This is a genomic window from Verrucomicrobiota bacterium (assembly GCA_027622555.1).
Lineage (GTDB): Bacteria > Verrucomicrobiota > Verrucomicrobiia > Opitutales > UBA2995 > UBA2995.
In genome coordinates this window covers 1-57,671 of the sequence record JAQBYJ010000003.1, presented here as the reverse complement: position 1 = coordinate 57,671, position 57,671 = coordinate 1, and the positions used below count along the sequence as shown (strand labels likewise).

Annotated in this window: 51 protein-coding genes (1 of these 51 running past the window's edge); 23 read left to right on the top strand and 28 right to left on the bottom strand. The window is 47.1% G+C overall.

Annotated elements, in window-relative coordinates; all coding sequences use genetic code 11:
- The 4 genes in view from O3C43_01560 to hisG are tightly spaced (at most 24 nt apart) and all read right to left on the bottom strand, a layout consistent with a single transcriptional unit that may run on beyond the window.
- Positions 1–1,803, bottom strand: partial view of a hypothetical protein gene (locus O3C43_01560; protein MDA1065168.1) — the 5' portion only. The gene continues 165 nt to the left of window position 1, outside the view; only the first 1,803 of its 1,968 coding nucleotides appear in the window; the start codon lies at positions 1,801–1,803; its stop codon lies off the left edge, out of view.
- The gene (locus O3C43_01555; protein MDA1065167.1) at positions 1,804–2,856 is read right to left on the bottom strand and encodes an agmatine deiminase family protein; all 1,053 of its coding nucleotides are present in this window, start codon (positions 2,854–2,856) and stop codon (positions 1,804–1,806) included.
- Positions 2,857–3,720 (bottom strand): carbon-nitrogen hydrolase, encoded by an 864-nt coding sequence (locus O3C43_01550; GenBank protein MDA1065166.1) that lies wholly within the window; start codon positions 3,718–3,720, stop codon positions 2,857–2,859.
- A gap of 24 nt (positions 3,721–3,744) precedes the next feature.
- On the bottom strand, positions 3,745–4,623 hold the full coding sequence (hisG, locus tag O3C43_01545) for an ATP phosphoribosyltransferase (protein ID MDA1065165.1): 879 nt from the start codon (positions 4,621–4,623) through the stop codon (positions 3,745–3,747).
- A gap of 280 nt (positions 4,624–4,903) precedes the next feature.
- Between hisG and O3C43_01540 the strand changes: the two genes are divergently transcribed.
- Positions 4,904–5,635: a response regulator transcription factor gene (locus tag O3C43_01540; GenBank protein MDA1065164.1), complete on the top strand. Its 732-nt coding sequence runs from the start codon at positions 4,904–4,906 to the stop codon at positions 5,633–5,635.
- A gap of 63 nt (positions 5,636–5,698) precedes the next feature.
- Here O3C43_01540 and O3C43_01535 read toward each other — a convergent pair whose 3' ends face one another.
- The 4 genes from O3C43_01535 to pilM are packed head-to-tail and all read right to left on the bottom strand — an operon-like array spanning position 5,699 to position 11,729.
- Entirely contained in the window at positions 5,699–8,239 is a 2,541-nt protein-coding gene (locus tag O3C43_01535) for a hypothetical protein (GenBank protein ID MDA1065163.1), read from the bottom strand.
- A gap of 15 nt (positions 8,240–8,254) precedes the next feature.
- On the bottom strand, positions 8,255–9,148 hold the full coding sequence (locus tag O3C43_01530; GenBank protein ID MDA1065162.1) for a hypothetical protein: 894 nt from the start codon (positions 9,146–9,148) through the stop codon (positions 8,255–8,257).
- Positions 9,141–10,088 (bottom strand): Amuc_1100 family pilus-like protein, encoded by a 948-nt coding sequence (locus tag O3C43_01525; protein MDA1065161.1) that lies wholly within the window; start codon positions 10,086–10,088, stop codon positions 9,141–9,143. Before O3C43_01525 ends, O3C43_01530 begins: the two co-directional genes overlap by 8 nt.
- A 3-nt stretch (positions 10,089–10,091) precedes the next feature.
- The gene (pilM, locus tag O3C43_01520; protein ID MDA1065160.1) at positions 10,092–11,729 is read right to left on the bottom strand and encodes a pilus assembly protein PilM; all 1,638 of its coding nucleotides are present in this window, start codon (positions 11,727–11,729) and stop codon (positions 10,092–10,094) included.
- Positions 11,730–12,053: 324 nt separating this feature from the next.
- Between pilM and O3C43_01515 the strand changes: the two genes are divergently transcribed.
- From O3C43_01515 to O3C43_01505, 3 genes are all read left to right on the top strand, one after another.
- Positions 12,054–12,644 carry a helix-hairpin-helix domain-containing protein gene (locus O3C43_01515; protein MDA1065159.1) on the top strand — a complete coding sequence of 197 codons (591 nt, stop codon included), beginning with the start codon at positions 12,054–12,056 and terminating at the stop codon, positions 12,642–12,644.
- A gap of 101 nt (positions 12,645–12,745) precedes the next feature.
- On the top strand, positions 12,746–13,369 hold the full coding sequence (locus tag O3C43_01510; GenBank protein ID MDA1065158.1) for a helix-hairpin-helix domain-containing protein: 624 nt from the start codon (positions 12,746–12,748) through the stop codon (positions 13,367–13,369).
- Positions 13,370–13,502: 133 nt separating this feature from the next.
- Positions 13,503–14,129 (top strand): helix-hairpin-helix domain-containing protein, encoded by a 627-nt coding sequence (locus O3C43_01505; protein ID MDA1065157.1) that lies wholly within the window; start codon positions 13,503–13,505, stop codon positions 14,127–14,129.
- A 19-nt stretch (positions 14,130–14,148) separates the two neighbouring features.
- Here the strand turns inward: O3C43_01505 and O3C43_01500 are convergent, their stop codons facing one another.
- Together O3C43_01500 and O3C43_01495 are read right to left on the bottom strand one after the other, a co-directional pair.
- A complete protein-coding gene (locus tag O3C43_01500) occupies positions 14,149–14,886 on the bottom strand; it encodes a hypothetical protein (GenBank protein MDA1065156.1) in 738 nt (245 codons plus the stop codon).
- A gap of 6 nt (positions 14,887–14,892) precedes the next feature.
- Positions 14,893–15,699: an AAA family ATPase gene (locus tag O3C43_01495; protein MDA1065155.1), complete on the bottom strand. Its 807-nt coding sequence runs from the start codon at positions 15,697–15,699 to the stop codon at positions 14,893–14,895.
- A 317-nt stretch (positions 15,700–16,016) separates the two neighbouring features.
- Here O3C43_01495 and O3C43_01490 point away from each other — a divergent pair, with 317 nt between their 5' ends.
- From O3C43_01490 to O3C43_01475, 4 genes are all read left to right on the top strand, one after another.
- Positions 16,017–16,331, top strand: a complete 315-nt coding sequence (locus tag O3C43_01490) for a hypothetical protein (protein MDA1065154.1) — start codon at positions 16,017–16,019, stop codon at positions 16,329–16,331.
- Positions 16,328–17,752 carry a UDPGP type 1 family protein gene (locus O3C43_01485; GenBank protein MDA1065153.1) on the top strand — a complete coding sequence of 475 codons (1,425 nt, stop codon included), beginning with the start codon at positions 16,328–16,330 and terminating at the stop codon, positions 17,750–17,752. Before O3C43_01490 ends, O3C43_01485 begins: the two co-directional genes overlap by 4 nt.
- A gap of 10 nt (positions 17,753–17,762) precedes the next feature.
- Positions 17,763–19,727 carry a phospho-sugar mutase gene (locus O3C43_01480; protein ID MDA1065152.1) on the top strand — a complete coding sequence of 655 codons (1,965 nt, stop codon included), beginning with the start codon at positions 17,763–17,765 and terminating at the stop codon, positions 19,725–19,727.
- Positions 19,728–19,893: 166 nt separating this feature from the next.
- Positions 19,894–20,787, top strand: coding sequence for a diadenylate cyclase (locus O3C43_01475; protein MDA1065151.1), 894 nt, complete (start codon positions 19,894–19,896; stop codon positions 20,785–20,787).
- A gap of 143 nt (positions 20,788–20,930) precedes the next feature.
- On the opposite strand, the gene O3C43_01470 is transcribed toward O3C43_01475, so the two are convergent.
- From O3C43_01470 to pdhA, 3 genes are read right to left on the bottom strand one after another with little or no spacing between them, the layout of a single operon-like run.
- Positions 20,931–22,244 carry a dihydrolipoamide acetyltransferase family protein gene (locus tag O3C43_01470; protein MDA1065150.1) on the bottom strand — a complete coding sequence of 438 codons (1,314 nt, stop codon included), beginning with the start codon at positions 22,242–22,244 and terminating at the stop codon, positions 20,931–20,933.
- 41 nt (positions 22,245–22,285) lie between these two features.
- A complete protein-coding gene (locus O3C43_01465; protein MDA1065149.1) occupies positions 22,286–23,263 on the bottom strand; it encodes an alpha-ketoacid dehydrogenase subunit beta in 978 nt (325 codons plus the stop codon).
- Positions 23,264–23,287: 24 nt separating this feature from the next.
- A complete protein-coding gene (gene pdhA, locus O3C43_01460; GenBank protein ID MDA1065148.1) occupies positions 23,288–24,400 on the bottom strand; it encodes a pyruvate dehydrogenase (acetyl-transferring) E1 component subunit alpha in 1,113 nt (370 codons plus the stop codon).
- 218 nt (positions 24,401–24,618) lie between these two features.
- Between pdhA and O3C43_01455 the strand changes: the two genes are divergently transcribed.
- Entirely contained in the window at positions 24,619–25,071 is a 453-nt protein-coding gene (locus O3C43_01455) for a DUF6428 family protein (GenBank protein MDA1065147.1), read from the top strand.
- A 183-nt stretch (positions 25,072–25,254) separates the two neighbouring features.
- Here the strand turns inward: O3C43_01455 and O3C43_01450 are convergent, their stop codons facing one another.
- Positions 25,255–25,773: an NUDIX hydrolase gene (locus O3C43_01450; GenBank protein ID MDA1065146.1), complete on the bottom strand. Its 519-nt coding sequence runs from the start codon at positions 25,771–25,773 to the stop codon at positions 25,255–25,257.
- Between the two features lie 156 nt (positions 25,774–25,929).
- Here O3C43_01450 and O3C43_01445 point away from each other — a divergent pair, with 156 nt between their 5' ends.
- The 7 genes from O3C43_01445 to O3C43_01415 all read left to right on the top strand — a co-directional run bounded on the left by O3C43_01445 (position 25,930) and on the right by O3C43_01415 (position 31,949).
- A complete protein-coding gene (locus O3C43_01445; protein ID MDA1065145.1) occupies positions 25,930–26,286 on the top strand; it encodes a hypothetical protein in 357 nt (118 codons plus the stop codon).
- An 86-nt stretch (positions 26,287–26,372) separates the two neighbouring features.
- A complete protein-coding gene (locus O3C43_01440) occupies positions 26,373–27,029 on the top strand; it encodes a hypothetical protein (GenBank protein MDA1065144.1) in 657 nt (218 codons plus the stop codon).
- A gap of 40 nt (positions 27,030–27,069) precedes the next feature.
- On the top strand, positions 27,070–28,917 hold the full coding sequence (locus O3C43_01435; GenBank protein MDA1065143.1) for a carbamoyltransferase: 1,848 nt from the start codon (positions 27,070–27,072) through the stop codon (positions 28,915–28,917).
- Positions 28,918–28,933: 16 nt separating this feature from the next.
- Positions 28,934–29,362 carry a hypothetical protein gene (locus tag O3C43_01430; protein ID MDA1065142.1) on the top strand — a complete coding sequence of 143 codons (429 nt, stop codon included), beginning with the start codon at positions 28,934–28,936 and terminating at the stop codon, positions 29,360–29,362.
- A 158-nt stretch (positions 29,363–29,520) separates the two neighbouring features.
- The gene (locus tag O3C43_01425) at positions 29,521–29,661 is read left to right on the top strand and encodes a DUF5989 family protein (protein MDA1065141.1); all 141 of its coding nucleotides are present in this window, start codon (positions 29,521–29,523) and stop codon (positions 29,659–29,661) included.
- A gap of 77 nt (positions 29,662–29,738) precedes the next feature.
- Positions 29,739–31,166 (top strand): sugar transferase, encoded by a 1,428-nt coding sequence (locus O3C43_01420; protein MDA1065140.1) that lies wholly within the window; start codon positions 29,739–29,741, stop codon positions 31,164–31,166.
- A 72-nt stretch (positions 31,167–31,238) separates the two neighbouring features.
- Positions 31,239–31,949, top strand: coding sequence for a class I SAM-dependent methyltransferase (locus tag O3C43_01415; GenBank protein MDA1065139.1), 711 nt, complete (start codon positions 31,239–31,241; stop codon positions 31,947–31,949).
- A 2-nt stretch (positions 31,950–31,951) separates the two neighbouring features.
- Here the strand turns inward: O3C43_01415 and O3C43_01410 are convergent, their stop codons facing one another.
- Genes O3C43_01410 through O3C43_01375 form a run of 8 tightly spaced genes read right to left on the bottom strand, consistent with a single transcriptional unit; the run spans position 31,952 to position 40,054 of the window.
- The gene (locus tag O3C43_01410; GenBank protein ID MDA1065138.1) at positions 31,952–33,130 is read right to left on the bottom strand and encodes a glycosyltransferase; all 1,179 of its coding nucleotides are present in this window, start codon (positions 33,128–33,130) and stop codon (positions 31,952–31,954) included.
- Entirely contained in the window at positions 33,118–34,296 is a 1,179-nt protein-coding gene (locus tag O3C43_01405) for a glycosyltransferase family 1 protein (protein MDA1065137.1), read from the bottom strand. Before O3C43_01405 ends, O3C43_01410 begins: the two co-directional genes overlap by 13 nt.
- Complete coding sequence (locus O3C43_01400) at positions 34,229–34,915, bottom strand: hypothetical protein (protein ID MDA1065136.1); 687 nt, start codon at positions 34,913–34,915, stop codon at positions 34,229–34,231. The genes O3C43_01405 and O3C43_01400 overlap by 68 nt, the downstream gene beginning before the upstream one ends.
- A gap of 26 nt (positions 34,916–34,941) precedes the next feature.
- Complete coding sequence (locus tag O3C43_01395) at positions 34,942–36,159, bottom strand: hypothetical protein (protein ID MDA1065135.1); 1,218 nt, start codon at positions 36,157–36,159, stop codon at positions 34,942–34,944.
- Between the two features lie 38 nt (positions 36,160–36,197).
- Positions 36,198–37,331: a glycosyltransferase gene (locus O3C43_01390; GenBank protein ID MDA1065134.1), complete on the bottom strand. Its 1,134-nt coding sequence runs from the start codon at positions 37,329–37,331 to the stop codon at positions 36,198–36,200.
- On the bottom strand, positions 37,306–38,232 hold the full coding sequence (locus O3C43_01385; protein ID MDA1065133.1) for a glycosyltransferase family 2 protein: 927 nt from the start codon (positions 38,230–38,232) through the stop codon (positions 37,306–37,308). Before O3C43_01385 ends, O3C43_01390 begins: the two co-directional genes overlap by 26 nt.
- 32 nt (positions 38,233–38,264) lie before the next feature.
- Positions 38,265–39,524 carry an oligosaccharide flippase family protein gene (locus tag O3C43_01380; GenBank protein MDA1065132.1) on the bottom strand — a complete coding sequence of 420 codons (1,260 nt, stop codon included), beginning with the start codon at positions 39,522–39,524 and terminating at the stop codon, positions 38,265–38,267.
- Between the two features lie 35 nt (positions 39,525–39,559).
- A complete protein-coding gene (locus O3C43_01375; protein ID MDA1065131.1) occupies positions 39,560–40,054 on the bottom strand; it encodes a hypothetical protein in 495 nt (164 codons plus the stop codon).
- A 120-nt stretch (positions 40,055–40,174) separates the two neighbouring features.
- On the opposite strand from O3C43_01375, the gene O3C43_01370 reads away from it, so the two are divergent.
- Positions 40,175–41,581, top strand: a complete 1,407-nt coding sequence (locus O3C43_01370) for an O-antigen ligase family protein (protein MDA1065130.1) — start codon at positions 40,175–40,177, stop codon at positions 41,579–41,581.
- 10 nt (positions 41,582–41,591) lie between these two features.
- Here the strand turns inward: O3C43_01370 and O3C43_01365 are convergent, their stop codons facing one another.
- Both O3C43_01365 and rfbA read right to left on the bottom strand, forming a co-directional pair.
- A complete protein-coding gene (locus O3C43_01365; protein MDA1065129.1) occupies positions 41,592–42,527 on the bottom strand; it encodes a hypothetical protein in 936 nt (311 codons plus the stop codon).
- A gap of 88 nt (positions 42,528–42,615) precedes the next feature.
- Positions 42,616–43,491 carry a glucose-1-phosphate thymidylyltransferase RfbA gene (gene rfbA / locus O3C43_01360; GenBank protein MDA1065128.1) on the bottom strand — a complete coding sequence of 292 codons (876 nt, stop codon included), beginning with the start codon at positions 43,489–43,491 and terminating at the stop codon, positions 42,616–42,618.
- A 247-nt stretch (positions 43,492–43,738) separates the two neighbouring features.
- Between rfbA and glf the strand changes: the two genes are divergently transcribed.
- The 4 genes from glf (at position 43,739) to O3C43_01340 (ending at position 50,256) form a co-directional block, all read left to right on the top strand.
- On the top strand, positions 43,739–44,863 hold the full coding sequence (gene glf, locus O3C43_01355; protein ID MDA1065127.1) for a UDP-galactopyranose mutase: 1,125 nt from the start codon (positions 43,739–43,741) through the stop codon (positions 44,861–44,863).
- A gap of 52 nt (positions 44,864–44,915) precedes the next feature.
- Positions 44,916–45,884, top strand: a complete 969-nt coding sequence (locus O3C43_01350; GenBank protein ID MDA1065126.1) for a GDP-mannose 4,6-dehydratase — start codon at positions 44,916–44,918, stop codon at positions 45,882–45,884.
- Between the two features lie 140 nt (positions 45,885–46,024).
- Positions 46,025–46,867, top strand: coding sequence for a UTP--glucose-1-phosphate uridylyltransferase (locus tag O3C43_01345; protein ID MDA1065125.1), 843 nt, complete (start codon positions 46,025–46,027; stop codon positions 46,865–46,867).
- A gap of 32 nt (positions 46,868–46,899) precedes the next feature.
- Positions 46,900–50,256 (top strand): UTP--glucose-1-phosphate uridylyltransferase, encoded by a 3,357-nt coding sequence (locus tag O3C43_01340; GenBank protein ID MDA1065124.1) that lies wholly within the window; start codon positions 46,900–46,902, stop codon positions 50,254–50,256.
- Here O3C43_01340 and polX read toward each other — a convergent pair whose 3' ends face one another.
- The 3 genes from polX to menC all read right to left on the bottom strand — a co-directional run bounded on the left by polX (position 50,257) and on the right by menC (position 54,571).
- The gene (gene polX / locus O3C43_01335) at positions 50,257–51,984 is read right to left on the bottom strand and encodes a DNA polymerase/3'-5' exonuclease PolX (protein ID MDA1065123.1); all 1,728 of its coding nucleotides are present in this window, start codon (positions 51,982–51,984) and stop codon (positions 50,257–50,259) included.
- Between the two features lie 335 nt (positions 51,985–52,319).
- A complete protein-coding gene (locus O3C43_01330) occupies positions 52,320–53,621 on the bottom strand; it encodes an AMP-binding protein (GenBank protein ID MDA1065122.1) in 1,302 nt (433 codons plus the stop codon).
- Positions 53,618–54,571, bottom strand: coding sequence for an o-succinylbenzoate synthase (gene menC / locus O3C43_01325; GenBank protein ID MDA1065121.1), 954 nt, complete (start codon positions 54,569–54,571; stop codon positions 53,618–53,620). The genes O3C43_01330 and menC overlap by 4 nt, the downstream gene beginning before the upstream one ends.
- A gap of 82 nt (positions 54,572–54,653) precedes the next feature.
- Here menC and O3C43_01320 point away from each other — a divergent pair, with 82 nt between their 5' ends.
- Both O3C43_01320 and O3C43_01315 read left to right on the top strand, forming a co-directional pair.
- Positions 54,654–56,213 (top strand): IMP dehydrogenase, encoded by a 1,560-nt coding sequence (locus tag O3C43_01320; protein ID MDA1065120.1) that lies wholly within the window; start codon positions 54,654–54,656, stop codon positions 56,211–56,213.
- Between the two features lie 97 nt (positions 56,214–56,310).
- On the top strand, positions 56,311–56,583 hold the full coding sequence (locus tag O3C43_01315) for an antitoxin (GenBank protein MDA1065119.1): 273 nt from the start codon (positions 56,311–56,313) through the stop codon (positions 56,581–56,583).
- A gap of 136 nt (positions 56,584–56,719) precedes the next feature.
- Here the strand turns inward: O3C43_01315 and O3C43_01310 are convergent, their stop codons facing one another.
- Positions 56,720–57,235 carry a hypothetical protein gene (locus O3C43_01310; GenBank protein ID MDA1065118.1) on the bottom strand — a complete coding sequence of 172 codons (516 nt, stop codon included), beginning with the start codon at positions 57,233–57,235 and terminating at the stop codon, positions 56,720–56,722.
- Positions 57,236–57,671 lie beyond the last annotated feature (436 nt).

Here is a 57,671-nt window from a genome sequence, read left to right as displayed (position 1 = left end):
CAGTAAATAATCCAGCTCAGTAGTTGAGGGATTCAGACGGTAATCACGGGTAGAGCCATCGGGGAAAAGCAGATTCAAATGCACAATGGGAGGTTTGTAGAAAAACGCTCGAAGTCTGCCCAGCATATTTAATGGCATTTCAATACGACCAAGTAGAAATTGGCCCTTTGGATTATCAATCATCGTCTGTTCACTTTGCTTAAGCGAGTAACGAACCTCCTCTCCTCGAACAAGTCTGGATGGAATTTCCTTTCTTTTAAGTAACACCAAATTCCCATCTTCTGCCTCAAGGGTGTAATGAGAGAGCAGGTGCAACTTGGTCTGACTGTCGGCATGAGCCGGCGAATTGCCATCAATCGCATCCAATGCCTGGATAACAACATCCGGCGTATTCGCCGATTCCCAGTAGGCCTCATTTATTTTTTGAAGGTAGGCATTGTTCGCCACATAATCCTGAAACACCGGTCGGGGTTTGTAGTTCAATCCCGGAATGATCGCCAGGCCTTGACCATGTCCAACAACGTCAACCGACCTGTCACCGACCTGCTGGAGAAGTGGATATTGTTCAAACAAAGCCTTTCCTTTTGAATCAAGTTTAGCGGCAAGCTCATTGAGCATCCCACTCGGCTTCAGCAAGCCATTGATTCCGTATCGAGTATTATCCCAGAATTTTTTCGGACTATCCAAAAATACATTGGGGTAATAAGTCGCCAATGCAGCAATCATTACCACGGACTGAAGCAATATGGTGACATCGAACATCAAAAGGGAGCTTTTTTGTTTAAGGATCGGATAAAGAAACCAACCAGCCAACGGAACGTAACAAAAGAACTGCCAAATATGGCCGTCTGAACGAACCACCCCCTGTTTCCATACCATGAAGAATAGACCGGCGTATATAATAGTGAGAATGAACCAGGGCTTTCCAACGAAAGGTTTATTTTTGTGAGCTTGTAGCTGATCTTTCACCAGGATACTTAACAGAACCACCCCGGTGAAAAGGAACAGGAGAAAGAATTTTATGGACTGAGGTTCAGTCGCCAATTGCATGCTCATGGAGTAGCCTTTTGCCACTTGATAGGACCCATACAAAAACCCAGGCACCCCCCCGAGGGATTGGCCGAGGACAACCCATAAAATAGCAAAGCCACCCGGATACGTAGCAGCCAACACGATAGCCTCCACATACCGTCGTTGATAAAGGAAAAAGAAAATCACCATTACCAAACAGAATAATCCGGCAACCAAGAGAGTAAACTTGATCAAAGAGCAGAAGACTAAAAAGGCGACGCCCAGAAACAACAATGCCCAGGGAGATCGATTCTTTTTCATTGGCTCATGTAACATCGCTGCAACCCAGCTGAGTATTCCAAAAAAGAAAAACGTTTCGTAGTTATTAGGCAGCAATTGAAGGATAAAAAGATATAGGAGAATACATCCAATTTTCGAATACGTTCTTAAATGCCGAAGAAATCGAAAGAAAAAAACAACCATACAAACGCGGGCGAACAATTCGAAGGCGTATTTTCCGGCATGGTTATAACCTGAATAAGAAAACGAGGAGAGTCCGCCCAAAGGGCCATAAGTAAAAACAAGATCGTCTCCAAACTCGTAGCCATTCTCCATTGAAAAGGTCAGAATCGCCTGCCAACTGCCATCGAGCGTTTCATCCACAATTGCCTTCGGCCAAGAAAACAGGTTAACAAAAAGAATAATTAACAAAACGACTACGGAGATTTCCAATCCATTCGCCCACCGAACTTTAAAAGAATTCCTGGAAGATTTTTTCCGATTGGGCGACATCTAACGAAACGGTTGAGGCACTTGCTGAGTCAGGCAATGCAATGCGCCACCTTCGAGTATTAAGTTCTGACAATCGATGGGAATGATTTCATGTTTAGGGAATGCATTCTCTAAAATGTCGATGGCAGCAGCATCCGCTTTAGGCTGGCCGTAGGAGGGGGTAAAGACCGCTCCGTTTCCGATGAAAAAATTTAGATAGCTCATGGGAAGCCGCTGCCCTTGGTGGTAAACAGGGTCGGGCAAAGGAAGTGGAATAATTTCTGGAGATTTGCCAGTGCAAAGAATCATGTCTTCGCACTCGCGGTTTAAACGACTGAGTAATTGGTGATTGGCATCGTTAGGATTCGGCACTGAAGCTACCAGCAATCCATTGGGATTAAAAAAGCGGGCCAAATTGTCAATATGTCCATCGGTATCGTCCCCTTCGATACACCCATTTAGCCAATGCACTTTTGTTACTCCAAGCCCTTCAATAAGAGCCAGTTCAATTTCAGTTTGCGAATGGTTCGGATTGCGATTTGGGTTTAAAAGACAATCCGTTGTAACTAATAAATCTCCGACGCCATTGGTTTCGAGAGATCCACCCTCCAAGACCAACGATTCTTCGAATCTCTGGATCCCTTGAGCTTGAGCAATGAGACGGGGTATTTTATTATCTTTTTCAAACGGAAATTTCCCTCCCCAAGCGTTATATTGCCAATCGCAAATGAGACGTTCCCCGCTTTCAGAATGACGCAAATAGATAGGCCCATGATCGCGAACCCATGCGTCATTCGTTTCGTGTTCGAAAAACTGCACCTCTCCACGATGTAGGCCCATTTTATTTTCCAGCTCCGTCAGTGTACGTTCAGCAGAAATTCTTTGGTCTGGGTTTATATTGATAAAAACAGTTTCCCGCTGGGAAAACTGAAGTGTCATTTCCGCAAAAGTTCTTTGAACACTCTCCCAGTGATCAGGCCAGGTAGACCGATTACTGGGCCAAGAAAGCCAAACGCCTTCTTGCGGTTCCCACTCAGCGGACAATCGGTAGCCCAACGCTCGCGGTGAATTCATTTAATCGATCAGGCGTTGCTGGATATTTTCGTACGAATCAATTCTCCGATCCCGAAAGAAAGGCCATGTTCGACGAAATGCCTCAAGCGCATCCAGGTCGCAGACTTGAAGAAGTAGAGCTTCTTCATTTTCAGATGCTTGGCTGAGAAACCGACCATAGGGATCACTCACAAATGAAGATCCCCAAAAATATAAGTCCCCTTCTGTACCCACTCGATTAACCGCAGCAATATAACAGCCATTGGCAACTCCGTGCCCTTTTTGAACAGCCTCCCATGCATTGCGTTGTGCGTCGCCAAGTTCGGTGCCTTTCTCTTCAGACGACCACCCGATAGCGGTTGGATAAAACAAAATTTGAGCTCCGGCCAGAGCGGTCAATCGGGCCGCTTCCGGAAACCATTGATCCCAACAAATAAGCACTCCTATTTTCCCAAAACGCGTATCCCAGGCCCTGTAGCCGAGGTCACCAGGAGTAAAATAGTATTTTTCAGAAAACCCGGGATCGTCTGGTATGTGCATCTTCCGATATTTTCCCAATACCGCTCCATCCGCATCCACTACAACAGCGGTATTGTGATAAACGCCGCTCCCGCGCTTTTCAAAGAGCGAAACAATAATCACAACTTCGAGCTCCGCAGCTAATTTCGAAAACACCTCGCAAGTTGGACCGGGAATAGATTCAGCAAGATCAAAGTTCTCAAGGCTTTCTTTCTGGCAAAAGTAAGGAGTCATGAAAAGCTCCTGCAGGCAAATGATCTGCGCTCCTTGAGATGCTGCTTTCCGTACAGACTCCACGCCCTTAAGCAGGTTCGCTGCCGGTTCTTCGACGGCACGTTTTTGAATAAGTCCTATCGTGACTTGCATAAACCGAATTTCTGGTGCTGGCCCTTAGTAGACCACTTTGTTAAGCGGATACTCGATAATCCCTTCGGCTCCGAGGTCTTTAAGAACAGGGATAATCTCCCGAACAACCGACTCTTCGATGATGGTCTCAATTGCAATCCAGTCCTCATCTGCAAGCTGGGAAATAGTTGGGTTGCGCAATGCAGGCAGTTTTCCCAAAAGAAGATCTTGTTTCGACTTTAGTATATTCAACTTTAGGCCAACTTTGCTGTCAGCTTCGAGAGCGGCTTGCAGAAGCATGCTGATCTGTTCGATCTTTTTGCGTTTGATAGGATCTTCCCAACTCGCTTTGTTAGCAATGAACTTGGTGTTGGTTTCAAGGAGAGTGTCCACGATCCGCAGATTGTTAGCTACCAGCGAGCTTCCGGTTTCCGTAAGATCGACAATCGCATCAACCAAGTCCGGGACTTTGACTTCAGTCGCACCCCAGGAAAACTCCACGTGAGCGTTCACACCTTTGTCGGCAAAGTATTTCCTGCAGATATTTACAACTTCGGTGGCCACATATTTGCCTTCAAGGTCTTCTGCTTTCTGAACCGGGGAATTCTCAGGAACCGCGAGGACCCAACGCGATTTCTTTCGTGACGCCCTACTATATATAAGGTCACAGACTTCGATGACATCCGCATTATTTTCAATGATCCAATCGTGGCCTGTCAGGCCACAATCAAAATAGCCATGCTCAACATAGCGGCTGATCTCCTGCGCACGAACAAATCGACCGTCAAGCTCAGGGTCATTGATAACTGGCCGATAAGACCGGGAACTTATGGAGATCTTAAACCCAGCCTTCGCAAAAAGTTGGATCGTGGATTCTTCGAGACTCCCTTTTGGTAGCCCGAGCATTATGAGTGACGTTTTCATAGAAATTATCTGTTGCACTTTGGTTGCACAATTTTCTGCCTCAACAATAAAATAATAGGATCTTTTCGCCTCACCGGACCTTTTCCTGGCTCCTTCGATTCGAGGATATTATGTTTTTCGGCTGAAATTTACCGCATCGTCTTTCATTCTTTTGTGAAACAAGGCTTCAAATTTGTAAAAAACGCCTTTATTAGCCCAATTGTAAAAAACAATAAATCATCCTTTCCCAACCAATAACCCTTTAGGCCAATAACCTGAAAATCCCAAATCCAATCCTATTATGGCTGAACCTAGACCGCTCATTTTGGTTGTTGAAGACCAAAAAGACCTAGCATCCCTCATTAGCACCCAACTCGAAACATCCGGCATGGTGTGTCAGGTTGCATACACAGCTGACGCTGCATTTCGTTTTTTGAAGCGAAACCATGTAAACCTTATGCTGTTGGACATCAATTTGCCTGACCGCTCCGGGACCGATTTGTTGGACGACCTCGTGAGCGAAGATCTCAAGGTACCCACGATATTTTTAACTGCTTACGATTCTGAGAGCCAGATCGTTCAAGGGCTTACTCGTGGGGGAGATGATTACATCACCAAACCCTTTAGTTTTCCTGAATTGGTTGCACGTATCCGTGCAGTGCTTCGCAGAACCGAAACGGCGGCAGATCATCATATCACCAAGAATGCACAAATCTCTCAGGATGCATTTCAATTCTGTGGAGCATCTGTAAATCCATTGCGCTTGGAGCTCATATTTCCGAACGAAACGGTTATAAAAATTGGCCGGAAAGAATTAGGCATTATGGCTTTTCTAGTTTCCAACGAAGGAAAAGTTATTACCCGAAAGGCACTGATACATGGTGTCTGGGGTGTCCACGCCGACGTGAAAAGTCGTTCACTCGATCAATACATCGTAAAGATTCGCGATCACTACAACAAGAACGGTCTCACACTGGCAGCCTTCAGAACGATCCACGGCGTAGGTTACATTATACGACCCCACGAGTCCTGACGATGAGGAGTAAAGTCGTTTCGGGACTTTAGTTAAGATCTTCTGGTCCCAAATTAGGGACCCTCAGGGTTCTGTGCGAAATTCCGCACCAGATGGTGAAATCACAGAAGAGGTTTGATACACTGAACCTGGAGCAACCGGTCCGACGCGCTGGTTCTTCAAAGAGCCTCCCGGGCTAACCATATTTGCGGTTACAAAGATTAAGAGACTTCGCTTCTGCGTAGATTCTCCCTTCGACTGGAAAAAGCGACCAAGTAAGGGGATGTCACCCAAGAAGGGTACTTTGTCATTCACCTCTTTGACTTCCTCGCGGGTGAGCCCGCCCATCACGACAGTTGCACCATCCCAAATGGTCACCCGTGTTTGTACCTCTCTTACTGAGAAAATTGGCTGATAAAACCCGGATGGAACTAATACTTCCACTCCACCTGAAATGGCCAAACTCGGGCCGCCATACTCAACAAATCCATCGAACTCGGTTACCTTTGGATGTAAATCTAGAGTTATACTGTAGTCATCTTCCTCCACACGTGGCGTAACGGTAAGCTCGACTCCGATATCCCGAACGGTGAAGTCTTGAGGAGTACCTGCCGCAATGGCCACACCAGCTGATCCACCACTAGTCCCGCCAGTTAGAGAGGAACCAGATCCCACCTCAGGTTCGATATCACTATAGCGCTGCGGATACAGTAACTCCTGGGCGACTTTGATCGTAGCCAGATCTCCCGAAAGTACTGTTACCTTAGGTGCACTTAAAAGATCTGACCCGGACTTCTGCGATAAGGCTCGAAGCATAGCGGTAACATCAAACTCTCCTAAAGTTCCCGTAGTCACAGCCAAGGGTGAAGAGGAATTGGAAACCGCATTTTCTCCAGGAATTTGCGGAGGAATAATTTGAGCGATGGATTGCCTATCAACAAAAATGTCCGATCCATTGGATATTTGGTCGAACGCATTTACAATAGAGCGATTTGAGGATGCCACAGTTTGAGCCAAATCGCTGCTGATCGCCGACCATTGCAACCCCAATTCACTCAGATCGCCTTGGGCAACCTCCAGAAACTTGGCTTCAATTTCCACCTGACGTACCTCATCATAGCGGTTTAGAATGTTCCTGATTCGCTCTTGATTACGTCGAGTTTGAGTAACAATCATCGACGACCCATCATAGGCCAGACTACTGCCAGGTATGCTTATAAAATCCACTCCGGCTTGCTGAAGAAAGCCCTGAAGGGCGGTGTCTTCATTCACGCCTCCTTGGGAAAATCCCGAGGCGAGAGGTGCGAACGGATCGGACGAGGAAGAAGAATCATCCTGACCTACTCCGATACCTGTCATGCGAATAAAGGTGGAGCGAGATATCGGGAAGAACTCTGTTTCAAGATTCGAAGCAGCTCCTCCTTCTCCTGCACGAATAACGACGGCGTCAGGCTCCACGTCATATTGGAATCCCACGGAATCGACCACGAAATCTAATACTCGTTTGAGCGACAGGTTGCGAAGAGATATATTGATCTTCGGATCTGCCCGACTGGGATCAATGAGAACAATGTTTACCCCCTTATTTTCGCCGAACCCAGTATCAAAACGCATCGATTGCTCATTCAACGAATTGACGACCCGACTAAGCTCCATATTCGAAAACGAAACAGTAGGTATGATAATTGAATTCAACTTTTGAAGCATTAACAAGGGATCCCGATTCTCTTCTCCGCCAGATACCGACTGCACAGTTAAATCAGCGCGCAGCCATGCATCCGAGACTTCATCAAGCATTTCTATTCGAGAATTTCGACGATTGTCATCCGCGGGATTCACTCCAATCGTTTCGAAAAACACGGGGGCAGGTGGTGTCCCCTGGTATCTGGATGAAGCTGGGAATGATGAATCGGCGCTATAGCTAGCTGGCGCTGTCGCGTAGGTGGGAGATTCAACACGGGTGTTTAAGGCCTCGCCACGGTCAAATGCCTGTTTTAATTGCTGGAAACGTGAAGAATTTCCTTCGATGGTAGCCAGCGCTGTTAGACTTTCCCAAGCAGCTTGTTGCTGTCCATTACGCAGAAGTGTATTGGCTTGGTTAAACAGAGCATCCGCCTTTTGGGCGTTAAGCCGACCACGTATAGATTGGGTTTTCACATTTTGGGGCAAGTCTCGTTGCGCACTATAAATGACTCCTAAGGCGCGATCGTAATTTCCACCCCGAACCATCATCTCGCTTTCAATCAATGCACGTTCGGCGCGGCTGATCGCTTGGCGCTGTCTTTCCATTTCGCTACGCATCAATGCATCCACTTCGCTGGAACTTAGGGTCGGCAAAGATTCGGTCGTACCATTCCTCGTATTATTTTCGTTTTCGATGAGTGAATTGACATCACGGAGGGTGGATTCAACCAGCGGGTCACCCGGAGAGTCTTTGGACAAAATTTCCAGATTTTGCCTGGCAATATGGAGGTCACCAGAATCCCGAGCAGCGAGCGCCTGCGTAAACAGGTCCATCTTCTCTTGGGGACTGAGCGCGGCGAAGGTGGAGGAAACAATCCCCAGGCCGACCAAAAATACGACAAATGTGAATGAAGAATGCAGAGCCGTGCTAATACATTTCATAGCATAAAAAACTGATTAAAATGAGCCCGGCGATGGATCGGATAGCCGAGAGTTTAGGTTCGAAAAATCTTGTACGTTAAAGCTTCCGGAAGGTTGGAGAACTTTGACGACCTTGTCACCAACATCCGTGGAAGTTTTTTCAACGGTGGTTGAATTTGATACCCCATCTACCTTGCCAATCTTATAATTGGCCGATGCCGATTCCCAAATCTCGCTAGTCGCCAGGGCAATAGTACTTCCGGAGGGAGTACGAAAACGTGCAATTAAATTTTCCAGGTAAGTAACCTCGTCGTGTTTAAGAATATAATTTTTCCCACTGAGCAGGTCTTCAATGGTTGCTTCACCAACAAGATCAAATGCCTCCGTGGCGCCAGCCTGAGTCGTTTCAGCGACCATTCGCATCTCGCGGAAGCTTGATATCCGAATGCCAAGTTCAGACAAAGTCTCTCCCGGGGCGCAGAAAACATCCTTGCCGGTTTCACGATTCTCAAGCGTTAGCAAATAGTTTCCCCTGGAGCCTGCGTAGGACACCAATTGAAACCGATAAGGTTGTGGCACAATTTCGATTAACTCTAATTCAAAAGGTTCTTCCTCGGATTCCTCATTTGGAAAAGGCGGAGTAACAGTGAAGGTTTTTGTCTTCTCATCGTAGTAAATGACCGGAGGTGTAAAAATATCGAAGATCCAATTGGGTCCTCCCTGAGGATAAGGCTTCCCCCAATCAATGCCAGGGCTTGAATCTTTAATTGCTCCCGCAAATCCGGGGAATTCGAATGATAATTTGGGGGACGCACGTGCGCTTGAGGTGTGGCCAATTTCGTTGGACAGCAAGGCCCAGAAAACAGCCGAAACGACCAAAAAAGCTCCAACCACAGCCAACATCTTTTCTTTTTCCTTAAAGTTAAACACCTGGCGTCGTCTCCTTCCCGGTGTAGACCTCGAGCCTCAAACTAAAGGATGATAGATTGTTGCGGATGATCGGGATGGGGCCTTCTTCGACCGCCGGATCGCCATCCTCGATAAGTAAATCAAACGGGTTCCTGGTTTCCGCATCAACTTCGTCAATAGATTCAAAGCGATCCAGAGGCTGGACCACCAAACCGGTTACAACAACAGGGAGAGGAGCACTCAATAAACTCTTTAAATATAGCCGAAGAGATTCCGTGTAACCTTCAAAGACCAATTCGAAAGTAAACGATTCAAAGCCGGGCCTTCCTTCGTCTCCGACCAAGGCGTCCGGGTACTCCACCCGGGGTGTCTGGCGCGAACCAGCCGCCTGCTGCAATAAGGTTGGCTCTTCCCGTTTTACTACCAAATACTCCCTTTTGAGGGAGGTCAAAGCTATGGGTCTCGCTTGGATTAGAGGCTCCAGCAATACAGTTGCGGCCAACTTCTGTCTCATAACCGCTTCAAGGATTCCCGGTTCAGGACCTTGTTGCTCGAACTGCGAAAAACCGAATCGCAACCCCTCACCCATGTTGACCCCGGCCTTGACAAAACGTTGGGCCATTTCTTCGACAAATCCTGCGAGCTCGAAATAAGCAGCAGTAGAATTTCCTGAGAAATCCGGGACATTCCGTGCAACGTCGGCGAACAATTGAGCATCTAACTTGGCATGTACTTCGTTCAGAGATTGAATTGCCTCTTTTAAGGCGGCATGAGCTGCGGGGCTCGGTGAAACAGGCCCCGCGTGAGAAAACTGTATTCGCCGTTGAAGTGAATCCAGGTCGCCAAGCTTGGCATTGCGCCGGTTATGACCCCAGAGGATGAACGCAAGAACAAGCACCAGACCGAGTCCGAAAATAAGAACGGGCTTTTTTAGAGTATCGACTGGAAAAGATAGTGACATGAATTAGAGAGACGTTTCCGGTTTAATCACCAAAGAAAAATCAAACCGCAAAATACCAGGGCGTGAGGTGTCAAAACGACGATCCTCAACCATCTCGATGAACGGAGAATTTTCAAATGACCCAAGAAGTGTTTCCACTCTTCCCCGGGAGTTGTTACTAACCAGAGAAAGCGGATTTTCCCGATCAAGTAGCCGTCCGGTAACACGAAGCCGTTTAGCGGCATCGGAAGACTCGGATACTTCCGCTTGAATTGATTCCAGCCAAACATCCTCAACTTTGTTCAAGCGGGTTTGAAGATCCGATAAAAAGGTGACCCAAGATTTCCGCTGTTCGAGAATTTCGGACTTTGTGGAAGCTGTTGCCAGGAGGTGCGTGTAGGAATCGTAAGCTTCACGGACTTCCCCTGCCAAGGATTCAAACGGAGCAAGTTCCCCTTCCAGCGAAGTGATTCGACTCTGTAAATTCCAGGCGCTTACATGAAATCTTAAACCAATAACCATTCCAGCGAGCAGTACCAAGCAAGCGGCCGCAATCCACCAGGGTTTCTTTTCGGAGAACTCCAGTTGATTGCTCACCGCGCCTGGGAGAAGATTTCCTGGAACGAAATCAGGATCCAACTGCGCTTGGAACAGGCCAATAGGTGAAGGCAACAGGTAGTTGATTCGGCTGGTTTGAGTTGTCGGCAAATTGCGGCCCGAAATAATTCCGCGAAAGGGATCATAGGGGCTGGTGGTGATACTTGTTTTTCTTTCAAGAAAATCTGCCAATCCAGGGAGCTGACTCGCACCTCCCGTCAGAAGAATACGCGCAGGGTTACCGCATTGTCCCTGTCGGCGATAAAGTGCAAGTGAGCGCTGGACCTCGTTGACCAGGCGCGTAACAAATCCTTCAGATGCCTGATTCAATATAACCTGGATTTGCCCTTCAGACGGCGATCGGACACTTTCAAGTTTGAGCGCCTCAGCATCCACAAAAGATTTTTTCAACTCTCTGGCGATCGATTGAGTGATCAGGCTTCCGCCAAAATTAAAACTTCTGATGAAAGGCAAATCACCATCAGCCGACACGGTCAGGGAAACGGACCGGGCACCGATATCTAGAAGGACAGATGCTCCGGTTTCACTTCCATACTGTGAGATCAAGGCACTTAGCTCCGTCGAGATATGGGCATCAATCTGGCGAGGGTTAACTCCCTGCCTCTTAAGCATGGCCAGGAGATCTTCCAAAAACCGGGAGGCGACAGCTTGAACCAGAACATCTCTTTCAAAACCATCGTCTTTCAGAATACGGTAGGTCCATTCGAATCCTTCAAGTCCATTGGGCAAAGCATTCTCGGCTTCAAACCGGATGACTTCACGTTGTCCATCACCATCGATTCGGGCGACCTTCAGCAATTTGGAGAGAACCGACCACCCAGGTAAAATGATATTGGTTATTCTCTCTAAGGAAACCTTGTGAGCCAACCGGGCAAGCCCCTCTTCCACAAAGTACAGCCACCGATCTTTTTGCTCAGGATCACTGTTGATTGACTCATGCGCAACCTCCTCAAGCACACAATCGTTCTGTGAGCCTTTTGAAAGGATCGTCACTGATAGATGGCTAGCGCCTAGTGAAAGAATTGATTGATCGGTCGACGCCATAATGAAAAGTGCCTGCGGTGGTTGGCGGCATGAAGTGCACAGCAACAACCAGGTGGATTACAGTTGAGGACGCACATTAGAGAAACAAGAAATATCAAGTCGGCACAGGCTCTTTAGGGTAGAAACCTACCCAAACTTGCGGAGAACTTTACACCATGGAGGACACATTCCTCCCAGTATTAATTTCTTAGTTCACAAACACATAAAATTGCGAACCTGCAAAATGAGGATTGCGGTTTTGGAGGTGAATAAACATTTTCATTTTATAGTGAAAAAGTTGGTCCTGTCTCATTCATTTTAACCGTTCCCAAACAAGCTATTCTCATGAAGTTAATCGTGATGCTCCTCACAGGCGTAACACCTTTACTACCGTTGGCTGGTCAATCGGCGGATCCCGAGCTATCCGGTAAACTCAAGGCGGTCATGCAGTTGTTCGATAAGAATCAAGCAGCGCTCAAAGAAGAAATTGTTGAGTTGAACGCGACCAATTCAGCCTTAAGCGAAGCAAACCTAAAATTATATAAAGAACTGCAAGATAGTCAGACACGCGTAGAAAACCTCGAAGCAGAAATCTTAATATTGAAGAGCAAATTTTCCGAAGTCGCAGTTAGAGGATTGGAATCTGCTTCTTTAATTTCCTCAACAGACCAAAACGCTGAAACGGCCATTGAGGGAAATACCCAAAAGAATCTCCCAAAGAAACTACCTTCCGTTGATTCAGTACCCGAAGAAACGTTGGTAAACATCAATACGGCGACGGCAGAAGAACTCGCCAAATTACCAACGATTGACGATGACATGGCCGTCCAAATCATTTCCAATCGTCCTTATCGATCCATTGATGACCTCATCATCAACCAGGGATTTGGTCCCATGAAATTGAGACGGATTACACCATTTATCACTGCTCAATAAGGCCACTTATCAGCCGCTTAAATTCTTTTCCCATCTACAATAAAGTCCTAAAATAGTCCCGTCCCATGCGCCGTATTCTATACATTACATTCTTAGCTCTAATGAATCCCCTTTTAATTCAGGCGAGTGATATCGAACTGGAGGAAAAGCTGAAGGCCGTGATGATCCTTTTTGAAAAAGGGAAACAAGGCCTGCAGGAAGAAATTGATTCGCTAAACTTGCAAGTGTCCGATTTGGAAGCGCACAACCAAAAACTGAATGAGGAGCTGGATGCCGAGCGGGAAAAAAACCTAACACTTCAAACCCAACTGCTAATCATTCATACTGAAGGATCCACCTCGAGCCTGGGCAGTGAAGTTGTCAGCACCGAGACGGTGGCGGCTATAACTGACTCTCCAGCAACTAATCCAAGAGGAGGAGCCCGGCAAGGACAACGGCAGAGAAACGGAGTAACCGTAGAGGAACCAGAAGAAGAACTCGTTCTCGACGAAGAAGATCTCGTTGATATCAATTCGGCGACCAAAGATGAACTCTTGTCCCTCCCATTGGTAAATGATTTCCTGGCTAATAATATTATTAACGGCCGCCCCTGGTCCTCCGTAGAGGATCTCATTCAACTGCAAGGGTTCGGACCTATGAAACTTAGACGCTTACAACCGTGGGTGAAAGTTGAACCCATTGAAGAGATTCCGGAAGTAGAAGCATCAGAGAACCCAGTAGATTAGACCTTTACGGCGACCAAAGCCGATCCTGAGTTGACGATCGCTTAGGTACCTACCTATTTTCATAAAAAACTGAAATTCCAGACGCCTGTAACGCCACACTATTTTAATCCATATTATTAATATTCAAGAAGCTATGAAGCCGTATATTTCTATCGCTTTTCTGGTGGCTCTCTTCGCCCCTCTAACGCTATCTTCACAATCAAATCTCGAAGATAACCTGAAAGCCGTTATGCTGCTTTTTGATAAGAACCTCAAAGAGGCGGATATCAGAATCAGTGAACTTTCCAAAGCCAACCAGGCTTTAACAGAAGCCCATGCCGCCCTTGAAAAAGAACTAATAACGGCCGCATCCAAAATCGAGGATCTGGAAAAGGAAAACAAAAGTTTGCGTCGCAAGGTTTCTGGAAGCACGGTGCGGGAACTTGAAACGGCTTCGCTGGTTACACCAAGAAATCTGGAATTAGAGGACTCGCTCTCTTCGAAGGAATCGGCTCCCAACCTGGATTTAACGCCCAAGGCTTTCACGGAGGTTAACAAGCAAACTTATGCTCCAGAACATCTTTCAGATGGAGCCGTTCTACTGGTCAACCTAAATACCGCTACCGAAAGGGAACTCAGAATGGTTCCTGGTGTTGGACCTCAATTGGCAGAACAAATCATCGCCAACCGCCCTTACGAATCCGTGTGGGATATGATGAAATTCGACGGTATTGGCAGGAAAAAGATCGATATGATTCAGCAGTATATCGTGATCGAGTGATAAAGGATCATACCTTGACCTAGAGATTCTTTTCGTAAACACGGTTGAAAGCGTCTGAAAAAAGAAGCAGCTTCCCTTTCTTGCCCATAAACCGGATCTTGAGATCAAGGTTTATCAATTCCCCGGATTTAAAGACCTGTCCACCCATCATGATTCGGGAAGACATCCCGTCACCCATGACAGCGGTGATCTCAACTTGCTTGAGGGTAAAAACGATTTCGTCATTGAGCGCTGAAGCATCCATTTCGGGTGGAGTTTGCGGAGCAGACTCGGAAACGGCAGCAGGGGAAGGTGCTGGTTCAACCAGAGTTGCCGCAGGAATTTGAGCCGTAACAGGTGCCGGAGTATTCACCACCGTTTCAACGGTTTCAACTATTGGTGCTGGCGCAGCGAACACCTGGGCTGGGGCGGGTGCCTCTGGTTCAGAGGTCGCCGGTTCTTCAACTGGAGCCGCGATAGAAACTTGATTGGTAGGCGAAACCTCAATCGCTTTAGCCGGGGGAGCTTGGGTTAATACGGGTTCTGCCGGTGCCGCATCAACAACCAATGAAGGTTCTTTGTCCTTATCTGGAAGTATCAGTAGTGCCAGCGCCCAACCACCCAATCCAACGACCAAAATAATAGTCAGGATGACCAGGAAAGATCCCTTCTTTTTCGCACGGGGACGAACACCTGTAATGGAATTGCTTAAGGGATTAATTCGGCCTCTTTCGACATCAGTCTGGGCACGTTTCAATGCATCGTTAATCAGACTCATCGCTCATTAATATTGTAAAGATTTACGGCCGCGGCGCACGTCCCAGTAATTCACCTCATCTGAACTACGGGCATAGGCTGAAAGTAACGCCTTATCACAAATGTTATTGATCATCCGGGGAATCCCGCCGCTCCATTTAAAAACACGTCTCTCAGCAACTTTAGTAAACTGAGGTCGGCCTGAAGATCCCGCACGACTCAAGCGATGCTGAATATAGTGAACCGTGTCATCGTAGGTAAGTCTCGAAAGATCATAACGGACCAAAATTCGTTGACGAAGCTGGCGAAGACGACGCTGGTCAAGCAGCTCGCTTAGCTCCGGTTGGCCGATGAGAATAATCTGCATGAGCTTTTGCGTATCCGTCTCCAGGTTGGACAAAAGCCGCACTTGCTCGAGCACTTCAAAAGAAAGATTCTGGGCCTCATCGATTATCATGACCACATCTTTACCCGCTTGATGTTTCGCCAAGGTTAATTCGTAGATCTTTTCGATGAGCTCGTTCTTCCCACGTGGAGGATTCTCGATACCCAACTCCGTGAGAATCGCGCGAAGCAACTGTGTCTCTGTCACCCGTGGATTAAGAATCAACGCGGTTTCATATTTGTCTGGATCAAGCTCGTTGAGAAGACGGCGGCAAAGGGTTGTTTTTCCGCAACCTACTTCTCCAGTCAGCACAATAAATCCCTTCTTCTCATCAATCCCATATTTGAGATGCTGAAGAGCTTCATTGTGAAACTGACTCAGATACAAAAATTTTGGGTCGGGGGTGATGTTAAAAGGCATTTCCTGGAAGCCAAAGTAGTCCTGATACATGACGCGGTTATTAAGGTTCTAGTTACCTTCCTCATGGGTTCATTTTCTTAAGATAAAGAAGGTCACGGCGATCAGTGAGCCATACAGCACATATAGTTGACACGGTTGAAATGGAATAGAGAGCCTTTTGACATAAAATTGAAGCCGTATTGGTAGTTTCACTTAATTTGGATGAAGACTGGGCACTATCGGCCTGAAACTGGCGTTTCTTTTAAAAATGGAACGTAATACAGCTTGATCACCTTCTTCCAAGGAATTGCACAGCTTTCTATCTTCACTTTTCTCTTAAACCTCTCCTAGTGTAGCCACATCCTTTTATGAAACAGTTCGTTTTAACAACGCTACTGACCTGTCTTCTGGTTATGTGCTCCCTTGTACTAGTGATTATGGCTATCGAGCTTTATAAAACGAGAAACCAGCTAACATACCTAAAATCACGCGATATGGAGTATTCGGCACGCATCCGGGAAATTGAACAGGATCTATCGGCCAAAGACGAATATCTGGATAAACTGCTCACAGATCCCGTTTTTCTGGAGCAGGTTGTGCGCGAACGTCTTGGCTACACCCGGCCCGAAGAATACATTTACCGTTTTCCAAAAGAGCAAAAAAAAACGTCTCAACATCCATGATTCATCCATTGATTGAACAATTTTCCCAAACCGGCCAAGGCCAGGTTTTTAAATTCTGGGAGGAGTTATCCGTAAACGAACAAGCAAGGTTGCTGGAAGAAGCCGCCGAAATTGATCTGGAAGAAATTGCAACCTTGCATCGTACCCTGGTTCAAGGCGGCGGTGAAGCTCATCAGGATTATACGGACCTGGAACCGGCACCCTATATAGCTCACCCAACGCAAGGTGGAGATGCAGCGCGCTGGGACGAAGCCCGCGAAATGGGCGAAACCGCTCTTCGCCGGGGTTCCGTTGCGGCATTTGTAGTCGCGGGAGGACAAGGTACACGCCTGGGCTACGATAAACCAAAAGGACTTTTCCCAGTCACGCCCATTCATGGGAAGTCTTTGTTTCAGGTATTCGCTGAAAAGATTAAAGCAGCAGAAAACACTTATGAGTCCACCATTCCGTGGTTTATCATGACTAGTAATGTGAACCATGCGGATACGGTCGATTTTCTCGAAACAAACCAATATTTCGGACTACATCCGAATCAGGTTCATTGCTTTCGACAAGGGCGCATGCCCGCTATCGACACAGAAGGGAAAATTCTCCTGTCCAGCAAAGGTTCCATCGCCATGAGTCCCGACGGTCATGGCGGCTCATTACGGGCATTGGTCCGAAGTGGAGCGACCAAAATCATGGAGGAAAGCGGGATCGATGTGTTAAGCTACTTTCAGGTAGACAATCCGCTCATCAAAGCCATCGACCCAAGCTTTATCGGATTTCATCTGCAAAGCGAGGCCGGTATGTCCAGCAAGATGATACCCAAGGCATACCCCGAAGAAAAATTGGGTGTATTCTGTAAGCAAAAGGGCAAGACCGTAGTTATTGAATACAGTGACCTTCCAGTAGACCTTATGCATGCAACGAATAAGGAAGGACAACTGAAATTCCTTTCTGGCAGCGTCGCAATTCATACCTTGTCTCGAGACTTTATTAATCAAATGGGAGGTGGCGATGCTTCCTCCCCTAGCCTTCCATTTCACCGCGCTAATAAAAAGATTCCCACGATCGACGATTCGGGAAATCCGTTTACACCGGAGTCGCCAAATGGAATCAAGTTCGAGATGTTTGTGTTCGACGCCCTTCCATTTTCAGAGAAAACGATAGTCATCGAAACCCGGCGTTCGACCGATTTTAGTCCCGTTAAAAACGCAGACGGACTCGATTCACCCAAAACCTGCAAAGAAGGCCAAATGATAGAATTTGCGTCCTGGTTTCAGTCGGCAGGTTCACCCCTTGCAAAGGATGAAACCGGAGTCCCTGTACAGCTGGTAGAGGTGAGCCCGCTTTTTGGATACGATGAGGCCTCATTCATTAAAAGCTGGAAAGCCTTATCGGAAAAGCCCGACTTAAATCAACCCATAGACCTTAAATAATTTCAATACTATGAGCCTCATCGAATCCATTAAACTGGCAGGGTCTGAAAGTAAGATTCTCCCGTCCACCGCCGAAAATATGGCCCTCTGGGTCGAAGGTAACTTCCTTCCGGATTGGGCTCTCGAAAGCATCCAGGAACTGCTCAACAAGGAAGCCTTCGAAGAACTGAACGACCGATTCTATAAAAACATGGAATTTGGAACAGGCGGTATGCGCGGCCGGACCATTGGACGCATATCCGCAGAGGCGGAACTGGGCACGCTTTCAGATTTGGGCACGCCAGCTCACCCGGCAATTGGGTCCAATGTTTTAAATGACTTTAATTTGATCCGCGCAACCATCGGCCTTTTCAACTACTCGAAACAGCATCTTAAACATTGTGAAATCTTTGACGTTCCCAAACTGGTAATCGCCCACGACGTACGCCATTTCTCTCGTTACTTTTGCGAACTTGCGGCCTCCACCTGGACACGCTTAGGCGGTTTGGCCATGATCTTTGAGGGTCCACGTTCAACACCTCATCTCAGCTTTTCCGTGCGTAAACTCAACGCCACGGCCGGGATTGTTATCACAGCAAGTCACAATCCGCCTCACGATAACGGTTTTAAAGCCTACTTCAGCGATGGCGCTCAAGTCGTCGAACCGCATGCCTCCGGAATCATCGACAAGGTAAACGAGGTGGCTCTGGCTGAAACGGCCAAACACCTAGAGATTGATCTAAGTGAAGTGGTCACCTTACCGGATTCAATTGACGAGGCTTACTTTTCTTCCGTCCTGGATGTCGTTTTGGACAAAAATTTGTTCAAGGAAAGTAAGGTGAAAGTAGTCTTCACTCCGATCCACGGTACTGGAGGGGTTGCCTCTGTACCAGTCCTCGAACGCCTGGGAGTCAGTGTAGACACCGTTCCCGAACAAGATGCTTTTGATCCCCGTTTCCCAACCGTTAAGTCTCCAAACCCGGAAAATGCCGAGGCTCTTTCCATGGCAATCACACAAGCTGAATCGACAGGAGCAGATGTGGTTATCGCCACCGATCCCGATTGCGATCGCATGGGAGTTGCGGTTCGAGACAGCGAAGGAAAGATGCAACTGTTGTCTGGTAACATGATTGGTTCTGTAATGGCCGAGTACCGGATTGGCCAAATGAAGGAAAGCGGGATACTTCCTCCCGGTGGAACGGAAAAAGCAGTCTTGATTAAGACCTTTGTTACCACTCCTCTTCAGGACGCCATAGGCAAGGCACATGGCTTGAAGGTCATTAACACACTGACAGGATTTAAATGGATCGGTGAAAAAATTGGCCAGTACGAACAACAGCTTCAAAACGAACTTAAAAAACAACACGGCTACCAAATCGACTACGATAATACGAACTACCTGAAACGCGCTGATTTACTTCAGGAGCATAGTACTTTTTATGTTTTCGGAGGCGAAGAAAGCTACGGCTACCTCGGTAGTGATGCGGTGCGCGACAAAGACGGTAATGCCGCAGTGGTCATGTTTTGTGAAATCGCGGCGTACCTAAAGAGCCAGGGGAAAACGTTCCTAGACTACCTGGACTCGCTGTACTGCAAATACGGTTACTACTTTGAAACGTTAGGAAACGTCTATTACGAAGGGGCAGCTGGAGCACAGAAAATAAAAAACATTCTGGACTCTTACCGGTCCGATTCGCCGAAAGAGATCGGCGGAATTGCGGTAACCGAAATGAAAGACTTCGGTGTTCAGATTTTTGAAGATGCGGATGGACAAACCATTCCCAAGCAGGACTTCTACTTCCTCACACTCGCCAACGGCTACCAATATGCCGTTCGAGGTAGCGGAACCGAGCCAAAGATTAAATTTTATCTCTTCGGCCGTGAAGACGTGGCGGATCCTTCCGAGCTGGAGGAAAAGAAAGCCCTTACCCAATCAGCCATCGAGTCGATGAAAGAAGCCATTCTGGCCGACACGGATGCACGGGCTGAAGGCTAGTTAACTTGCGGGAAAACTTTCAAACTGCAGATATTTCCTTCACAAATCGGGAGACCGATGAATCCTAATACGTATTCGATTACGAAAGTAGTCTCTTACCATACACAAAGGAGAACTCATTAAAAAATATTGTAGGCTACGGGAAAGTCATTATTTAATAGATACTATGGCCCAGCTAAAAAAGACAGACAACAGGCATGAGATCAAAGAAACTCGTCTTCTGATCGAGTATGGGTTCAAACTTGCGAGAGACCTCGGATTGAAAACTGTCCTCGTAGTCGGAGAGCTGATAACAGACCGGAAAATGGTCGATCAGCATAGGAAGAATGAAACCATTATCTGGGTATCGCGCGGAACCGAAAAAGTGGAGGAAAACATTAAGGAGGGAGATCACCAAGTTGAAATTCCCCACAGTCCGGTTGAGCGCATGGAACAAATTACACTCGCACTTATCCTGTCAGTAATGCATGGATACATGAGAAAAGATGAATCCATTGTCTGCCTGGTCGGCGTCTCCGGATCCAAACGGTTGGACAATTTGCTCATCGCGAATCCAGAACGCGACTTCGATTGGTTTAAAGGAAGGGGCACTGGAAAACAAAGAAAACTTCCCACCTCGCAGGAATTCATTCGGCTGATTGACCTCGCACTTCGCTTCGCTACGGAAGGCCGCGAAGGAAAACCGATCGGCACCATCTTTCTCCTCGGGGATATGGAAGAATTAAATTCCATTGCCCGCCCCCTGATTCTAAATCCTTGCAAAGGACACCCGCGGAAGTCCCGCAGCATTTACGACAGAGAATTCGTTGAAACCATGCGGGAGTATGCGGCGCTGGACGGCGGATTCCTCATAGATCGCAAAGGGGTGGTTGAGGCCGCGGCGGTGTATCTCGACGCACCGGTTACCAAGGCTGTACAGGTGCCAAGCGGGCTCGGCTCGCGCCACGTGGCTGCGGCTGCGGCAACTGCTCAAACCAATTCCATTGCCATTGTCATCTCTGAATCGTCGGGCACCGTAACGGTTTTCTCCAAAGGCGCCAAGGTGTTGTCATTGGGATAGTTCTCCGAATCTAAGATGTTCACTCTGCGCTGCGGGGACCCGTCTTCGCAAGGATTCGCCGTGGCACGCGTAGTTACCCAGCTCAAGTAATCAAATCAGCAGGACTAAAGAAACGCCGCCGAGGATCGGGGAATAAACCTCTCCTAAAGAAGTATCAGAGCCGGCGTTTCCAGGATTTCCTTCAACGCTTTGAGGAACATAGCTCCGACAGCGCCATCCACTACACGATGGTCAAAGCTTCCTCCAATTGTCATGCGATGGCCGACAACGATTTGATCATTGGCATCAACAACCGGCTGTTTAACGGCTGTTCCAACCGAAAGGATACCGGCATTAGGCTGATTGATAATTCCAAAAAATCCGGTGATAGGAAACATCCCCAGAGAAGACACAGTGAACGTGCTACCCGACATTTCGGTCGGCTTCAGCTTTTTGTTCTTAGCTTTGCCTGCCAGTTCCTTGAGCTCGGCGCTGAATTGGCGAACACCCTTTGTATGAGCGTCTTTTATTACGGGCACGACCAATCCATCATCAACGGCAACCGCTACGCCCAAGTGGACAGCGCCATGCTGCAAAATGTGATCTCCACCCCATGAGGAGTTTACTTGGGGAACACGACGCAGTGCTTCAGTGGTCGCTTTTAGAATAAAGTCCGTAACGGTGAGCTTGATACCACCTTGTTCTGCGGGCAATTGGCTGAGGTGTTCATTGAGATCTGAGCGAAGCTTCATCAAAGGAGCAACGTCCACTTCTGTTTCCAGATAAAAATGAGGAACTTGTGATTTCGACTCCATGAGTCGTTGAGCAATCACGGTTCGCATGTTTGACAAGGTCTGTTTGCCCTCTTCTGCAATAGCACTTCCTGAAATTGTCGTCGGGATCGATGCTACTGAACTTGTTGCAGGTGCAGTGGCGACAGCAGCCGGGCTTCCGGTTGCAGCTTCGACGTCGGCCTTAACGACGCGACCGCCTGGACCGGTACCTTTGACAGTCGACAAATCTATACCTTTTGCCTCGGCCAATTTGCGAGCGAGAGGAGACGCTTTTACTCTCCCGTCCGAAGATGGAGCAACCAGAACTTCTGTCGTGTTTTCAATCTTCGCTGCAACCTCGACCTCGACCGGAGCAATTGGCTCCGATTTAGCGGCAGGTGCTTCTTTGGCAGCCGGAGCTACTGCAGGAGCACTTCCGGTTAAGGCTGCCAGGTCAAATTTCTCTCCTTTTTCTCCTATGACAGCGACCGGACCTCCTATAGGAACCTGATCACCAGCACTGGCAACCTGTTTTAAAAGAATGCCTTCGTCAAATGCTTCGAGCTCCATGGTTGCCTTATCGGTTTCCACTTCAGCAATAAGGTCACCGGGCTCGATTGCGTCCCCTTCATTCTTGAGCCAGGCAATAAGCGTTCCCACGCTCATCGTATCACTCAGTTTGGGCATTTCAATTACTGTGGCCATAAGTCGGTTTTCTTAAATCTTGGTCTCTGTTTTTGTAGGAACTATTTGAGTGCTTCGAGAGCCTCTTTGACAACTCTTTCAGGATAAGGAAGCTGAAGTTTCTCCAACGGAGGTGAGTAAATGGCCGGAGCATCCACAGCTGATACCCGTTTGATCGGGCCATCAAGGTAATCGAATGCTTTTTCCTGGATCATGTGCGAGATCTGCGCATCGACTCCACAAAAAGGTTTATTTTCCTCAACCAAAAGAACGCGATTGGTTTTTCTAACTGAAGTTAAAATCGTCTCTTCATCCAAAGGTCGGATCGAGCGAAGGTCTACCACCTCCGCGTCAATGCCGTGCTCGGCCTTCAAAATTTCTGCGGCCTTAAGACTGGTAATGGTGGCTCTGCCGTGAGCAACAATCGTCAAATCCGTGCCTACGCGTTTCACCTCGGCAAGACCAAGAGGGATGAGATACTCCTCTTCAGGAACTTCACCGGTATCATTATAGAGAATGGTATTCTCCATAAAAAACACCGGATCGTTGTCACGGATGGCAGCTTTTAAGAGACCTTTCGCGTCGTAAGCAGTTGCCGGACATACCACTTTAAGCCCCGGCGTGTTTGCTGCAAAATTTTCAAGCGTGTGCGAATGAGTAGCACCAACGCTGGTTCCTCCATTACTGGGTCCGCGAACCACTAATGGCACATTTGCCAAACCACCAGACATGTAACGCACATTGGGTGCATTGTTGAACAACTGGTCAAAAGCAACGTAAGAAAAACTCCAAAACATGAGTTCGCAGATTGGACGCAGACCCATCATTGCGGCACCAATAGCCATTCCAGTAAATCCGGCTTCACTGATCGGTGTATCGATTACGCGTTTGGCACCAAAGCGCTCGAGGAGACCTTCAGTTACCTTGTAGGAACCTTTGAACTGGGCGACTTCCTCCCCCATGATCATGACCTTCTCGTCACGATCCATTTCTTCCGCCATGGCCTGCATGAGGGCTTCTCTATAAGTTATTACGGGCATTTTTATTAAAATTAGAAATTAGCTTCAGCCTTCCGTCGGAGGGTCCTGGAAGAAAATACGACCTTGGGACACTTTGTGTTCCGGATGGTCTTCTTCCCAATAAACGTCACGGGTGATTTCTTCAACGGGCGGAAAGGGACTTTGTTCAGCGAACTTAACTGACTCGTCGGCCTCAGCCCGGGCTGCTTTATCGATCTCCTTCGCTTCCTCTTGAGTCAACACTCCCTGGGAAATCAACTTTTCACGGTAGAGGTTAATGGGGTCTTTGGTCCGCTGATATTCGGCGATCTCATCCTTGGTCCGGTAGGTCTTATCCGGATCAGCCACTGAATGGCCGCGATAGCGGTAGGTATCGATCTCGAGGATGGTAGGCTTGCATTCATTGTGCGCCCGAGCCATCGCTTCGGAAGTTTTTTGACGAACCTCTTCCAGATCGTGTCCGTCGCAGATATCCCATGCGATATTATAGCCTTCGGCCCGTTTTGCCAGGATTTCTCCGGCCGATGAACGTTCCTGGCTGGTCCCCATGGAGTAGCCGTTGTTTTCGATAATATAAATAACCGGGAGATCCCAGAGCCCTGCCAAGTTAAGCGCTTCATGATATGCTCCCTGATTTACGGCGCCGTCTCCCATGAAACACATACAGGAACCTTTCAAGCCTTGGTATTTGAGAGCGAAAGCGATTCCAGCACCCAATGGCGTTTGCCCGGCAACAATTCCATGACCACCCCAATAGTTCTTGTCAGGCGCGAAAAAGTGCATGGATCCACCCTTACCCTTGGAACAGCCTGTGTATTTGCCGTAAAGCTCGGCCATACATTCGTTCATTCCCATACCCACAGCCAATGCATGACCGTGATCGCGGTAGGCAGTGATGACGTGATCATGCTCACCCATCATCGAAACTGTTCCAACAGCAACGGCTTCCTGCCCAATGTAAAGGTGGAGAAATCCGCCAATCTTACCTTGTTGATAGACGCGCAGCGAACGCTCTTCAAAGCGTCGGATGCGAAGCATGGTAGTGAGAAACCCGATTTTCTGCTCGTTGGTTAGCTTCGCATTTACATCTGCGGACTTTCCTTCTGCAGCCTTTTTTCTCGGGCTTTTTTTGGTAGTTTTCTTTTGCGTAGTCACGATGGTCCGTAATTAAAGGAGCCGCACTCTAGGTACTAGTTAGGAAAATTCAACCTTTGTATGCCCATAAATTTTAAGACAAAATTTATGGTTTGTGGAGTTCTCATTCGACTGAACAACCGGACTCTACTCCCGGAATTACCAATGCCTGTGCTGCTTCGTTGCTCCGCTTGACAAGAATTATCAATTGGCGATTCTAGCAAATCCGAATATTACACCTTATGACGATTTCCGAACTCAAAACTGCTCTCGAACCGCATCGCGCCAAACAAATCCTCTTCAAACTGCCGGATGGCGTACTGATGCCGAGCCATTTTCACATCACGGAGATTGGGGTTGTTAAAAAAGAATTCGTCGACTGTGGTGGGACCATCCGGATGGAGGGGAAATGCCTGCTTCAGGCCTGGGTGGCAGATGACACGGATCATCGGATCGATTGCGAGAAGTTCCTCCAAATCTTTGAGCACGGTCGTCCCGTGATCCCAACCGAAGCGCTGCCAATCGAAGTGGAATACGAGCACCCGGTGCTCTCACAATTTCCGTTGGAGCGCATAGAGTTTAAGGACGATACCGTCACTCTCGTCCTGGCAACGAAACACACGGACTGCCTCGCGAAAGACGTCTGCGGGGTTGAAGAATCCGATTGTTGCACGCCGGGTGGCGGCTGTTGCTAGAGTTTTTCCAAGGGCTCGAGGGTCGACTGCAGGCCTACAGCATTTAACCCTTATTCTTTCGCTGAAATGGGTAGGGCGGTAGGCTCAAACCGCCGATTCCACGACGGCTCGCTCGGCGATCGAGCCCTACCTACATCTGAATAGTTGCGACTATTTATAGTTAAACAACCACACTCAAAATTCTTATTTTTGGCATCGATCCAATTCCCCTCCGCTCAGGTGTTGCTCAACCACAACATCTTCGGGCATGCCTCCTATGCAATTGGCCCGCAACGCGGTAAACCCCGCCCGATCTTGGCGATAAATATCCCACAATAGGTTACGATCGGTTTCTGGAACAGGAATGTGGTCAATATCGGACTCTTTAAAGAAGGAAAACTGCCCTTCGTCGAAATCGACCGGCAGTCCGGCAATCGGCTTTAGGCAATCAAAGAGAAACATCAGCCAGTGAGTTTTTCCTTCGTAGCCCTTTTCTGAGATCATGCAAAACAGGTGTAGGTCATCTTCCGTCAATTCCATGCGGGTTTCCTCCCTGGCCTCGCGAATCGCGCATTCGTAAGGCGACTCTCCATTGGGCATTTCCAGTTTCCCGCCAATCGGGCTCCAACAACCCCGGTTTGGCTCTTTGTTGCGCTTTAACAACAGCAACTCACCGGCCTCATTACGCACAAAGATCAATACACTGATTTTAAAAGGAAGCATGTTTGCCAGTATGAGGTATCAGTTATTGGTTTGGGGGCAAAACAAAGTTAGGCGAAATAAGTCTATTCTCTTCAAGCGGTTCGTGCCCTACAAATCCTCAGGATTGCATACCTGGCAAATGATTAATACTGTGAAACCAATAATTAAAAACGTCTTATGAGAAAACTAACCATACTTATCACAGCCTATGGGCTTTCAGCATTTCTTTTTTCCGCTTGCGGAGGAGATAAAACATCCGAGCAAAGTGCCGTCAGCGAAGCACCAGAAGTCCAGGAAGCTGCCGAAAATACCGTGGTCGACGACGCAAAAGCAAAAGCGGCAGAGATAGCAGAAAAAGCCAAGGTAGAAAGCGCGGCCGCCATGGAGAAAGCGAAGGCAGAAGCCGCAGCAATGACCATAAAAGCAAAAGAGGAATCTGCCAGAATAGCAGAAAAAGTAAAAGCGGAGGCCGCCGAAATGAAAGAAAAGGTAGAGGAGGAAGCCAAGAAACAACTTAAGAAGTTTGGGCAATAAGAACCATCAAGCATCTACGCTGGTCTTGGCTTGTCGCACATCTCGGGAATAACCTATCATTCCAACAAAATAATTATTGAGAACGCATGTCCACCCCGCATCACTTTCTAAATTCTGTCTTAAAAAGTTTTCTAACATTCGTCCTTCTACCTTCAACTTTCATCCTCTCAGCCGGAGCGCAGCCATCAGCTGACCTTCGGATCACCGACGTACGTTTCTCCAAAGAAAGACCACCCACTGGCGGGGATAGCTGGTTGGCGATGGAAGTTCGGGTAGAGATTACAAACAACTCCGACCGCACCGCTGCCAACCGGGAATTTCTGGACGATGTCACGCTCAGTGTCGGTATAGCCCATAACCTTGGTACTTCAACCAACCCGAGGCTCGACTACTATTGGACCCACATAGAAGCTGCCACCTTGAAGCGCGGCGAACATAGATTCCGTTTCTATCTTTCTCCTGAACAAATAGAACGCGGACGAATCAGTACTGGCGAACCCTATGCTTGGTACATCCAAGCCACCTACGGTTCAGCTCCCTCCGAAACCATGCCAAGTTCACCGGCCGTCATCGCAGTGTCAGACCGTCTTCGCGATCCAGGTCACCTCGAACGGTTTCAACAACTCCTGGATGAACAAAAAGAATTTCGTGCAGGCATCTTGCTTCCTCAAATCGAAACACCTTTTCGAGACATGTATGCTTCGGAGACTCCGGTGCTTAAAGGTTTTAAGAGAGAAAAGTAAATTCTCCTTATTACCCACATTCCGTATAAAAAAATGAAGCATGTCTAAAACGATTCTCGGGATCTCGGCCTTTTACCATGATAGCGCGGCAGCTCTAATAGAGAATGGCGAGATAACAGCAGCGGCTCAGGAAGAACGTTTCACCCGGAAAAAACATGACGAAGGCTTTCCTGCACAAGCGGTGGCCTATTGCCTGGAAGAAGCAGGGTTGAAAGCCGAGTCGCTCGACTACGTCGCCTTTTATGAGAAACCCTTGTTGAAGTTCGACCGCTTAATCGAAACATACCTGGCCTACGCACCTCGCGGATTCAGATCCTTTTCAAAGGCAATTCCACAATGGCTGAAAACCAAACTCCATCATCCAAGGGAAATTCGGAAAGCACTGAAAAAAGAATACAAGGGTCCGATTCTTTTTATTGAGCATCACATGTCCCACGCCGCCAGCGCGTTCTTTCCCAGCCCATTCGAGGAGGCTGCAATCCTCACCCTGGACGGTGTCGGCGAATGGGACACCACCAGTATCGCAGTGGGAGAAGGCAATTCCATAAAGATGCTGAAGACCATCAGCTTCCCTCACTCGGTAGGTTTATTGTACAGCGCTTTCACTTATTTTACTGGATTCCGGGTAAACAGCGGCGAATACAAACTCATGGGCCTGGCACCCTATGGAAAGCCGCGTTTTGTTGATCTGATTCTCGAGAAGCTGGTGGACCTGAAGGCGGATGGTTCTTTTGCGCTCAACATGGATTTTTTTACCTACCCCTATGCCCTCACCATGACCGGCACTGCTTTCGAACAACTGTTCGGTATTAAGCGCCGCCAACCAGAGGAGCAGCTCGAGCAAGTCCACATGGACCTCGCCGCAAGCGTTCAAATTGTAACCGAAAAACTGGTACGCGGGCTCGCTCTCCACGCCCTAGAAATTACCGGAAAGAAGAAATTATGCCTGGCTGGTGGCGTTGCGCTCAATTGCGTAGCCAACGGCAAAATCTTCCGGGAAAAGATTTTTGATGACGTTTGGATACAGCCAGCAGCCGGCGATGCAGGCGGAGCTTTGGGAGCCGCTTTGTTCACTCATTATCAATTGCTGAGGAAGGAGAGAAAGGTGCAGCCCGAGGATGCCATGCAAGGGAGTCTGCTAGGACCCCGTTGGACAAACGAGGTGATCGAAGACGCAATCATCGCGGAAGGAGCCGTCCACAAACACCTGGATATTGAATCATCGCTACTCGAGAAAATAGTAGACCACCTTTCCGAGGGAAAGGTCGTTGGCTGGTTTTTAGGTCGAATGGAATTTGGACCCCGTGCACTGGGAAGCCGAAGTATACTGGGCGACCCCCGGTCGAGCAATATGCAGAGCCGAATGAATCTGAAAATAAAATTCCGCGAATCCTTTCGTCCCTTTGCACCATCTGTTCTTGAAGAAGACACGTCCGACTATTTTGAAGCGATGGATTCGTCACCTTATATGCTCCTCGTAGCTCCCGTCGAAACCTCTATAAGAAACGATCTTTCCGAAGAAGAGCAGACCCTGATGGCAGATCCGGATTTGAGGAAGCGGGTGAACGTGAAACGCTCGACCATCCCAGCCATCACCCATGTGGATTACTCCGCCCGGGTGCAAACCGTTAACGAAGAGCGCCACGGAAGATACTATCGCCTGATCAAAGCGTTTAAAGAAAGGACGGGTTGCAGCGTGCTGGTGAATACGAGCTTCAACGTGCGCGGCGAACCCATCGTAAATTCACCCAAGGACGCCTTACGCTGTTTTCTGTCAACCGGCATGGATGTGCTTGTAATGGAGAATTGTATATTGCTGAAAACGGATCAACCACCCGAGCTGATAGCCCGGTATAAAGGACACGAACAATCTTTCGATCTGGATTAGATCGGAGTATCATCAGATGAACACAGTAAACAAAAACCCCGATAAGAAAGAGCTCCGAAAGTTCGCTCTAACGATGCTCCTTGGCATGCCGGTTGTTGGTGCAATTTGGACGGGAATCATCCGGTGGAACCAGGAAGTCATGAATCCCTGGATTATTGCCGGTTTTTCCGCTTTCGGCGTTTCCATATACACCCTCACCTTGCTTTCCAAACGAGCTGGCCGCATGGCCTATATCGTTTGGCGCACTCTGGCGGCAGTTATCGAAGCAATCATCAGCTTACTCTCCACCTTCATCATGTACTGGCTAACTATCGTTCCAATCGGCCTCCTCATGCGGCTCTTTGGTCGCAAGCCCCTCCCCCTCATATTCGACCGGTCCAGCAAAAGTTATTGGAAAAAATACCAGGAACCGGAGGATATGAAACGTTACTTCCGCCAATACTAGAAATAGAAGCTTCCGATTGATTTGAAGAAGGTGCCTTGATTCCCCGCAATCATTGTTTTATGCTCGCTCCTCGCTCCACTTTTCACACTACTATCCGGAGCATGGAAGACAACAAACCAACGACCATTGATGACATTTCCGAAAATCAATCCCAAGGGTTGGTTAAAGAATTTTGGAGCTTTCTGATGCACAACAAGAAGTTCTGGCTGATACCGATCATTGTCGTTTTCGTCCTCTTCGGACTACTCATAATATTTGGCGGAAGCTCAATAGCGCCCTTTATTTATCCACTGTTTTAGGCATCCATCATTTTAATTGCCAAGGCGAACAATTCGGAATCGGATTTTAGCTCTCTCGCTATCCAATCCGAACATAGATGACCCAAGCTCATCCGCGTAAATCAAACCAAAGCACGGTAGCAGCCATCTCCCTGGCAGGGGATACCGTATTTACGTTCCTGGCATTATCATTTGCTTACTGGTTGAGATTTGAAACCGCTTTAAAGCATGTGGGCGTTCCTCCCGAAGGTGCGCACTACCAACTCTATATCCCTCTACTGGTACTGGGAACGCTTTCCCTAATAGCCACTTTTAGTTATCTGGGGCTTTACAACGACAAACAGATTCTTCACCTACACCGGACATTCTTAGTCATTGTTAAAGGATCTGTCTTTTGGTTTTTTGCCTACTTGGGGACCTCCCTTGCGCTTAAGTTTGAACCTCAGATATCGAGAATGTTCGTAACCCTTGCCCTCTTTACATCAGGCGGATTACTCACCCTCTGGCGAATCGCGTTACACAAGCTATTACTTCGTAAAGAACTGCTCCCTTCTCTCCAGAAGAACGTGGCAATTCTTGGCATAAATAAAGATGCCTCCAAGCTGTATCAAGCTATGTCAAAGGATAAGAATCACCCCTACAATCCGGTAGGCATAATCTTTAGATCAGACTCTGAAGACCAAATTACCAAGTTGGATGTAGACATACCAGGCCTTGGGTCCGACGTGGATTTAGAAACTCATATTAAGAATCACGAAATTGAAATTCTAATCATAGCGACTTCCAATTTAAAAAAAGAAAAGACCCTTGAGATCGCCACCATCTGCGAGCGCAATTACGTTGCTTTCAAAATCGTCCCGAGCTCATTCCAGGTTTTTCTTTCGGGCCTCAATCTACAAAACATTTCAGGGATTCCGATTCTGGGCATTGAGACTCTTCCCCTGGATCGTATGGGCAACCGGGTAATAAAAAGAATAATAGATATTTTAGGAGGACTGGTCGGACTACTGATATCCATTCCCTTAATGGCAATTCTTGCGATTTTCATAAAAAGGGAAAGTAAAGGCTCAGTACTGTATAAACAAATACGCACTGGAAAGAACGGTGAACCCTTTAAAATATATAAATTACGTTCCATGCGCACCGACGCCGAAAAAGAAAACAGAGCTCAATGGGCAATCGAAAACGACCCTCGACGAACCAAAATCGGACAATTAATGCGCCAAACTAATCTCGATGAAATACCTCAATTCTGGAATGTCCTGAAAGGAGAAATGAGCCTCGTTGGACCGCGCCCCGAACGACCGGAACTTATAGAAGGTTTCCTTTACGAGGTTCAACACTACCAGACCCGTCATTCAGTCAAACCAGGGCTTACCGGCTGGGCACAAATTAACGGGCTTCGGGGAAATACGAGTCTTGAGAGCCGCATCCAATACGACCTCTTCTACATTGAAAACTGGTCGGTATGGATGGATGTGTATATTATGGTGATGACGCTGGTGAGGAGGAAGAATGCGTATTAGAGAAAGACCAAAAAACCTATACCGATCCAGGGTCGAAGGAGTGGATACATAAATTGCTCAAACTGATTAAAAATGAAGCGATTGCTTAAAAAAACACTTAGAAGATTTCTGGGAAAACCTCCAGTTTCTTCTATGACTGTAGAGAATCTCTACGGATACTTGGATGCCATTTACCACAAAAAAATGGTGGATGGACCCATCGTAGAGATAGGCGTAGCTTATGGAGGAACCACAGCATTAGCGTGTCAGTTTCTGTCAAAAATTGGGTGCCACAAAAAATATTACTGCGTGGATACGTTTTCCGGGTTTGTCGAATCACAACTAGATAAAGATCATAAACTGGGTTTAAGCAAAATTCACGATAACTTTTTCAGTGATAGTTCTCTTAAACATGTGAAGGAAAATCTGAATAGGTGGGGAATCACTAGGAATATAGATTTCATACAACATGACATTTGTAAGGCTAATCCATCAGATCTTCCCGATAATATTTCTATTTGCCTTCTTGATGTGGATTTAAGGGATCCGATTTACGACGCACTCCACCTATTAAAAAACAAAATGGCAGAAGGAGGAATTATTCTTGTTGATGATTGTAAAGATGGAACATCCTGGGTTGGCGCCGACATCGGATACCGGGAATTTGTGCAAGAGGAACAGCTAGAACCAAAGTACTATATGGGATTCGGCGTTGTAGAGTTTGCTAAAGATTCCGACCAAAACATTCCTTGGGTCTTCTCATTAAGGCCAAATAAAATCCCCAAGAATTATTACACTGATTGATTCTAACAGCTAGCTGAATCAGTAGCTCTTTTTTGAGAGGCTGTTAGTAAGAACTCATAAAGTAGGGCTATTTTTCCTAGAGCTGCACCACTGCTAAAGTTATTTTCGATCAATCTTCTATCATGAGGATCATCACAGCAATCTTCAAGAAACCACTTGGTCATTGCTTCGCTGAAAGCTTGAGGATTCTTCGTTTGGGCAATTCTCACATTTCGGAATCTACAGCTACTTAGTTCGCGTATTCCAATCCCATCCGAGGCAATTAAAGGCAATCCACAGCTAATTGCTTCTAACGCAACATAGGGGATTCCTGCTTCATATTTGGAAGTCATGATTACTCCATCAACAATACCATAAAATTCACGAACGTCATCCAGGTAGGAAGAAAATGTAATTCTCTTTGAGATTTTTAATTCATCAGCAAGCATCTTGATACTTCCCAATCCCCTCCCCCAGCTTACCTGGAAAAAACTCATCTCCGGATTCTTATTTAGCGCGAATCTGATCGCATTATAGAGAGTAGGATAATCCTTCTGCGGCGAAGCTCGTCCAATAATTCCCATGATTTTGGCTCTTTGATCTATCCCGTATTTCTCTCGGAGTTTCATTCGATTGTCCTTCGAAACTGGTTTGAATCTTTCGGTGTCAACACCATGAGGTAACACTGTAGATTGAGACGGTGAAACCCCCAGCTTTCGGTTTCCATAGTTTCTCTCATCATCAGATATATTTAGAGTGAATGCTCTCCCTGATAAAAAAAGTTCTATGGAATCAAAAATCAAAGTTTTGATAGTACTCCGACCTAATAACCCATAATAGGCATGTGGGGAATAAACGATTGGAGTAACTGGAAAAAATATTGACCCCACAATTCGACCAAGAGCGCCTGCTTTTGAACTGTGGCAATGAACCAAGTCTGGCTTTTTACTCACGATTGATTTCAGAATCTTCAAAGACGCAGAAATATCTCCTATGCTCGGGGAATTTCCAACGTTCATGTCACAAACGTTCCCACCATTTGCCAATATTCTTTCCTTTAATATAAACAAATCTGGACAGCTTCTTTTGGAAGAGTAAACGAGATCACAGTCGATCCCTTTGGACATTAGGAAATTGCAAAGCGCTTCAACATGGCGAAACACTCCATCGGTCCCTGGCTCGACAATTGTTAAGATACGCATTGTTTGTACAATTCGATATATTGCTCAGCTACCAAAGACCAATTAAACTTTTTGGCATGAACCAATCCTTTTTCTATTCTCGAATTCCTGCTTACTGAATCCTCATTCAATAAAACCTGGATTCCTTCTGCGATTGAAATCGCGGAAAACGGATCAACATATTGGCAAGAACTTCCGCCTATTTCTGGAAGACAACTCAAATTCGAAGTAACCACAGGAGCTCCTGAAATAAGCGATTCCAATATTGGGAGGCCGAATCCCTCTTCTAAGGATGGATAGCAGAGCAATGCCGCTTCGGAATATAAGATTTTCAACTCCTCTTCCGAAACGTAATCAAGGACTCTGATTCTAGGATCATCTAGATGTTCTCTGAGATTTTCGCCTTTCCCAAAATTTTCCTGTGCCCTTCCTACGATTACCAAATCCAATTCGGGACGTTTTCCCCAAATTAGCTTCATTGCTTCAATAACTCTTCGCAGATTTTTATGTGGTTGCCATGGATTGACTGTGAGTACGTAACTTCCATGAGTCGCCGTAACTTCCTCCGAAACTATGGAGGATTTTACACCATTATAAATGCGATGAACATTTCTACTATTTAACTTCAGAGTTTTTGTAACGTCTTTTTGCACGTAGTCAGACACGCAAACAACACTTTCAGCCTTTTTAATAGCTGGAAGAATCCAGTGAACTAACCACCTCCGAAATGTAAACCCATACCACTCAGGATGGTGCAAAAAATTTAGGTCGTGCACAGTAACAATGTTCGATATTCCTCTACAATATCTCGGACAGGTATTAATCGGATTATGGATTAGGTCGCAGTTTAAATTACGAGCAAGTGTCGGAAAAACAATTTGCTCCCAAGCATTACAACGAATTTTTCCCCAACTTCGAAATGGGACATGGATTATTCTAACCCCTGGGTAGTTATTCCAGTTTTGTATTCTTTTATCGGTAGAGGTATCTACAAAGACAAAGACCTCGAAATCTCGTTTTTTTCTCAAGACGGATTCGAAGATCCAGAACGCTACAGTTTGAGTACCCGTAGGACGATTGGTCCCGGAAAATCTCCCGTTAAATGCAACTCTCATAACCTCAAAAACCAACTTCGGTATGGAGAAAGCGGTAGAAGATCTTCTCCATATCGGGGTTAAGAAATTCACTATTTATACTTAGAATTTCCCGGTTACTTAACAGCCGAAGGTAATACTGTTCCTGATTCCCTTCAAAATATGTCCCAACATTATCTAGAAGAAACTTAAGGGTCTTACCTTCCCCATAATTCTGGTAATTGATGGTGGTTGCACCTGAAAAATGAATATACAAACACCACAATCTTTCTGTCCCACTTTGAAAGAGTCTTTGTGAGACGTTATTCAACTCGAGGTTATCTCCATTCTTTAGATTAACCTGTCTTTTTTCCAAGATTTGCATTCCCAGCGCTGTGAAACAGTTATCTGGAACGTGTGTAGAAACCTCCAGCCAATGAGTTGAGTCTTTTTTCCAATGCACGGCAAAAACCGAAAACTCATAACTTTGCTGTTTGTATTGTGAAAAAATGAAATCATCAAATCCCAAAACCTCAGCAGTTTTCTCCGTCAATTGTTCTGTCGGCGATAATGGAAGACTCTCATATTCCCATCCATCAATTCTTTGATGATCTTCAGTTGGAAGTATGTAGGAAACACTATCGTGTCCAATGCGACAAAACCTTAGCCCAACAGTAACCGCAATGCACGATACAAAAACCAAACATGATGAAACTGTTACCAATTTACTCATAAAATGCCAATACTTTGGTATCTGTCTTAAGGGTTCCTAATCCTTCCTTTTGTTTCCACCAACTTTAAAATAAAAACCATAAATAAGGGTAATAGAAGATGAGAGGCACTGAGTAAATTTACTCTTAAGGCCGAGTCGATAAATCCCACCATTATAAAGCTGAAGGCAAGGCCATCCGACATTGAATAAGATTTATCTATAAATAAAATGGAGTAGTATCTTTGGCCAACAAACCCCCATATTAACCAAAATAGCGCGCCCAAAAAGTAACCTTCAAAAAATGGTGATATCAATCCCCACCGATTGTTAAACTCAGGAGTATACATTCCCAATTCTTCAAGCGGTATATTTCGGAATGTGTAGTATCCAAATACTTGCTCAAGCGTATCTGAAAAACTGATGATTTGGGCGATTGGCTGTAACGTAACCATAAACGGTGGGTAGTACAATTTCCCTTCTCTAATTATTGAAAGCTCACTCGCTCCAGAATTGACGGCGGTAGCATAGTACATCTGAAGCCTTTCTAGTCCGTAACTGATAGGACCTCCAATATCTGCTCCGGAAAGAACTTTTACGCCATAGGTCCGATAGTACTCCAGCACGGAGAATATGATCAAAAAGAGCACCCCAACAGAAGAAACTAATACAATTGATTTGATTTTTAGACGCACACCTCGTCTTACAAAGAAAAGAATAATTAGCGCCAAAATCGGAATGAACAGCGCGAGCCTTTCTGCACCTAAAGTCCCCCTCGCTACTGCAACGAAGACAAAGAGACTTAATAATATCGTTGGAATTGAATAACTCTTCCCGACCCATATTTTTTTCCCTACCAAATAAACAATTCCAAACGTTGATAAGTGCATTAAAGTGGTCACTCCATCAACATAGGCTGCTCGAAAACTAAAGTAATGGAAACTGAATCCGGACAGTCCAATTTTAACAAATACAACGCTAATTGCGGCAATAGCCAATATCCCAGAACTCCACAAAATAATCATTTCCCGCGAATTCAGTAGGATTGTAGGCACTTTTGAACCAGGCCATAATTTATGGAGATAACTACCCAATAAAAAGGCTAGATTCGCAAGTACAGCTGGTACTGCTACCTCCATCAATGTAGCTTTGTGAAGTATGTTCCACTTTTGAAGCAGAGATAAAGGCGTCAGTACCCAAATAGACACGCTAACACAAGAAAGCGTCAATATAACCCACCTTGGATTTAAAATTTTGTTTAGCTCCACTCTACCAGATTCCTTTTATACAGTTCATTTTGTATTTATTATTTCGCTTCAGAGGTTGTGGGGTCGGCAGCGTAATTTATGCGTTTTAAAATTTCAGTCGCAATATAACTCCACGATTTCGTTTTTAGAATATCGTTTCTTGCCTTCAAACCTACAATATCAGGATCGAAGCAGATTAACTCATCCAATATGTTGGTTTTTTTATTCAAGCTTAGTAGAAACGATAGCCTTCTTCGAGTTAGCTCAGCTGTTTCTGTGGAGAATACAGGCAATCCACATGAGTACATTTCATACAACTTCATCGGACTTCTCCCATCGTTTGAAATTCCAGGAACAAACGGCAGAAACCCGAAAGTGTAATTTTTTAAAACCTTTGGTAAATCGTTATAAGGTACTGAGCCATAGAATTTCAAATTTGCCGGAATTTCCAATAACACGGAATTTGAATCTGGGCTGTACACATCAAATTTTATGGCCGGGTTGTTTTTCGCTAATTCTATGCAAAGATCTTTATCAAATCGTTTGTCTAAGGACCCATAGTAAATTCCTCGATGTTCAGTTTTCGTTTCGGACATTTCCACCGGGAATAAATTGGAATCATACCCATTTTCAAGGATCAGACCATCAATTCTACTTTCAAGACTCAGGATATGATCCAGAACAGGTCTCGAAGTAGCTATCACCTTTTTGGCTTTAAAGAGTAATTGCTTTTCGGCCCTCATGACCGATATGTCATTCCTCATAGACCAGTAAATGTCAGTAGGTCTGTAGACCATAACACATGGTCTAATTCTTTTCTCCATTCCCACTAATCTAGGTTCGTCAACTAATAATAAATCAGGATCTAGAAACGCGGCGTTTCTTATTTTTTCCTCGAATCCCCATATGGTCGCAGAAAACAAATTAGCAAACCGAAGAAACCAACGTGCAATTGGCCAAGGAACCAAAGTAAAAGGGACCCAACTATAAAGGTTCTTCGAGTATTGATAAATTCCTTTCTTAGCTAACCGGTTCCTAACAGCGTGTTTGCCATCCAGCAAGTGAGCTAAGGTCACCGGAGTTGAAATATGTAATACAGTATGCCCTTGCATGGCATATTCCTTCGCCAATTGGTGAGATCCAACCACGTAGTCACTTCCCAGGTGACTATGACTTATGAAAATAATCTTCATCCAAAGGAAAACTTATGCCCTGGTACAAGCCCTTCAAGGTGGTTCGAAATTTTAGCAATCCTTGCTTCTGATACAGAAAGCGAAGGGAGAGAATCAATGATTTGCTGAATGAGGCAAACACCCGGAAAAACGATTTACCTTCGAGCCTTTTGAGAAGCAGATCATTTCTAAACATGTACGAGAACAACCGAATTCGAAGAGGATTGGTTTCACTGTCTAATTCAGGTCTGTTTGGATTTGCTCTGAGGTGCTTTACAACGCTGTTTCCGACATAACACCCGCCGACGTCTCCTGCCAAACGCGCCGTGTATTCATAATCGTCGCCCCAGATGAAAAAAAACGCATGCGGATACCCGTGAGCGCGAATAACTGACTTGTTAACCAACAAGGAAACAAAAGTCGCGTACTTCACCCGAACCAGGCCGAGTCCCAAATACTTCCCCCATTGCGGATATTGGGTTGATGAGCCCTGCGGAAAAATCACCGGCACATTACTTTCCCTTCCTGCCAGGTCGATTACACGACTGCTATAGTACCTGGCATGGGAATCGATCTCTGCCGCTTCCAGGAGTTTTTCTAAACTGTCTTTTTCAGGAATGACATCGTCATCCATCGCCCAAACCCAGTCATAGTCAGCTTCGTTCGCTATTTTGAAACCAGTGCTGAAGCCTCCCGCACCACCAAGGTTTTCCTGAGTAATAAAATCCATATCCTCTCTACTCTGCAGCCAGGTTTCAGTCCCATCGGAACTGCTATTGTTGATAACCCATATCCTGTCAGGCTTACGAGTCTGATTTAAAATCGCCGCGACACATTGTTTTAAAATTTCCAGACGGTTGTGAGTTACAACTACCGCACAAACAGAGCCTGTGATCTCCTCATGAATTTCTAAATTATTCATCTTAATCTGAAAAGTGTGCGGCGGAGGACAGGTTATGCAAAGGGGCGTGGTTCGGAGTTTCTATTTTCAAGGACCGCTTTCCATATCATCCAGGATGTAAGGAGTAGTATCAGCGTTTCGCTTGAGAAGTTGACCAATGCGGCCGCCAACATCCCGTACTTGGGAATAAAAATCAGGTTGGAACACAGGCTGAATACTGCGACTCCGGAAAACACTATCAGCATGGCTGAATCTTTCGAAATCGCCCAAAGGCCCCAGGCAAATACTCCGTTTAGCAAAACGATCAATTTGGAGCACATCAAAATACCAAATGGCAATCCAACTTGAGCATATGCGGAGCCGTACAGGTACTGGTATACCAAAGGGCCAACTACCAAAAAAATGACCCCCAAGGGAATTGCAGCAGCTAAAAGGAGTCTGAATATCTTCTTCTGTTGTTCCCATAAATAACCAAGGGACTGCTTCTGCCATTCGATAAAGCGAGGGTAAAGAAGCAGCGGAACCATCGCAAAAAATGAGTTCACTGCGATCACCAATTGAGTAGCTGTTCGATACATTCCAAGCTCATCAACTGAAACAAGATAACCGAGCATCGGCAACTCGAGTCCGACGTATATATAAATGATTATCTGAGTTAGGTAGATTGATCTGCCATTCCAGGCATAGATAAGCGCGCGTGAGCATTGACGCAGAGAAACGTATTTAAGGGGATTTCCTTTTCCTGTCATCCACCAGGCTGCCCACACCCCGGCTGACAACCCAAGAAAACGGGAAATCAAATCTTTGCTGGCAAAATCCCCGGGTCTGATAAACCCGACCACAAAGATGAAAGCAACCAACGCTACCAAAGCTCCAGATTTGTATTGAGCAGGTTGATTTTCTTGGGCCTGCAACAACCAAACTGGCTGAAACGTAAGTAAGATTGGAATTATCATCCCGAGAAACACCAAGCCTGCCCACGTTGCTGGAATAACTCCAAAGGCAAAAAACACTCCAAGAATAGCAATATACAACATGGAGAATAACGCGCGTGCCGTCACCACGAGAGTCAAAGTATCATCGACATCGCCAGACTCCTTCAATTTGCGCACCGCGTATGCGTCAGGACATACAGAAATGAGCAGCAACACTTGGCTAGTAGTAGCAATAATGAATCCTGCCCTACCAAGTTCGGTGGGGCCCAGACACCTTGCGATCCAAACGGAGCTACCAAGACTTAAAATCAAGGCACTCATTCTCCAAAACACCATGGAACCCGCCTTATTAAAGAGGACCGCGAACTGTTTAGTCATCCCAAGGTCAGGCAGATACTTGTTATGAGTTCTCACTATTCGCCAAGAATCTTTTGGATGAGCGGGAGGGCCATCCTCAGCTTCTTTTGCCAGGTCTCCAGCTTTATGATTTGATCTTGGTGGATCGGATCATTGAGGAGATTTTCTTCGGTCATTAATTCCCGGATAAAGGCGATGCGATCAGCGCCATCGTCCAAAGCTGGAATAAGTTTTTCCCGGATGAAGCCGCCCATGAGTTTCTTGGATTGAACTTCGGCTACAAAATGATCTCGTCGATCGCCTACGACGAATTGCACCTTAACCGCTCCGAGCTGACGAAGAAATTTCAGGCCCTGGCTCGCCGAACCTTTGCTGATCGCAAGATCGGCAATAATTTTGTCCATGGGGGCTGCTTCAACAGCAGAGTAGAGGTAGCCATAGATCTGTCCGACCGATTTTGGTAGACCAATCAAAAGCGCTCCTCCGACAAAGAGATCGATCATAGTCAAACGCCATTCCGGAAGGATTGAAACTGGAGAAGAAGGTTCCATTTGGAAATAGAGGGTGAGAATAAGCTTCGATTCAAAAAGTTCAATTTAAATTGAACTTTTTGAATCTGTTTTACTTTTCTTGTTTCAACACGCTGATAATCTGGGCTAACTCTTTCCTCAATGACCGGAGTGAATCCAGAAAATCGAGCACCAGCCAAATTCATATTTGGGTTGGCTCTATTGGTGATTTTGTCGCTTCCCTGGTTATTGGGCGGGCAGTTGATTGAGGCGCAGTTAGTCGCACTGGCATTGGCGTCGGTGACATTATTAATCTCATTGAGGCATGGGACATCGACCCTAAAAGTACCGATAGGCCTGACGGCGGGAATCATCATTTACGTCCTGGTCCAGTACGCCAATCCCGCCTTGGCTCAGGACTGGCAAACCGGTCTACGTATCTGGATTGTCTCTCCTCTCGATCCTGTTCCTTGGCTCCCTTCTTCTATCCTCACCGATATCGGTGAGGCTTCGCCGATACGATTCCTAATTCTTATTACACCCGCCGTGTTTGTTGGTTTAACAGTTTTTAGGACTATGGATGTCGCTGTTCGGCCCAGACTATTATCGTGGATATCTGCAAACGGTGCGCTCATCGCTTTAGTCGGACTGTTTCAACTCAAGCTAGAAAGCCCATCCATTCTGGGACTCTTTAATGCGGTTGACGAAGTCCTCGGACTTTTCTTTGCCACTTTTCTTTATAAGAACCACGCCGCTGCTTTCTTCAACCTGGCAATGGCCACTAGCCTTGCATGCTTTTTCTGCGTCGGAAGAAACAACTCCTTCGAAAGATCTAACCCCCGTGCTTTGTATCTCACAGCCGCTGCTTTACTTCTACTCGGTGTCATTTTCTCCCGATCGAGGTTTGGCTTTATTTGCAGCCTGTTAGTTCTGGCGATGTTTGTACCGCTAGCGTTGAAGAGAATCAGGAGGTCCAATTTTCCGAGAAAATGGGTGATGGTTATCGGATCCATTTTATCTGTGCTGGTAATTGGAGGAGGTACATTTCTACTGCGCTCCAAGAGCGCAAAACATCTTCAGACCCTGAACGCACAAATCACGGAGGACTTTTCCTTTAAGCAAAGACAACTGGCCTACCGAAGTGAGTTTCGGATGTTAGCATCAAAACCCATATACGGCTGGGGTGCGGGAAACTTTCGGCATGGGTTCAGGCAATTTCAGGATACGGATGCTGAACGGGAGAAAATTAGAATCCCTTACATGGAACGCCATCAACTCAACTTCTTCTGGCAGCATGCTCATAATGACTATCTGGAATGGCTGATCGAATTGGGTATCGTAGGAACTTTGCTTCTTTTCTCCATTCCGGGATATTTTTTCCGGGCTATTTTCAAATCCAGGAGATGGAAGGAACCGGTCCCTCTGATGCTTCTTGCCGGTCTGGGGAGTACGATGGTTCATGCACTCATCGATTTTCCCTTCAGGAATCCGGCGGTGCTTATGGCCTGGTTTGTGATTCTGGTGGTGACGGCACGGTTGTGTGAACCCAAGGAAAGCCGAAATTCCTAAACCGGGCATTTTAACTGATTTTGGGCTTTCGCTCTTTTTTCTTAAATTTGGCTTTAAGCCGACGATAGAATTCTCCTGGCGATACCCAACTCAACCAGGGCAACCTGAGGTATCTGATTCCGCGAATACATGGCTCCAACAGTCCTGTTTCCCGATGCCCTGCCGACAAAGATAAGGAAGCCACAGTTTTGTACATTTTTGCTATCGAATGGTGGTCATTCGCTTGAACCACAGATTCGTACGCCTCCAAAATGCCAGCTTGGTCCAGCTGTCGCCTCTGAGAATAGAAGGCAAAATGCGAAACAATAGTGTTACCACAAATAGAATTAATCTTTCCCAACTCTCTCGGTTTTATAACGGAAAGATACTCTTCGTCATCATCCAAAACAATCCCATTGAATTTTGAAAAGTCTTCACCGTACCACGCGAAACAATTAATGGATATCCTGTTTAGTGCAATTGGCACGGAATCAAATTTGAGCTCATCCACTGTCGCGCTTTCAAGGTGATTCAGAAACCACACATGTAAGTCGGCTGCAAATTCGGGAGAGGCCCAGCCAATCTCGTCAACCGAATTTGCCTGAATATACTCTGGGTAATTCAGCTTCTTGGCCTGTTGAAACAGGTGGGTACAAATTGCATTGTTCACAATGGCTGGAAACACCAACAAGTGCTCCCGGTTTTTATTTCTGTAATCCAGTAGCGTTTCGAAAAAACCGTCTTCGACCCAGACAATGTCATCATCGAATTTAATATAGATGGTATTTCCTTCAATCGCCGTTTGGTAGAACCAATTTATTGAGGCGTTCCCGTTCGCTTTATCCACGGGATTAAGAACCGGATTAACTTTTTCAAATTCCCGGCCCAAACCTTCAATAAATTGGAGGTCATAAGGATCACTTGTATTTACCCACACATCCCAACGGTCCACCAAAGGAGATGACAAAATGTAGGGTGCCAAAATTTTCATGTACCTCCTCCTTCCGGCAGGAGTGACACAAACGACACGGTGATCCTGGTACATGAAGGACCCTTTATTTTACCAACAGCGTTCTCAGATAATCTCCGTAACTAGACTTCCCTAATTTATTAATCATTTCTTCCAGCTTGGCTTCATCTATCCATCCGAGTTCAAAAGCGATCTCTTCCGGGCAGGCAATTTTGTTTCCCTGCCGCTTTTCAATAATGGAAACGAAATTGCCTGCATCGAGCAGAGATTCCATGGTCCCGGTATCCAACCAGGCAGTACCTCGACCGAGCCGTTCGACGAAAAGCCGATCCTGGTTTAAGTAAATGCGGTTAAGATCTGTTATTTCGAGTTCGCCGCGAGCCGAGGGTCTTAGGTCACGGGCAATGTCTGTGACATCAGCGGGGTAAAAGTAAATTCCGGGAACTGCGTAGGAAGACTTGGGATGTTCCGGTTTTTCCTCCAAGGAAATGGCCCGTCCCAATTGATCGAATTCCACCACACCGTAATCACTGGGATGTGCTACATGATAACCAAAAATCGTCGCTGCATCATAGCGATCAGCGGCCTGCTTCACGGTTAAGGCAAATTCATGTCCGTGGAAAAGATTGTCGCCCAATACCAGGGCAGCGGGTGCTCCATTGAGAAAGGGTTCTCCTATGTGAAACGCCTGGGCCAGCCCGTCAGGTGAAGGTTGCTCTTCATAAGAAAACGATAAGCCCCATTGAGACCCATTTCCTAAAAGCTTCTGGAAATTGGGCAGGTCGTGCGGCGTTGAAATGACCAGGATCTCCCGGATTCCAGCCAACATCAGCACAGAAAGCGGATAGTAGATCATCGGTTTGTCATAGACAGGCATGAGCTGTTTGCTCACGGCAAGAGTAAGAGGGTAAAGCCGGGTGCCGCTGCCACCAGCCAAGATGATACCTTTGCGGTTGAACATGGTTGGATGCTCTCAATTAACGCTTCGAAGAAGCAAGGTTTTGTTTGGGCAGCTTTCCTGGAATAAACACCACGCCGTATTTTACCTTGATGCCATTTTGACCTCAGCCAATAACTAGATTGAGAACACCTTTTGTGCACCATGCTTTGAAACGGCTATCCGACTCAAAACCTTTCCTTCGCGATCTTTATTCCTTCATGTCTTCTAATCACCAGTACCATCAGATAGAGCGAATCATTGGACCTTCATGAACGGTGACTTCCTGATAGTTGGGGCTGGATTCTTTGGCTCCGTGTGCGCAGAGCGGCTGGCTTCCAAAGGAAAGAAGGTGCTCATCCTGGAAAAACGAAACCACATAGGTGGAAATAGTTGGTCTGAGCCAGATCAAGAAACCGGGATAGAGGTTCATACATATGGGTCCCATATTTTCCATACGGACAACCTCAAGGTGTGGGAATATATAAATCGATTCACTCAATTTAACAATTACCGGCACACGGTGTGGACCACTTTTAAGGACAAGGTTTATTCCATGCCAATAAACTTGGGTACGATCAATGCCTACTACAAGCTCCAGCTGAAACCACACGAGGTGTCAGCGTTTCTGGAGGAGGAACGGAAGAATGAATACTATGAGCAGCCTGGTAATCTGGAGGAGCAAGCCATCTCGTTAATTGGTCGGCCCTTGTACGAAGCCTTCATAAGAGGCTACACCGTCAAACAATGGGGAAAAGATCCGAGAGAACTTCCTGCTGAAATTATTCAAAGACTGCCGGTTAGACATTCCTATAACAGTCGTTATTTCTCGGATCCTTTTGAGGGGATACCCTTGGAAGGTTATGGCAAACTCTTCCAACGCTTGCATGACCATCCGAATATTGAGGTGCAGCTTAACACGGATTGGCTCGACGTAAGAGAAATCTATTTGGGCAAATGGCCAATTCTTTACACGGGGGCGGTCGACCAGTTCTTTGATCACAAATACGGACGACTCGAGTGGCGTTCCATCGAATTGAACCGTGAGGTTTACGACATGCCCGACTACCAGGGTTGCTCTGTCATGAACTATGCTGAGGCCGACGTCCCCTATACGCGGATACATGAATTCAAACACTTTCACCCAGAAAGACCGAGTACAAATAGAACCGTCATTTACAAAGAATACTCAAAAATAATTGGTGAAAGCACGGAGCCTTATTACCCCGTCAACACACTCAGAAACGCCGAACTCCTCAAACGCTACAAGGCCGATGCGGATCAACTGAAGCGTGTATGGTTCGGTGGGCGATTGGGTGGTTACCGCTACCTCGACATGGACGATACCATTGCTGCGGCTTTGGAGTTTGTCGAAACAACCGACCTCTTTGATTAGCCGCCAGAGTTTTATTGCCTAATCCAATTTTGAAGCACTACCTTCCTCACAAATGAACCTCCTTCTAACAGGGTGCGCCGGTTTTATCGGTTGGAAAACCACTGAACTACTTATTAAGCAAGGCCATCAGGTGGTTGGAGTGGACAACCTGAATAATTACTACGATGTAGGATTGAAGCAATGGCGGCTTAACAAGCTGACGCAAATGGACGGATTTCGTTTTGAGAAAGCAGATCTGGACGAAAAGGAGTCAATAGGCCGACTATTTAAAAACACGGCGTTTGACGCAGTGGTTCATCTAGGCGGTCGAGCCGGTGTCCGTTATAGTATGGAAAATCCTCATGCCTACATGGAGACCAATGCAGGAGGAACGTTAAGTATGCTCGAGTCCATGCGCCAACACGGGGTCCGCAAGTTCGTGCTATCTTCCACCTCCTCGCTTTATGCAGGACAGGACATGCCTTTCCTGGAATCGCTTCCGGTGAACCAACCCATTTCGCCCTATGCAGCCACAAAGAAGGCTGCTGAAGCCATGGCATACACGTATCATCATCTTTACGATTTCGATGTATCCATTCTTAGATATTTCACTGCTTACGGACCGGCAGGTCGACCGGATATGGCTCCGTTGAGATTTGTGCGCTGGATCGATGAGGGAACACCGATCACACTTTATGGGGATGGCTCGCAGAGCAGGGATTTTACCTACATTGATGACATTGCCCGCGGAACCATTGCAGCGCTCAAAAACGTAGGCCACGAGATCATCAATCTAGGCGGTGGTAACAATCCGGTCTCCATTTCAAAAATGATCGAAACATTCGAAATCCAATTGGGCAAAAAGGCCATTATTGACTACCAGCCATTTATTAAAGGGGATATGCTTCATACGTGGGCGGATATCTCCAAGGCGAAATCCATCCTCGACTGGAAACCACAAGTTTCATTTCAAGAAGGCACCCAGAACCTGGTGGATTGGTACCGGTCAGAAAAGGATTGGGTGAGTCAACTCACCCTGTAGATAAATTGGTTTCTTGGAGCCTATGGCGAAACCAGGATCCACCCTCTTTGGTAAACACCCTGTTAATTGATTCAGTATTAATTGAAATGTGAGAAACAGGAGTTGCTTCAAAGAGCCACGATTCTCTAGTTTCTGCCCTCATGAAGATCCAAAAAGCAGTAATAACGGCCGCGGGAAGAAATCAACGTCACCTGCCACTCCAGACACTCGTCGACCGTGAAGGGTTTCCTCGCTCTGCTCTCAATTTATTGATTGAGGAAATAACCTCTGCAGAAATTCAAGACATTGGCATCGTCATTGCGCCTGGAGATGAGCCGCTTTTTAAGGAAAGCGTCGATGTATCAAACGCCAAACTGACTTTTATAGAACAGGAAAAAGCCTTGGGATACGGTCATGCGGTTCATTGTGCCAAGGATTTTGTGGAAGGAGATTCATTCCTTTTGATGGTGAGCGATCACCTCTATGTCAGCGATTCAGAAGTAAGCTGCGCCCGCCAACTCGTAAACACAGCAGAAAAACTGGATTCATCCGTATCGGCCGTTCAAGCCACCCATGAAGGTAAGCTTACCGATTTCGGTGCAGTTGGAGGTACCCTTTCTACCGGCGGGAAAAATTTGTATGTGATCGACAAAATCCTGGAAAAACCAACCCCCACCCAAGCCGAGCAGGAGATCCTGGTACCTGGGCTGCGCATGGGGCACTATTTATGCTTTTTCGGGATGCATATTCTTACCCCCAAGATTTTTGAAATATTGGAGGATCTTCTAAAAACGAAAGAGGCCAAGCCATCTCTCTCCGACGCGTTACAAATTTTGGCTAAACAGGAACAATACCTAGCTTCAATCATTCAAGGCCGTCGCTACGATATGGAAAACCGTTATGGAATGCTCACGGCACAAATGGCGTTGGCCCTGGATGGCAGGCACCGGGAAGAAGTTCTCACCCAATTGGTTGAACTGTTAGCCGAATCCAAACACAAATAATCTGTAAATCTCACTGCTCCGAAACGCAGATTATGCCAAAGATTACTATGAGCGAACTGATTCGAATCATCACCTCAACAATCAAAACCGAGCGGGACACGCCTATGGAAGAAGCCATCCAAGGCCTGTCGTTCGATGAGTTAAAGTTTGAATGTGATGCACTGGATACCTTTCGCCGCACGCAAGAGAGCCTCTACGAAAAAGTTCGGGCTCTGTTCTTTCTGTATGCCTTGCACCGCTTCCACCTACCAAAACATTACGAGATAAACGGAGCGGGGCTTCTTTCTTTTGAGGCCAATCAATTGGTTCTCAATCGCCGTTTTGAAGAAGGATTAGACCTCTTTTTGTTGGAGCAGGAACGTACTGGCTGGAATGATACTCTATCCAGCGCCTTGGCTTACTCCTACTATCACCTGGCTCTGCAATACCTTGCCAACCAGGTACGCCGCAGTGTGCGTTCCGTCAAAGGAAACCAGTGGATGTTTCGTATGGGCCATTCAAGCAGCCATCCTTTACGAGTAAGCAAAGAGTTGCTGACAAGAAGTGACGATTCGGAACCCTACCCGATCATTCATGAAACCACTCCGGTACGCATGGACCTGACACACAGTGGATGGAGCGATATCTTTTTTCTGGGGATGGATCTGCCTGAAGCCGCTCGCGTTTTAAATATATCAGTAAACCTCGCGGTATGGGGCAGAGACAAAGAACCGCTGCCACCAGTCGAATGCTTTTTTCGAGTCATAGATAAACCGGTCATCCGGCTCATCAGCCTGGACCTGAAAGCCGCAACAGAAGTGACGAATCTTGATGACCTCTTTAACTTCGGCATGGACTATCTGGGCCTGGTCAAGGCGGCGATCATAGCAGCAGGCATGGTTCCGCCCGGAATTGAAGGTTCCGGTCAATCTCTTGAAAGCGTTTTGGAAGCATTGCTCGGACCACAAAAAGGATTCGAGCTAGTCAGTCATGTGCGGGATATTCCCAAGGGATCGAGGCTCGCCGTCTCAACCAACTTACTGGCCTGCTTGATATCCGCCTGTATGCGAGCCACCGGTCAAACATCATCCATGGAAGGCTCTCTGAAGGAATCTGAAAGACGTATTGTAGCAGCCCGTGCAATCCTGGGTGAATGGTTGGGGGGGTCTGGCGGTGGTTGGCAAGACTCGGGAGGAGTGTGGCCGGGAATCAAAACTATTTTTGGTGAATTGGCTCAAGAAAACGATCCCGAACACGGCATCAGCCGCGGGTGCCTGTTACCACGTCACCACCTGCTGAATACGCAGATTACGGACGAGACCATTCAAAAACTGCAAGACAGCCTGGTACTTGTCCACGGTGGGATGGCTCAAAATGTCGGCCCCATCCTGGAGATGGTTACGGAAAAATATTTGCTGCGTTCAAACAAAGAATGGGAAGGGCGAAACAACGCGATCAGGTTATTTGACCAAATCGTTGAAAGCTTGAAAACGGGCAACATCCGCAAACTTGCGGAACTGACTACTCAAAACTTTTTCGAGCCGATCCAAACCATCATTCCCTGGGCGACAACGTTTTACACCGAACAGCTGATTGAAAAAATCAAGGCCAAGTTTGGCGACGATTTCTGGGGCTTCGTAATGCTCGGCGGCATGTCGGGTGGCGGCATGGGGTTTTTCGTCGATCCTGCAATAAAGCAGAAAGCTCTTCCTGAAATTCAAGAGATCATGCAATCAGCCAAGTGTGAATTGGAGAACTCCCTTCCCTTCGCCATGGATCCAGTGGTTTACGAATTTAACATTAACCCCAATGGCACCTTCGGAGAGTTCTTAAAAGGGAAGAACGCACTACTCCCCCCTGTATATTACAAACAAGTCATCCCCAACCTGGTGAAGCAGGATATCAAAGATCTTTCCTCCGATCGCCTAGCTGAGCTCCAACAATTTACCCGCAATTGCGAAACAAACGAACAGTTTCAGGAAGCCGTTCCCCACTTTTTTAAACAGCTGTTACCCGATACAGAATCCAAATCCGAAATGAGTGGAAATCTGGATCAGCTGTTGGAAGAAAATGGCTTCGACACCATTCAACACGAAACGATTCGCCAACAACTTCAAACCGGGCGGATTGGGCTTTCCCAAAACCGGTTTCCGCCGACTACCACGATTGAGGATGTCACCGTTGAGGACGTTTATGATGGCAGAATCCCGGTCGATGGCGCTACCCATTACATGGGCGAACAAGCAATAACCAGGGGCGAGGTGGCAGTAGTATCACTCGCAGCCGGCGTCGGAAGCCGTTGGACTGAAGGTGCCGGTGTCGTAAAAGGCCTGCATCCATTTTGTAAATTCGAAGGGCGCCACCGTTCCTTTATTGAAACTCACTTGGCCAAAAGCCGGAAGGTGGGACAAGATTTTGGCGAATATCCGCTTCACGTGATCACGAGTAGTTATTTAACCCACGGTCCAATTCAAAATTATCTGGATGCGGTTAAAAACTACGGCTTCGAAGGAAACGTCTTCGTTTCAAAAGGCAAATACATCGGACTAAGGACGGTTCCCATGGTCCGCGACCTTCGCTTTGCCTGGGAAGAAGTTACGGAACAAGTGCTTGATGAACGCGCGCAGAAAATGAAGGAAAGTGTGCGCGATGCTCTGGCAGCCTGGGCAAAGAATACTGGCGAAGGCACCGATTATCGCGACAATCTTCCCTTACAGTGTTTGCACCCGGTTGGGCACTGGTACGAAGTCCCCACCCTCCTGCGCAATGGCACTTTGAACGCCATGCTGAAAGAGCGGCCTCAATTAAAGTATTTGATGCTCCATAATATTGATACGCTTGGGGCCAATATTGATCCGTCGTTTCTTGGGATTCACATACAGTCCGGAAAAGATTTCTCCTTTGAAGTTATTACGCGTCGCTACGAAGACCGTGGTGGTGGCCTCGCCAAGATCGATGGAAAGCCAAGACTCGTCGAAGGCCTTTGCCTTCCTTCCGAAGAGGAAGAGTACAAACTTTCCTACTACAATACGATGACCACATGGATTTCCATCGATCGCTTATTGGAGTTGTTTGAGTTAAAAAAATCCGACCTGGGCAACGAATCGCTGGTAGCAGAAAAGATCCGCCAGGTGGCGAACCGCATGCCGACCTATATCACCATCAAGGAAGTGAAGAAACGCTGGGGCCACGCTCAAGAAGACATCTTCCCAGTTTCACAGTTTGAAAAACTATGGGGCGACATGACCGCTTTCCAGGGCGCGGATTGCGGGTTTATGGTTGTGCCAAGGAATCGGGGTCAACAACTCAAAGCCCAGGCTCAACTCGATGGCTGGTTGAGAGACGGATCAGCAAAATATCTGAATTCTATCTGCGCTTGGTCCAACGTTCGCAAAACAGTTAAAGCTTAATTATTGGTTCTTTAAATAACCCTTCACCTTGTCGATGGACCAGGTATTGAAAACGGATTCGGCGGTAAGCCAACCTTTGCGGCATGAGTTGATCCCAGCCGAAACATACCGAAATCCGGATACGCTATGTGCATCCGGGTTCACGCTGGTCAATAAACCTTTTGCTGCAGCTTTCTTCCAGTGACGCCAGTCCATATCCAAACGCCAGGGATGCGCATTCATTTCAATGATGACATTGTTCGCAATGGCGGCATCGATCACTTTTTCAAAATTCACTTTGTAGGGTTCGCGTTTCAAAAGTAAGCGCCCTGTCAGGTGGCCTAACATGGTGGTGCAAGGGTGCTCAATCGCCCGGATGATTCGAGCCGTCATTTCTTCCTCGCTTAAGGTAAAACTCGAGTGCACCGAAACGACGACGTAATCGAGCTTCTCCAAAGTGGAGTCATTTAAATCAAGCGACCCATCTTTTAAAATATCGCACTCGATGCCACTAAAGACGAAGCAGCTAAATTTGCCAGATGCGTTGACCGCCTTGATCGCTTCGATCTGGGCCTCAACCCGTGCTTCGTCCAGGCCGTTTGCTTGAAAGCTGGCTTTGGAATGATCCGCCAGACCCAGGTAATCCCAGCCAAGATCCTGGGCGGCTTGAGTCATTTCTTCGATGGAGTTTTCACCATCTGACGCGTGAGTGTGATTGTGAAACACCCCTTTCAAATCCCCGACTTCCACAAGTTTCGGAAGTTTTCCAGCTTCAGCAGCCTGGATTTCGCCCAAGTCCTCCCGGAGCTCAGGGGTTATGAAATTCAAGTTCAACAATTGGAAGAGTTGTTCCTCATTGGCGATCGTATCAACAGCCATTTCCTCTTTGTCCTCCGTTCGCAAACCCCACTCGCTCAAACTATAACCGAGTGTTAGCGCCCGTCCACGCATCGCCACATTGTGATCCTTCGATCCTGTAAAATGATGAAGGGCAAACACGAATTGCTCCGGTGGCACTACGCGCAAATCGGCCTGCATGCCGCTGGCAAATCGGACGCTGGATTTGGTTTGTCCATGTCCGGTGACCTCCTGCACATCCGGTAAAGCCACAAACCAGTCCATAATCGGACCGGGGTCATTGGAGGCGGCGATAAAATCGAGATCACCGACTGTTTCCATTTTACGGCGAAGACTGCCGGCAGCCTCAGCCCGTTCAACTCCGGTCAAACCACGGAGGCCTTCAAGGATGGGTTGTGCCGTTTCGTTGGCAGCCCACCATAAGTGCCGCTTTGAGTAAGCTTCCCGATTCTTGATTCCAGATAGAATTTTTTCAACGGACTTGTCTCCAAAACCAGCAAGCTTGGCTACTTCGCCGGATTCACATGCTTCGGTTAACCCGGCAATGGTAGTAACTCCTAACTCATCGTGAAGTTTTTTGATCTTTTTGGCACCCATCCCGGGAATATCCAACATCTCGATAAGTCCAGGTTCTATGGACGCTTTTAAATCGTCATAAAACGGCAAGGGTTCATCCGAGAACAAGGTGACGATCTTATCGGTCAGAGCTTTCCCGATTCCCTTCACATCTCCCAGGCGGCTTTCTTTAATCAAAGTGCCCAGATCTTCCTCAAGTGTGTCGAGTGCCCGTTGTCCCGATTGGTAAGCCCGTATTTTAAAAGGGTTTTCCCCTTTCAACTCAAGTAGTGTGGCGATCTCGCCCAACACATCAGAAATTTCACCCTTATCCATGAGCCAACTATGTCACGCGCATCACAAATAACGCACGGAAATTTTAATGAAAATCAAAACCCTGTGGCAGTACCGAGGACTTGGCCGACAGCGAAGCGAACAACAACAGGGTATGAAAGGCTTAAAACATCCCACCAGATGTTCGCTTTCTACTTATCATTTTCACTTTCTCCAAAAGACTGAGCGGACATCGTTGATGGTATACTCGGCAGCAAGCTACCTCCTACATTTCGTATCACAAATTCAACTGTAGGAGGTAGCTCGCTGCCGATTTCGAATGCTCAAACTTCCTATCAGTCACCGACCCCGCGGAAGAGACCATGGGGAATTACAAGTTAATCATGCAGCAGCGTCTTAAGTGCGGCACGATTTATCTTACCCAAGAGGGATCGGGGAATGGCTTTACCGCTTATAACCGTTTTAGGGATTTTGTAAGGGGAAAGCCAATTTGCCAGGAATGACTGAAGCGCCGTTACCTTTTCCGCCGTCAGCTCCTCCTCAAAGACCGCCACCACTTCTTCACCCCACTGTTCACTTGGCCTCGAACTGACTGCTGCTACCAGGTCGGGAAACTTTTCAGAAATGAGCGCTTCCACTTCGAGAGGATTCACTTTTTCTCCTCCGGTGTTGATAAGGTAATCTTTGCGCCCGGTAACCTGAAGCTGCTTGTCGACTGTCCACCGGCCTGTATCGCCAGTTGCGTGCTCCTCGATTAGCGAATCGACAGGAAAATAACCGTGAAACAACGCTTTTGTTTTCACAGATATTTCCAGGTCCTCCGATAGTGAAATCGACACTCCCGGTAAAGGCCGACCCCAGATATTTCCCGATGCATCCGTATCGGCTCTGGAACCAATTACCACCATAGCTGCCGTTTCTGTCATTCCGTAGACAAACAATACCGGAAGCTTCTCCGTTCGAATGAAGTTTACCAGATTGGGTGTCGCTGAGGCCCCGCCGAGATAGATGGCATCCAGACCATGAAGAAAGTTGAGCCCAGCATCCGCTTGAATGAGCCGAACCAGTTGCGTAGGAACCAGAGAGATGGAGGTCTCGTCACCTGGTCTCAGCGGGAAATCACCCGATACCAGCGTTTTCCATTCCGTAAGTTGAACCAGACCACCCGATAGACAGGCACGAACCACTGGCATAAGTCCACTCACGTGAAAGACACCCAGCGTGTTGATACTATTAAGAGGCTTTTCACCGTGAAACTCGAAGAGACTTTGCACGGCCGCAGTCAATGTCTCCAGGCTATGGACACAGAATCGAACTCCACCGGAAGTTCCACCGGACGGAATCATAATCCGCGTTTCTCCAGAATGAGTTGCTTGAGAATCAATGTTTACTCCGGGAGCATTTCCAAAGATTTTATTAAAAGAAGTCTGTTCGCCAACGAGCTTCCATTCATTCGTACCCCAATGCGGATTTGCCATGAAGAGGCTGCCACCACCTATCACGGTCGTAAAAAAAGCGGCAAGGGCAGACAGCCGATCTTCTTGAGCAACCAGGACCTGATCGCCGGGATTGATAGAAGGTGCCAGGTCATTCACAAGTTTAGAGAAATGAGCCCAATCCGGTTGTGTCAGGAACGGTACCGCCAGGAGCGCATCCAGGGTCTTCGGAAAGTTTCTCATACTTTTTCTTCCCAGAGTGCTTGCAGATGACTAAGCGAAACAAGCCCTGCTTGAACTTCCGAACCAACTGGATGAAGAGACCACCCATCAGATTCAAGAAATCCGGGTGTTCCAAATCCGAGGGCAGTATCCGCGCTTTGATGGCGCCCCAGAAATTGAAGGGCTGCTTCATATCCAAAGGCCGTTTCGAAAACAGAGGAGCCCACGACTAAATTGGGCAAAGAATCGGGCGGAGTCCCGAGCAAAGAAGGTTTAACAACCAAAGGGCCCGGCCATGTGGACCAGCCAGCCAAGGAATTGGCGTTTGATACCGATTCATCGAGTGCGATTGGAGTCGAAAAAAGCTCGGCCATTTCGAGCATCCGATTCTCAAGCCCCACGGCGAGCGGCTGCTCCAGGAATTCGACGGGCTTGCCCTCCAGGAACTCCAGCCATCCTGAAAAATCTGTTTCGGATAAGCCTCCGTTGGCATCAAGCCGGAGAAACTGATGAGGAAGAAGTGTTGAACTCCAAATTTCAACCTGGGCCATTTCTTCAGCAAAGGTACGAACGCCGATTTTAGCTTTAAAGGTTGTGTAGCCTTCTTCCAGCTTATTCTCGATGGACTCATTTGGTGACAGTAATGCCGCTACTGGAAAATTCCGTTGGACAGGGTTCGCTCCCAGTTGGGTTAAGGCGCTGGCAACGGCGAACCCACAACAGGGAAGAGCGGAAACGGGTGTTTTCAATAGCTGAAATTCCGTAGGTTGTTCTCTGCACCAGGCAAGCGCATCTTCCTGAGTCTCCGTGCCAAACCATGGCACTGGGGCGATTTCACCAAATCCCAGACGCCCGTCTGCGTCTTCCAAACGAATGATAATTCCCTTACGTACCCGCCAGTCGCCATGAGAGGTAGCAAGGGGTCTCAGGAATTTTCGCTTATAAGGCAGGTATTCGAAACGTAGGTTCATCCAGGATTTTGGCTCAGAAGGTACAGAAAAAAGAAAAATTTGACACCAGGAATTTTACCTACGAAAAACGACCATGGAAAATATGAAACACCCCCTGGACTCGGAATATTACCTTCCGGCCGATCGATTTTTCCAACAAAACGCTCCTACAGGGCTGACCTATGATGATATTTCATTGGCCACCCGTTACTCGGAAATCCTTCCACGGGAGGCCAACCTGGAAACCAAACTCTCCGAAGCACTGACGCTTCAGATCCCTATCCTTTCGGCAGATATGGATACCGTTACCGAATCAGATATGGCGGTGGCGATGTCTCTTAACGGCGGCATGGGTATCATCCATTACAATATGGAGAACAAAAACCAGGTGAAGGAAGTCGCCCGGGTTAAACACCATATCCACGGCCTCATCCAGGAACCTGTAACCATAAAAGCTGATATAAAGATTGGTGACGTAATAAATCTGATCGAGCGCAAGGGCTTCAATTTCCGTACATTCCCTGTGGTTGACGAACAGGATAAATTGATTGGGCTGCTCTCTGGTTCGGTTGTTCGTGAACGCTACCGAGACACGCCAGTAATCAAGGCAATGACTCCCCGGGAACGGTTAATTACCCTCAATGAAAAAAACCTCCAGGGAGATCCTATTTCGGCGGCAGACAAATTCTTTAACGACAACATCGGGATTCATAAGATTCTGGTAATCGATGACGGCGACCGCCTTAAGGGCTTGTTTACATTGAGTGATGTTGAGCAAATTACGGCTGAAAAAAACTCCCTGCTTAAACCAAGCCGCGATTCCAATTTTCGTTTAAGAGTCGGGGCCGCGGTATCCGCCATTCGGGATGCTGAGGGATCCATCGACCGGGATGCTACTCTTCAACATATTCAAAACCTGGTGGACGAAAATGTGGATGCGATCGCCGTTTCATCCGCGCATGCTCACACCCTGAGCATGGGCCAAGTCGTGAAACTACTCAGAGGCTCGTTCCCTGATCTCACCATTATTGCAGGTAACGTCACCAGTGCTGCCGGAGTTGAATTCCTGGCCGGCTGCGGCGCTAACGCCATCAAGGTCGGGCAAGGTCCAGGATCTATTTGCACCACCCGGATAGTTGCCGGGGTTGGAATTCCTCAATTAACCGCCATCCACGTTGCCACCCGCGAAGCGGCAAAACTGGGAGTGAGTATTATTGCCGATGGCGGTATTACAAAGTCGGGAGATATGGTAAAAGCACTCACGATGGCCGATGCCGTTATGCTGGGCAGTTTATTAGCCGGTTGTCGTGAAAGCCCGGGCGAGGTTATTGAAATCAACGGCCAACTTTTCAAACAATACCGCGGCATGGGAAGTCATGCAGCGATGAAGGCCGGATCCGCTGCCCGTTACGGGCATGAGAAAGCGCAAGTCGGACGCAAAGTGGCCGCCGAAGGAATCGAAGCGCTCAAGGAATTATCAGGTCCTCTCGACAAAATTTTATCAGAATACATTGGCGGAATTCAGTCCGGTATGGGCTACCTCGGCGCACCCACCCTGGCCGATTTAAAACAACGCGCCCGCTACATCCGTGTGTCTCACGCCGGTCAACGCGAGTCCATGACTCACGATGTGATTGAGGTAAAGACTCCGAAGGAAAACTAGTAGCGGTATCCATTCGGTTTAAAAATCCGTCTGATCCGCAGAGTTGCTTTTAAACTCGAAGCTTCGTAGAAATGGACTTTCATTTCTTAAAGAAGCCATGAGCCGAATATCAATTGATGTTACAGAGGAAGAACTAACCCGCATAAAGGCATTTGCGGCTCTGAGAGGAATAAGCCTTGAGGAATACTTGCTGAAAAGCGCTCTTATTGCACAAGACGAAGAGGAAGAAAAGGCCGTTGCAGAACTGGAAAGGTGTTTTAGAGACCGCATCCGCAGGGCAGAAAATACAGGAGTGAGCACACAGACCGTTGGCGAGATCTTTGACAGAGTTTGCGAAGAAAAAGGCATTCCTCCCAGGAACAATGGCTGACTAGATCTCGACAATTACTTTTCGACCGGCTTCCTTAAAATGTCCTGACGGAAGTTACCGCGGCTGATTACGTGATAACAGGCTTCCTCATGCTCCACTTGTGCTTTTCTCGCCATGGAGGAAGAAGAAAAGCAAATCAAAGCTGCTTGTCAATATCCAAGATATGACCCCTTATTCCCTTTCCTGACCCCTTATTCCCTTTCCCTGAGGAATCCGCACGAGTGGCATAGAAATAGACGGCCAACGCGCCGAAGATGAGCGTGGGAATGGCAGCCGCAAAGACGAAGGCCATCCAGTTGCGCTTACGTTCCTGTTTTTTGGATACAGGCGAGTCGCCCTGCTTTTCCCGGGCGTGCTTGGTTGTCTTGATGCCATCGGGAGTCAGCTCGAACGCCCAGGCCAAAAGAATGGCCACCGGGAAGAAAATGCAGAGCATGATCACCACAAACCGGAACGCCCACTCGGGAATGCCAAAGCTGCCAAAGGTCGTAGAGGCCACTTGAATAATCAACCACGCTACCACCGCATAGGTGATCGCCACCCGCATGACCTTGCGGCGTTTCAGCTCGGCCCAAAATCTTGCAAATCCTGCTGATTGAGACGAATCGGAGGATGACTGGTTATCTGGACTTTTTGGATATTCGTTGTCCATGGGGTACTGAGAAGTGTGGATGTCGCCTATTTCATTAGGAGGAATATTCTGTTTTCACTCAAGCTTCAATGAAGGGGGTGCAATAGTATCTGAGGGGTGCACAAAACGACGTCGGGTGCACAAAACGACGCCACGTCTTGACTCTTGACAGAGGCACCTTGCATTCCCTTCTAGAATTCAATCGGTTTCGATTAGCCGGTTCCCCCAGGCATTTAATCCGCAAGCAGTAAACACAGGGGGAGTATGGGAGGGAGTATGGGGGAGTATTGGCTCATATCTTGAGGAGGGAGTATGGGGTCATAGGAGAATGGCGCTAACTTAAGGGGCTGAATTGAGAGAAAAAGAGCAATAAATAGAGGGAGTATGGAGAGGGAGTATGGGGTCATATCTTGGATCTCGACAATTACTTTTCGACCTGCTTCCTAAAAATATCCCG

Excerpts from the sequence above, each read along its gene's own strand:
- O3C43_01555 (MDA1065167.1), bottom strand. The coding sequence starts at position 2,856 with ATGAATTCACCGCGAGCGTTGGGCTACCGATTGTCCGCTGAGTGGGAA.
- O3C43_01550 (MDA1065166.1), bottom strand. The coding sequence starts at position 3,720 with ATGCAAGTCACGATAGGACTTATTCAAAAACGTGCCGTCGAAGAACCG.
- hisG (MDA1065165.1), bottom strand. The coding sequence starts at position 4,623 with ATGAAAACGTCACTCATAATGCTCGGGCTACCAAAAGGGAGTCTCGAA.
- O3C43_01540 (MDA1065164.1), top strand. The coding sequence starts at position 4,904 with ATGGCTGAACCTAGACCGCTCATTTTGGTTGTTGAAGACCAAAAAGAC.
- O3C43_01535 (MDA1065163.1), bottom strand. The coding sequence starts at position 8,239 with ATGAAATGTATTAGCACGGCTCTGCATTCTTCATTCACATTTGTCGTA.
- O3C43_01525 (MDA1065161.1), bottom strand. The coding sequence starts at position 10,088 with ATGTCACTATCTTTTCCAGTCGATACTCTAAAAAAGCCCGTTCTTATT.
- pilM (MDA1065160.1), bottom strand. The coding sequence starts at position 11,729 with ATGGCGTCGACCGATCAATCAATTCTTTCACTAGGCGCTAGCCATCTA.
- O3C43_01515 (MDA1065159.1), top strand. The coding sequence starts at position 12,054 with ATGAAGTTAATCGTGATGCTCCTCACAGGCGTAACACCTTTACTACCG.
- O3C43_01510 (MDA1065158.1), top strand. The coding sequence starts at position 12,746 with ATGAATCCCCTTTTAATTCAGGCGAGTGATATCGAACTGGAGGAAAAG.
- O3C43_01505 (MDA1065157.1), top strand. The coding sequence starts at position 13,503 with ATGAAGCCGTATATTTCTATCGCTTTTCTGGTGGCTCTCTTCGCCCCT.
- O3C43_01500 (MDA1065156.1), bottom strand. The coding sequence starts at position 14,886 with ATGAGTCTGATTAACGATGCATTGAAACGTGCCCAGACTGATGTCGAA.
- O3C43_01495 (MDA1065155.1), bottom strand. The coding sequence starts at position 15,699 with ATGTATCAGGACTACTTTGGCTTCCAGGAAATGCCTTTTAACATCACC.
- O3C43_01490 (MDA1065154.1), top strand. The coding sequence starts at position 16,017 with ATGAAACAGTTCGTTTTAACAACGCTACTGACCTGTCTTCTGGTTATG.
- O3C43_01485 (MDA1065153.1), top strand. The coding sequence starts at position 16,328 with ATGATTCATCCATTGATTGAACAATTTTCCCAAACCGGCCAAGGCCAG.
- O3C43_01480 (MDA1065152.1), top strand. The coding sequence starts at position 17,763 with ATGAGCCTCATCGAATCCATTAAACTGGCAGGGTCTGAAAGTAAGATT.
- O3C43_01475 (MDA1065151.1), top strand. The coding sequence starts at position 19,894 with ATGGCCCAGCTAAAAAAGACAGACAACAGGCATGAGATCAAAGAAACT.
- O3C43_01470 (MDA1065150.1), bottom strand. The coding sequence starts at position 22,244 with ATGGCCACAGTAATTGAAATGCCCAAACTGAGTGATACGATGAGCGTG.
- O3C43_01465 (MDA1065149.1), bottom strand. The coding sequence starts at position 23,263 with ATGCCCGTAATAACTTATAGAGAAGCCCTCATGCAGGCCATGGCGGAA.
- O3C43_01455 (MDA1065147.1), top strand. The coding sequence starts at position 24,619 with ATGACGATTTCCGAACTCAAAACTGCTCTCGAACCGCATCGCGCCAAA.
- O3C43_01450 (MDA1065146.1), bottom strand. The coding sequence starts at position 25,773 with ATGCTTCCTTTTAAAATCAGTGTATTGATCTTTGTGCGTAATGAGGCC.
- O3C43_01445 (MDA1065145.1), top strand. The coding sequence starts at position 25,930 with ATGAGAAAACTAACCATACTTATCACAGCCTATGGGCTTTCAGCATTT.
- O3C43_01440 (MDA1065144.1), top strand. The coding sequence starts at position 26,373 with ATGTCCACCCCGCATCACTTTCTAAATTCTGTCTTAAAAAGTTTTCTA.
- O3C43_01435 (MDA1065143.1), top strand. The coding sequence starts at position 27,070 with ATGTCTAAAACGATTCTCGGGATCTCGGCCTTTTACCATGATAGCGCG.
- O3C43_01430 (MDA1065142.1), top strand. The coding sequence starts at position 28,934 with ATGAACACAGTAAACAAAAACCCCGATAAGAAAGAGCTCCGAAAGTTC.
- O3C43_01420 (MDA1065140.1), top strand. The coding sequence starts at position 29,739 with ATGACCCAAGCTCATCCGCGTAAATCAAACCAAAGCACGGTAGCAGCC.
- O3C43_01415 (MDA1065139.1), top strand. The coding sequence starts at position 31,239 with ATGAAGCGATTGCTTAAAAAAACACTTAGAAGATTTCTGGGAAAACCT.
- O3C43_01410 (MDA1065138.1), bottom strand. The coding sequence starts at position 33,130 with ATGCGTATCTTAACAATTGTCGAGCCAGGGACCGATGGAGTGTTTCGC.
- O3C43_01400 (MDA1065136.1), bottom strand. The coding sequence starts at position 34,915 with ATGAGTAAATTGGTAACAGTTTCATCATGTTTGGTTTTTGTATCGTGC.
- O3C43_01390 (MDA1065134.1), bottom strand. The coding sequence starts at position 37,331 with ATGAAGATTATTTTCATAAGTCATAGTCACCTGGGAAGTGACTACGTG.
- O3C43_01385 (MDA1065133.1), bottom strand. The coding sequence starts at position 38,232 with ATGAATAATTTAGAAATTCATGAGGAGATCACAGGCTCTGTTTGTGCG.
- O3C43_01380 (MDA1065132.1), bottom strand. The coding sequence starts at position 39,524 with ATGACTAAACAGTTCGCGGTCCTCTTTAATAAGGCGGGTTCCATGGTG.
- O3C43_01375 (MDA1065131.1), bottom strand. The coding sequence starts at position 40,054 with ATGGAACCTTCTTCTCCAGTTTCAATCCTTCCGGAATGGCGTTTGACT.
- O3C43_01370 (MDA1065130.1), top strand. The coding sequence starts at position 40,175 with ATGACCGGAGTGAATCCAGAAAATCGAGCACCAGCCAAATTCATATTT.
- rfbA (MDA1065128.1), bottom strand. The coding sequence starts at position 43,491 with ATGTTCAACCGCAAAGGTATCATCTTGGCTGGTGGCAGCGGCACCCGG.
- glf (MDA1065127.1), top strand. The coding sequence starts at position 43,739 with ATGAACGGTGACTTCCTGATAGTTGGGGCTGGATTCTTTGGCTCCGTG.
- O3C43_01350 (MDA1065126.1), top strand. The coding sequence starts at position 44,916 with ATGAACCTCCTTCTAACAGGGTGCGCCGGTTTTATCGGTTGGAAAACC.
- O3C43_01345 (MDA1065125.1), top strand. The coding sequence starts at position 46,025 with ATGAAGATCCAAAAAGCAGTAATAACGGCCGCGGGAAGAAATCAACGT.
- O3C43_01340 (MDA1065124.1), top strand. The coding sequence starts at position 46,900 with ATGCCAAAGATTACTATGAGCGAACTGATTCGAATCATCACCTCAACA.
- polX (MDA1065123.1), bottom strand. The coding sequence starts at position 51,984 with ATGGATAAGGGTGAAATTTCTGATGTGTTGGGCGAGATCGCCACACTA.
- O3C43_01330 (MDA1065122.1), bottom strand. The coding sequence starts at position 53,621 with ATGAGAAACTTTCCGAAGACCCTGGATGCGCTCCTGGCGGTACCGTTC.
- menC (MDA1065121.1), bottom strand. The coding sequence starts at position 54,571 with ATGAACCTACGTTTCGAATACCTGCCTTATAAGCGAAAATTCCTGAGA.
- O3C43_01320 (MDA1065120.1), top strand. The coding sequence starts at position 54,654 with ATGAAACACCCCCTGGACTCGGAATATTACCTTCCGGCCGATCGATTT.
- O3C43_01315 (MDA1065119.1), top strand. The coding sequence starts at position 56,311 with ATGAGCCGAATATCAATTGATGTTACAGAGGAAGAACTAACCCGCATA.
- O3C43_01310 (MDA1065118.1), bottom strand. The coding sequence starts at position 57,235 with ATGGACAACGAATATCCAAAAAGTCCAGATAACCAGTCATCCTCCGAT.